Source organism: Streptomyces sp. NPDC001108, from assembly GCF_053598535.1.
This window is the reverse complement of the sequence record NZ_JBSFKL010000004.1, coordinates 285,644-343,314: the sequence shown is the minus strand read 5'-3', so window position 1 is coordinate 343,314 and position 57,671 is coordinate 285,644. Positions and strand designations below refer to the sequence as shown.

The 57,671-nt window shown below is 71.7% G+C and carries 46 protein-coding genes, 2 tRNA genes and 1 pseudogene (1 of these 49 cut by a window edge); 34 read left to right on the top strand and 15 right to left on the bottom strand.

Translation table 11 applies throughout. The features are described 5' to 3' along the window. The first annotated feature begins 98 nt into the window (after positions 1–98). Positions 99–899 (top strand): hypothetical protein, encoded by an 801-nt coding sequence (locus tag ACWC97_RS12965; protein ID WP_450649122.1) that lies wholly within the window; start codon positions 99–101, stop codon positions 897–899. Positions 900–973: 74 nt separating this feature from the next. Next, a complete protein-coding gene (locus ACWC97_RS12960) occupies positions 974–1,852 on the top strand; it encodes an alpha/beta fold hydrolase (RefSeq protein WP_352275356.1) in 879 nt (292 codons plus the stop codon). A gap of 123 nt (positions 1,853–1,975) precedes the next feature. Here ACWC97_RS12960 and ACWC97_RS12955 read toward each other — a convergent pair whose 3' ends face one another. Further along, on the bottom strand, positions 1,976–2,617 hold the full coding sequence (locus ACWC97_RS12955; protein ID WP_352275355.1) for a superoxide dismutase: 642 nt from the start codon (positions 2,615–2,617) through the stop codon (positions 1,976–1,978). Positions 2,618–3,346: 729 nt separating this feature from the next. Between ACWC97_RS12955 and ACWC97_RS12950 the strand changes: the two genes are divergently transcribed. The 4 genes from ACWC97_RS12950 (at position 3,347) to ACWC97_RS12935 (ending at position 7,344) form a co-directional block, all read left to right on the top strand. After that, positions 3,347–3,910 (top strand): Uma2 family endonuclease, encoded by a 564-nt coding sequence (locus ACWC97_RS12950; RefSeq protein WP_450649119.1) that lies wholly within the window; start codon positions 3,347–3,349, stop codon positions 3,908–3,910. Between the two features lie 345 nt (positions 3,911–4,255). Further along, positions 4,256–5,146, top strand: a complete 891-nt coding sequence (locus ACWC97_RS12945) for a DMT family protein (protein ID WP_352275353.1) — start codon at positions 4,256–4,258, stop codon at positions 5,144–5,146. 261 nt (positions 5,147–5,407) lie between these two features. After that, positions 5,408–6,364, top strand: a complete 957-nt coding sequence (gene ku / locus ACWC97_RS12940) for a non-homologous end joining protein Ku (protein WP_352275352.1) — start codon at positions 5,408–5,410, stop codon at positions 6,362–6,364. A gap of 26 nt (positions 6,365–6,390) precedes the next feature. Further along, positions 6,391–7,344, top strand: a complete 954-nt coding sequence (locus ACWC97_RS12935; protein WP_352275351.1) for an ATP-dependent DNA ligase — start codon at positions 6,391–6,393, stop codon at positions 7,342–7,344. Positions 7,345–7,390: 46 nt separating this feature from the next. Here ACWC97_RS12935 and ACWC97_RS12930 read toward each other — a convergent pair whose 3' ends face one another. The 8 genes from ACWC97_RS12930 to ACWC97_RS12895 form a co-directional block, all read right to left on the bottom strand. Next, positions 7,391–8,806 carry an FGGY family carbohydrate kinase gene (locus ACWC97_RS12930; RefSeq protein WP_450649116.1) on the bottom strand — a complete coding sequence of 472 codons (1,416 nt, stop codon included), beginning with the start codon at positions 8,804–8,806 and terminating at the stop codon, positions 7,391–7,393. A gap of 14 nt (positions 8,807–8,820) precedes the next feature. Next, positions 8,821–9,867, bottom strand: coding sequence for an NAD(P)-dependent oxidoreductase (locus ACWC97_RS12925; RefSeq protein WP_352275349.1), 1,047 nt, complete (start codon positions 9,865–9,867; stop codon positions 8,821–8,823). Next, complete coding sequence (locus ACWC97_RS12920) at positions 9,867–10,940, bottom strand: ABC transporter ATP-binding protein (protein ID WP_352275348.1); 1,074 nt, start codon at positions 10,938–10,940, stop codon at positions 9,867–9,869. Before ACWC97_RS12920 ends, ACWC97_RS12925 begins: the two co-directional genes overlap by 1 nt. Before the next feature lie 144 nt (positions 10,941–11,084). Beyond that, entirely contained in the window at positions 11,085–11,858 is a 774-nt protein-coding gene (locus ACWC97_RS12915; RefSeq protein ID WP_385205157.1) for a DeoR/GlpR family DNA-binding transcription regulator, read from the bottom strand. 41 nt (positions 11,859–11,899) lie between these two features. Next, a complete protein-coding gene (locus tag ACWC97_RS12910) occupies positions 11,900–13,009 on the bottom strand; it encodes an ABC transporter ATP-binding protein (protein ID WP_450649114.1) in 1,110 nt (369 codons plus the stop codon). Further along, the gene (locus ACWC97_RS12905) at positions 13,006–13,836 is read right to left on the bottom strand and encodes a carbohydrate ABC transporter permease (RefSeq protein WP_450649112.1); all 831 of its coding nucleotides are present in this window, start codon (positions 13,834–13,836) and stop codon (positions 13,006–13,008) included. The genes ACWC97_RS12910 and ACWC97_RS12905 overlap by 4 nt, the downstream gene beginning before the upstream one ends. A gap of 58 nt (positions 13,837–13,894) precedes the next feature. Then, on the bottom strand, positions 13,895–14,839 hold the full coding sequence (locus tag ACWC97_RS12900; RefSeq protein ID WP_352275341.1) for a carbohydrate ABC transporter permease: 945 nt from the start codon (positions 14,837–14,839) through the stop codon (positions 13,895–13,897). A gap of 5 nt (positions 14,840–14,844) precedes the next feature. Next, positions 14,845–16,281 carry an extracellular solute-binding protein gene (locus tag ACWC97_RS12895; protein WP_450649109.1) on the bottom strand — a complete coding sequence of 479 codons (1,437 nt, stop codon included), beginning with the start codon at positions 16,279–16,281 and terminating at the stop codon, positions 14,845–14,847. A gap of 161 nt (positions 16,282–16,442) precedes the next feature. Between ACWC97_RS12895 and ACWC97_RS12890 the strand changes: the two genes are divergently transcribed. Both ACWC97_RS12890 and ACWC97_RS12885 read left to right on the top strand, forming a co-directional pair. Continuing rightward, positions 16,443–17,864, top strand: a complete 1,422-nt coding sequence (locus ACWC97_RS12890; protein ID WP_450649107.1) for an FGGY-family carbohydrate kinase — start codon at positions 16,443–16,445, stop codon at positions 17,862–17,864. Positions 17,865–17,901: 37 nt separating this feature from the next. Further along, a complete protein-coding gene (locus tag ACWC97_RS12885; RefSeq protein ID WP_352275336.1) occupies positions 17,902–18,519 on the top strand; it encodes a histidine phosphatase family protein in 618 nt (205 codons plus the stop codon). 9 nt (positions 18,520–18,528) lie between these two features. On the opposite strand, the gene ACWC97_RS12880 is transcribed toward ACWC97_RS12885, so the two are convergent. Further along, on the bottom strand, positions 18,529–20,010 hold the full coding sequence (locus tag ACWC97_RS12880) for an amino acid permease (RefSeq protein WP_450649105.1): 1,482 nt from the start codon (positions 20,008–20,010) through the stop codon (positions 18,529–18,531). Between the two features lie 446 nt (positions 20,011–20,456). On the opposite strand from ACWC97_RS12880, the gene ACWC97_RS12875 reads away from it, so the two are divergent. From ACWC97_RS12875 to ACWC97_RS12865, 3 genes are all read left to right on the top strand, one after another. Then, positions 20,457–21,053 (top strand): biotin transporter BioY, encoded by a 597-nt coding sequence (locus ACWC97_RS12875; protein WP_352275332.1) that lies wholly within the window; start codon positions 20,457–20,459, stop codon positions 21,051–21,053. A 132-nt stretch (positions 21,054–21,185) separates the two neighbouring features. Then, the gene (locus ACWC97_RS12870; protein WP_352275330.1) at positions 21,186–21,674 is read left to right on the top strand and encodes a ribose-5-phosphate isomerase; all 489 of its coding nucleotides are present in this window, start codon (positions 21,186–21,188) and stop codon (positions 21,672–21,674) included. 90 nt (positions 21,675–21,764) lie between these two features. Beyond that, positions 21,765–22,574, top strand: a complete 810-nt coding sequence (locus tag ACWC97_RS12865; RefSeq protein ID WP_352275328.1) for an Fpg/Nei family DNA glycosylase — start codon at positions 21,765–21,767, stop codon at positions 22,572–22,574. Here ACWC97_RS12865 and ACWC97_RS12860 read toward each other — a convergent pair. Next, a complete protein-coding gene (locus ACWC97_RS12860) occupies positions 22,571–23,803 on the bottom strand; it encodes a GNAT family N-acetyltransferase (protein WP_450649102.1) in 1,233 nt (410 codons plus the stop codon). The genes ACWC97_RS12865 and ACWC97_RS12860 overlap by 4 nt on opposite strands. A gap of 104 nt (positions 23,804–23,907) precedes the next feature. On the opposite strand from ACWC97_RS12860, the gene ACWC97_RS12855 reads away from it, so the two are divergent. Further along, positions 23,908–25,053, top strand: a complete 1,146-nt coding sequence (locus ACWC97_RS12855; protein WP_352275325.1) for a PP2C family protein-serine/threonine phosphatase — start codon at positions 23,908–23,910, stop codon at positions 25,051–25,053. 105 nt (positions 25,054–25,158) lie between these two features. On the opposite strand, the gene ACWC97_RS12850 is transcribed toward ACWC97_RS12855, so the two are convergent. After that, positions 25,159–26,370 carry a cation:proton antiporter gene (locus ACWC97_RS12850; protein ID WP_450649100.1) on the bottom strand — a complete coding sequence of 404 codons (1,212 nt, stop codon included), beginning with the start codon at positions 26,368–26,370 and terminating at the stop codon, positions 25,159–25,161. Between the two features lie 373 nt (positions 26,371–26,743). Between ACWC97_RS12850 and ACWC97_RS12845 the strand changes: the two genes are divergently transcribed. The 3 genes from ACWC97_RS12845 to ACWC97_RS12835 are packed head-to-tail and all read left to right on the top strand — an operon-like array spanning position 26,744 to position 30,633. Beyond that, entirely contained in the window at positions 26,744–27,643 is a 900-nt protein-coding gene (locus ACWC97_RS12845) for an ABC transporter ATP-binding protein (RefSeq protein ID WP_450649098.1), read from the top strand. After that, positions 27,643–30,117, top strand: a complete 2,475-nt coding sequence (locus tag ACWC97_RS12840) for an FtsX-like permease family protein (protein WP_450649096.1) — start codon at positions 27,643–27,645, stop codon at positions 30,115–30,117. Before ACWC97_RS12845 ends, ACWC97_RS12840 begins: the two co-directional genes overlap by 1 nt. Before the next feature lie 9 nt (positions 30,118–30,126). Next, positions 30,127–30,633 carry an HD domain-containing protein gene (locus ACWC97_RS12835; protein WP_450649094.1) on the top strand — a complete coding sequence of 169 codons (507 nt, stop codon included), beginning with the start codon at positions 30,127–30,129 and terminating at the stop codon, positions 30,631–30,633. A gap of 37 nt (positions 30,634–30,670) precedes the next feature. On the opposite strand, the gene ACWC97_RS12830 is transcribed toward ACWC97_RS12835, so the two are convergent. Further along, complete coding sequence (locus ACWC97_RS12830) at positions 30,671–31,843, bottom strand: acyltransferase family protein (RefSeq protein ID WP_450649092.1); 1,173 nt, start codon at positions 31,841–31,843, stop codon at positions 30,671–30,673. A 471-nt stretch (positions 31,844–32,314) separates the two neighbouring features. On the opposite strand from ACWC97_RS12830, the gene ACWC97_RS12825 reads away from it, so the two are divergent. Next, positions 32,315–32,509: a hypothetical protein gene (locus tag ACWC97_RS12825; protein WP_352275316.1), complete on the top strand. Its 195-nt coding sequence runs from the start codon at positions 32,315–32,317 to the stop codon at positions 32,507–32,509. A 152-nt stretch (positions 32,510–32,661) separates the two neighbouring features. Here ACWC97_RS12825 and ACWC97_RS12820 read toward each other — a convergent pair. Further along, positions 32,662–32,735: transfer RNA gene (locus tag ACWC97_RS12820), tRNA-Gly, on the bottom strand. A 178-nt stretch (positions 32,736–32,913) separates the two neighbouring features. Between ACWC97_RS12820 and ACWC97_RS12815 the strand changes: the two genes are divergently transcribed. The 5 genes from ACWC97_RS12815 to clpX all read left to right on the top strand — a co-directional run bounded on the left by ACWC97_RS12815 (position 32,914) and on the right by clpX (position 37,721). After that, positions 32,914–32,990: transfer RNA gene (locus ACWC97_RS12815), tRNA-Pro, on the top strand. A 248-nt stretch (positions 32,991–33,238) separates the two neighbouring features. Next, positions 33,239–34,630, top strand: a complete 1,392-nt coding sequence (gene tig, locus ACWC97_RS12810; protein ID WP_352275314.1) for a trigger factor — start codon at positions 33,239–33,241, stop codon at positions 34,628–34,630. Between the two features lie 268 nt (positions 34,631–34,898). Then, complete coding sequence (locus tag ACWC97_RS12805; RefSeq protein ID WP_352275462.1) at positions 34,899–35,504, top strand: ATP-dependent Clp protease proteolytic subunit; 606 nt, start codon at positions 34,899–34,901, stop codon at positions 35,502–35,504. Between the two features lie 79 nt (positions 35,505–35,583). Beyond that, complete coding sequence (locus ACWC97_RS12800; RefSeq protein WP_352275313.1) at positions 35,584–36,264, top strand: ATP-dependent Clp protease proteolytic subunit; 681 nt, start codon at positions 35,584–35,586, stop codon at positions 36,262–36,264. A 158-nt stretch (positions 36,265–36,422) separates the two neighbouring features. After that, positions 36,423–37,721 carry an ATP-dependent Clp protease ATP-binding subunit ClpX gene (gene clpX, locus ACWC97_RS12795; RefSeq protein WP_352275312.1) on the top strand — a complete coding sequence of 433 codons (1,299 nt, stop codon included), beginning with the start codon at positions 36,423–36,425 and terminating at the stop codon, positions 37,719–37,721. A gap of 71 nt (positions 37,722–37,792) precedes the next feature. Here the strand turns inward: clpX and ACWC97_RS12790 are convergent, their stop codons facing one another. Beyond that, the gene (locus ACWC97_RS12790; RefSeq protein ID WP_450649089.1) at positions 37,793–38,818 is read right to left on the bottom strand and encodes a hypothetical protein; all 1,026 of its coding nucleotides are present in this window, start codon (positions 38,816–38,818) and stop codon (positions 37,793–37,795) included. Positions 38,819–38,970: 152 nt separating this feature from the next. On the opposite strand from ACWC97_RS12790, the gene ACWC97_RS12785 reads away from it, so the two are divergent. The 13 genes and pseudogenes from ACWC97_RS12785 to ACWC97_RS12725 all read left to right on the top strand — a co-directional run. Beyond that, complete coding sequence (locus ACWC97_RS12785; protein WP_450649087.1) at positions 38,971–41,592, top strand: valine--tRNA ligase; 2,622 nt, start codon at positions 38,971–38,973, stop codon at positions 41,590–41,592. A gap of 112 nt (positions 41,593–41,704) precedes the next feature. Next, entirely contained in the window at positions 41,705–43,237 is a 1,533-nt protein-coding gene (folC, locus tag ACWC97_RS12780; protein ID WP_385204201.1) for a bifunctional tetrahydrofolate synthase/dihydrofolate synthase, read from the top strand. 3 nt (positions 43,238–43,240) lie between these two features. After that, positions 43,241–43,594, top strand: coding sequence for a DUF4233 domain-containing protein (locus ACWC97_RS12775; protein ID WP_450649085.1), 354 nt, complete (start codon positions 43,241–43,243; stop codon positions 43,592–43,594). Positions 43,595–43,696: 102 nt separating this feature from the next. Continuing rightward, on the top strand, positions 43,697–44,110 hold the full coding sequence (gene ndk / locus ACWC97_RS12770; RefSeq protein ID WP_352275304.1) for a nucleoside-diphosphate kinase: 414 nt from the start codon (positions 43,697–43,699) through the stop codon (positions 44,108–44,110). 289 nt (positions 44,111–44,399) lie between these two features. Beyond that, positions 44,400–45,419: a rod shape-determining protein gene (locus ACWC97_RS12765; RefSeq protein ID WP_352275303.1), complete on the top strand. Its 1,020-nt coding sequence runs from the start codon at positions 44,400–44,402 to the stop codon at positions 45,417–45,419. A gap of 98 nt (positions 45,420–45,517) precedes the next feature. Further along, positions 45,518–46,549 (top strand): rod shape-determining protein MreC, encoded by a 1,032-nt coding sequence (gene mreC, locus ACWC97_RS12760; protein WP_352275301.1) that lies wholly within the window; start codon positions 45,518–45,520, stop codon positions 46,547–46,549. 11 nt (positions 46,550–46,560) lie between these two features. Next, positions 46,561–47,223 carry a rod shape-determining protein MreD gene (gene mreD / locus ACWC97_RS12755; RefSeq protein WP_352275300.1) on the top strand — a complete coding sequence of 221 codons (663 nt, stop codon included), beginning with the start codon at positions 46,561–46,563 and terminating at the stop codon, positions 47,221–47,223. After that, positions 47,220–49,385 carry a penicillin-binding protein 2 gene (gene mrdA, locus ACWC97_RS12750; protein WP_352275299.1) on the top strand — a complete coding sequence of 722 codons (2,166 nt, stop codon included), beginning with the start codon at positions 47,220–47,222 and terminating at the stop codon, positions 49,383–49,385. Before mreD ends, mrdA begins: the two co-directional genes overlap by 4 nt. Further along, positions 49,385–50,575: a rod shape-determining protein RodA gene (gene rodA / locus ACWC97_RS12745; protein WP_352275297.1), complete on the top strand. Its 1,191-nt coding sequence runs from the start codon at positions 49,385–49,387 to the stop codon at positions 50,573–50,575. Before mrdA ends, rodA begins: the two co-directional genes overlap by 1 nt. Before the next feature lie 79 nt (positions 50,576–50,654). Further along, a pseudogene (locus tag ACWC97_RS12740) lies at positions 50,655–51,548 on the top strand (CHAD domain-containing protein); the annotation flags it as partial. Positions 51,549–51,599: 51 nt separating this feature from the next. Continuing rightward, a complete protein-coding gene (locus ACWC97_RS12735; protein ID WP_352275296.1) occupies positions 51,600–53,525 on the top strand; it encodes a TIGR03960 family B12-binding radical SAM protein in 1,926 nt (641 codons plus the stop codon). 408 nt (positions 53,526–53,933) lie between these two features. Then, positions 53,934–54,716, top strand: a complete 783-nt coding sequence (locus ACWC97_RS12730) for a TIGR03936 family radical SAM-associated protein (protein WP_352275294.1) — start codon at positions 53,934–53,936, stop codon at positions 54,714–54,716. A 232-nt stretch (positions 54,717–54,948) separates the two neighbouring features. Continuing rightward, positions 54,949–57,671 carry the 5' portion of an Rne/Rng family ribonuclease gene (locus tag ACWC97_RS12725; protein ID WP_450649080.1) on the top strand. 1,198 nt of this gene lie beyond the right edge of the window, so the window shows 2,723 of its 3,921 coding nt (coding positions 1–2,723); the start codon lies at positions 54,949–54,951; the stop codon falls past the right edge of the window.

The following is a 57,671-nucleotide window of genomic DNA, read 5'->3' as shown; positions in this document are numbered from 1 at the left end:
CCCTCTGGCATGCTGATGCCTGTTTTCACAGGTGGTTCACGTGAAGGGCACACGACTCACCTGAACCGCATGGTTCTTGGACAGAGGGGTGCGTCGGGGTGGGGACGAGAGGAAGGGCGGCGGCCGCGGTGCTGTGCGCCGCCGTACTGGCCGGAGGGCTGGCGGGCTGCGGCGGATCGGACGGGGCGGACGGGTCCGGGGGCGGTGCCCCGTCCTCGGCGCCCGCCATGAGCGACACGCAGCGGATGAACGAGTCGCTCAAGCTGTTCAAGGGGTACCGGACGTTCCGGGTGAAGGGTGAGTACCGGAGCGAGATGTCGGTCCGCGCCGACCTGCGTGTCGACCGGCGCGGGAGGTGCGTCGGCACGTTCCGGACCACGGGATCCGCCGAGATCATCGTCATCGGCTCCCGCACCTGGATACGTGAGGGCGAGGATCTCCGCCAGGAGAACCGCGCGTTCGCGAGGAACTTCCTGCCGGAGAAGCTGGCCGCCTTCGACAAGGCGCTCGCGAAGACCCGGGGGAAGTACATCGAGTACCGGACCCGGGACATGGGGGACGGGGGCGTCATGGCCCTCTGCCACCCGGACAAGGCCATGGAATCGGTGCCGGAAAAGGTCCACGGCGCCAAGAGGATGGGGAACCCGCGCACCCAGTACGGCGTGCGGACCGTTCAGCTCACCCACGGTTCCGGTACCGGCGAAGTGTCGGTGCACGTGGCGGAGAAGGGCGGGAACGAGCCCCGCGGCATCGAGTTCACCGCCGACGGCAACCCGGTGATCCTCGAACTCGGCGAGTACGACAAGCAGGTGGACGTGAAGCCGCCGTCACCCTCGAAGGTCGTGCACGCTAAGGACGTCCCGGATCTGGACCTGATCTCGGCCCTGCCCGACGACTGAGCGGGCCCGGAGCGCCGCCGGGCCCGCCCGGAATCCCTTCGACATCGGCGGGGGGAGCGGCCACGATCGAGCGTATGAGTTCGTATGTGAGTGACCCGATTCGTGCAGGTGTGCAGAGGCTGCCGGGAGGGCGGCTGCTGGGGTGGGCCGAGTGGGGGCCCGAGGGCGGGGTGCCCGTGCTGTTCTCGCCCGGGGCGGCCACCAGTCGGCACCTCGGGTTCGGCGCCGGTACCGTGGACCGGCTCGGGGTGCGGCTGGTGGCCGTCGACCGGCCGGGTCTGGGCGCCTCCTCGCCCGCTCCGGGCCGTACGTTCGGTGACTTCGCCGAGGACGTCCGGGCGTTCGCCGCCCTGCGGGGCCTCGGGCAACGGCCGCTGATGGCCGGGAATTCGCAGGGGGCGCCGTTCGCGCTGGCGTGCGCCGCGGCCGGGGTGGTCGGGGCGCTCGCAGTGGTCTCCGGAGCGGACGAGGTCGCCGACCCGGGCTTCGCCGACGCGCTCCCGGCGGAGCTGCGGCGCCTGGTGGACCTGGCCGTCACCGACCCGGCCGCCGCCGAAGGGGTCTTCGCCGGGTTCACCGCACAGGCGATGCTGGACATGGTCATGTCCAGCAGCCCGGAGTGCGACCTCGCGGTCTACCGGGAGCCCGCGTTCGCCGCCGCGTACCGGCGCGCCCTCGACGAGGCGTTCGCGCAGGGAGCCGAGGGGTACGCCCGGGACACCGTGCTGGCCATGGGGCGCTGGGGGATCGGGCTGTCGGACATCGCCGTACCCGTCGACCTCTGGTACGGCGCCGAGGACACCGGCCACTCGCCCGACCAGGGGCTCCGGCTGACCGCCCGCATCCCGGGCGCGGTCCGGCACCTGGTGCCGGAGGCCGGCGGGGCGGTGCTCTGGACCCATGCCGAGCAGGTGCTGAGCACCCTCCTGGCCCACGCCGCCCCCGCCCCCTGATCCGCGGAACGCGACAGAAGGGCCCCCGCCTGTCACGTCCAGGCGGGGGCCCTCCCTCCATCCGCCTGCCGGGTGAAGGTTGAGAAGACGATCACGAGGCAGGACGATTCACGCGCCGCCCGGTCAGGGGGCGAGCAGCAGCACGTCGGCGCGCTCCTTGGCGGCCGCGTAACGCTTGGCCACGTCCTGCCAGTTGACGACGGCCCACATCGCGTCGATGAAGTCGACCTTCTGGTTCTTGTACTGGAGGTAGAAGGCGTGCTCCCAGGCGTCGAAGACCAGGATCGGGGTGGAGCCCTGGCCCACGTTGCCCTGGTGGTCGTAGACCTGCTCGACGATCAGCTTGCCGCTGACCGGCTCGTACGCGAGGACGCCCCAGCCGGAACCCTGCGTGGTGGCCGCGGCCTTCGTCAGCTGGGCCTTGAAGCCGGCGAACGAGCCGAAGGACTCGGTGATCGCGTCCGCCAAGTCACCGACGCCGTCCGCCGCGAGCGGCTCGCCACCGCCGTCGCCGGTCATGTTGTGCCAGTAGATCGAGTGCAGGATGTGGCCGGAGAGGTGGAACGCCAGGTTCTTCTGGAGCCCGTTGATCGACCCCCAGGAACCCTTGTCGCGCGCCTCCTCCAGCTGCTCCAGGGTGTCGTTCGCGCCCTTCACGTACGCGGCGTGGTGCTTGTCGTGGTGGAGCTCGATGATCTGCGGATTGATGACCGGTTCGAGCGCCGCGTAGTCGTACGGGAGTTCCGGGAGCGTGTACGTGGCCATGTGATCGAACCCTCCAGCTGCTTACCTGTGGTTATTGCAACCTATATGCAAGAGCATCCTAAGGGTAGGAGGGTTCCGCCCGTGATCAGTCCTTCGGCCTAGTCCGGGCTTCGACGAGATCCGGGGAAGCCCGAGGCCGCGAACGCCTTCCACGGTGCCGTCTACGCCACCGCCGATGCCGACAGCGTCATCCTCGACGCCCGCACGGGCAAGGGCCGCGGCCTCTGCGACAACGCGAGCACGTACATGGTCAACGAGTACGCCGCGGTGGGCATCGACATGAACGTGTACCCCGCGACCGGATGAGCTGGTACCACCGGTCGACCTGCGGCCGGTGCGCCGTTGCGGCCTCGGGCTCCTCCCGGCAGCGGCATCAACGCCAATCTCGGATCTTGAGTCCAGTGAGGCGGTCGAGACCCTTGTGGCGGTTCGCGTTTTCTCCGGGATCCGGACGCCGTCGAAAGACGACGAGGCGGTCGGGATGCTGGCGGCCGCGCTGACGGTTGTGCCGGAGGCGGGCCCGCACCTGACGGTGGTGCAGACGGCGACGGCGTGCTGCACACCCGATGGGAGGGAACTGGTTGTCGAAGACGGTCGGTTCCGGGCCCTGCACGTCATGATCGTGCCGTGCGCAGGCAGGGCTTCGCCCCGGCCGTTCCCCCGGTCGGGCCGGGTTCCTGTGCTGCCGCAGGGCATGATGTTCTCAGGCACCAGCAGAGGCGGAATCTGATGACGAGCGCACCGGACTACGGGCAGGGCATCGATACCGAGCGCGCCCTCAAGTACGCCATCCAGCACATCCGCGGGGACCGCGTCCAGATCATCGAGGGGATCATCGAGCCCGTGTCACCGACCTGGGACCACGAACGCGCCGCGAAGGTGATTCGCCGACAGATCGAGGACCGGGTCGATGAACTCGGCTGCGTCGAAGGCTCCGGGAACCTCGACCTTCCAGGAACATCGAACTGGTACGTCCCGGACATCGCCGTCGTCCCGGAAACCCTCGCGAAGGGCGCCGGCGCACTTCTCCCCGACCAGACACTCCTCGTCGTCGAAGTCACCTCGGAGTCGAACGCTGAAACCGACCGGGTCGTGAAGCGGCGCCGGTACGCCGAGTACGGAGCCCCGCTCTACCTCCTCGTCGACCGCGTCGAGGGCAGCATCACCCTGTACTCCGAGCCCGGCCGCCTCGGCTACACCCGCGTCGACGGCCCCCACCCCTTCGGCACGACCATCCACCTGCCCGCACCGTTCGACCTGGACCTCGATACCACCAGGCTCTTTCCGGCCTGACGGCCCCGCACGCCCCACCACATGGGCCGAAGACCACCACGCCCACGCCTGACGCCGGCGCCAGCCCTGTGTGGGACTGAGGGCGTTCGAAGTCGGGGCGGCCGTTGTCGTCCGGTGCGGTGATCTCCCCGCCCGACACCGCCGACCGGCCATCGAGCGCGGCGGCCAGGCCTCGTAGGTTCGGGGGAGGCGGCGGTGCTTTCTTGCCCGCCTGGTGCTCTCCCGCAACACCCTGGACGCTCCCGTGACGCTGACTCGGCGGAAGCAACTTTCGCGCTGAAACCCGCGTCTGCCAGGGGGAAAGGGGCCGAACCCCAGTATCCCCATGCATGAACGGAGCTTTCGGTGCTCATAGGACTGCTCGCCGCCGTGGCAGCATCGATCTGCTATGGCACGGGCTCCGTCCTGCAGGCCGTCGGATCACGGAAGTCAGCCCGCCGGGAGGCCGTCGCGGGCAGCGTGACCCAGCACGGTGGCCCGAGCCTGTCGTCCACTGCGAAGGCGGCGATGACCTGGGAGTTCATCGTCGGAACCATCCTGGACTTCGTCGGCTTCGGGCTCGGCGTACTGGCGGCGCGCCTCCTGCCGCTGTTCCTGTCGCAGACCGTGATCAGCGCCAACCTGGTGATCACGGCGTTGCTGAGCATCAAGCTCCTCGGTCTCCGCCTCAACCGCGCCGAGTGGACCTCGATCGCGGTGGTCTGCTCCGCGCTGGTCCTCCTCGCGACGGCGGCGGGCCCGGAAGGCACCGGCGACACCCCGATCTCCACGCACTGGTGGCTGCTGGGGATCTCGCTGCTCCTGATCGTGGGCGGCACCGTGGTCGTACGCCTGCTGGGGGCGCGCGCCGCGATCCTGGCCGGCCTGCTGTCCGGGCTGGGCTTCGGCGCCCTCGGTGTCGGGGTGCGCGTGCTGAACGGCGTCGACCCCTTCGATCCGGTGGCACTGCTCTGCGACCCGGCGTTCTACGCGATCCTGGTGGGAGGCATCGGCGGCATGTACCTGCACACGGTCGCCCTGCAGGTCGGCTCGGTCAACGGCGCCACCGCCGCGCTGGTCGTCGGCGAGACCGTCCTGCCGGGCATCATCGGCGTGCTGTGGCTCGGCGACGCCTCCCGTCCCGGTTTCGCCTGGGCGGCGATCACCGGATTCGTGCTCGCGGTATCGGGCGCGGTGGCAGTGGCCTGGTTCGGGTCCCCGACAGGGCACGACAGCGACCTGGGACAGCACCCGTGACACCCGCCAAGGACGCCCCGGACCTCCGCAGGGGCCTGCCCCGGCACCGGATGCGCCGAATCTTCCCCGCCTGGACCCGTACCGGGGTTTGGTGGCCGGACCGTGATCGGGCGGCCTGCGGCCGGGGGACGGCGGGACTCGTAAGGCCGTCCGGCGGGTTCGGCCGTCGAGGTGCCCCGTGGCGGGCTGATCCAGATGCGTATGGCCGGAGACAGGTGAAGGATCGGAATGCGGCACAGTGCCTGACCTCGGAGGTTCGATATGCCGAGACCCTTGTGGGCAGGGGCCATCAGTTTCGGCCTGGTGACCATCCCGGTGAAGATCCTTTCCGCCGGCGAGGACCGCTCGGTGCGCTTCCGCCAGGTCCACCTGGAGGACATGGGCCGCGTCCGTACCCGGAAGATCTGCGAGCTCGACGGGAAGGTGCTGGAGCAGGACGAGATCGGCAAGGGGTACGAGGTCGCCCGGGACGAGATGGTGCCGATCACCGACGACGAGCTCGCCGGGATGCCGCTGCCGACCGCGAAGGCCATCGAGATCGTCGCATTCGTCGACGCCGACAGCATCGACCCCGTCCGCCTCGGTGACAGCTACTACCTGGCCGTCGACGGCCAGGTCGCCGCCAAGCCCTACACCCTCCTGCGCCGGGCACTGGAGCGCTCCGACAAGGTCGCGGTCGCGAAGCTCGCCTGGCACGGCCGCGAGCGCCTCGGGATGCTCCAGGTGCGCGAGGACGCGATCGTGCTGCACAGCATGCGCTGGCCGGACGAGATCCGCAGCCCCGACTCCCTCGCCCCGAAGCCCGTCGACCTGGACGACGACGAGATCGACCGCGCCGTCCAGCTCACCGAGACCATGACCCGGGACGACATCTCCGGCTTCCGCGACGAATACCGCGACGCCCTGGAGAACCTCATCGAGGCGAAGGCCGAGGACAGGACGCCCCCGCAGCCGGGAGAGGAAGAACGGGAGCGGCAGCCGGGGAAGGTCGTGGATCTGATGGCTGCCCTGAACGCGTCCGTGAAGGCCGCCCAGGAGGCCCGCGGGGAGCACGACGGCGCGGAGGCGACCGTGCACGAGATCCGCCCCACGAAGCCCGCCACGAAGACGAAGGCCACCGCCTCCAGGACGACGAAGCGGGCCCCGGCGAAGAAGGCCGCCCCCAAGAAGACCGCCCCCAGGAAGACCGCCGCGAAGAAGCGGCGGAACGCCTCCTGACCCCGGGTCCCGGCTCTCTTCACACCATGACCGTGCTGCCGCGCATCGAGCCCATGCTCGCCACCCCCGGCCGCCTCCCGGTGGACGACGAGCAGTGGTCGTTCGAGGTGAAGCAGGACGGTCAACGGGCGATGGCCTACCTGCCGGGCGACGGCACCGTGCTCCTGCGAGCGCGGTCCGGGGCAGACATCACCCCGGCCTACCCCGAACTCGCCGGCCTCGGCGCCGTCCTCCGCCGGCCCGCGGTCCTGGACGGCGAAGTCATCGCCCCCGACCCGGAAGGGCGCGGCGACTTCGAACTCCTCCAGTCCCGCATGGGCCTGGCCGGCTCCGCGGCGAAGGCCGCCCGCATGGCGGCCACGGTCCCCGTGCACCTGGTCCTCTTCGACGTCGTCTTCCTCGAGGCCGAGTCCTTGATACGGGAGCCGTACGCCGAGCGCCGCACCGTGCTGGAAGGCCTCGGCCTGGACGGACCGTACTGGTCGGCACCGGCAGCGATCACCGGCCACGGGGACCGGGCCCTGGAGACGACCCGCGCGGCCGGGCTCGAAGGACTGGTCGCCAAGCGCCTGACCTCTCCCTACGAGCCGGGGGTGAGGTCCAGGTCCTGGACCAAGATCCGCAACGTGCACACCATCGACGTCGTCGTCGGCGGCTGGACCCCCGGCCGGGGCAGACTCGCCGGACTCCCCGGCGCCCTCCTCGTCGGCCGGCCACAACCCGACGGCACCCTGCTCTACGCGGGCAGCGTCGGCACCGGATGGACCGACCGCGAACGCACCGCCCTCGCCGACCACCTGCACAGGACCACCACCAGCACCTGCCCCTTCCACCCCCGACCCACCGTGGCCGGAGCCCACTGGGTGGAACCCCGCCTCGTCGGCGAGATCCGCTACGCCGCCCGGACCCGAGCCGGACTCCTGCGCCACCCTTCTTGGCACCGACTACGCCCCGATCTCACCTGGCAGGACATCGCGTGACCCGGACGTCCCTCCGGCCGCTCCGGTCGTCGCCGCGCGGCCCGGGTCAGGCGCGGGCGTGGGTGCGGGCGTCGGTGAGGCGGGACAGGTGGTCCTCGTACGCCTTCGCGTAGTACGCCGACCGGGCCGGGTCCGGGGCGACGGTCCGGGTCGGGGCCGTCCACACCGCCTCGTCCAGCTCCGCCCCGAAGCGCCGGGCCGCCGCCAGCACCGCGCCCCGCGCCCCGACCTCGCCCTCCACGATCCGCACCGGCCGGCCCAGCACATCGGCGAACAGCCGCATCCAGGCGGGCGACCGGGTGCCGCCGCCGCACAGGGCGAGGGTGCCGGTGAGGCCCGCCGCCTCCAGGCAGTGCCGGGCGGCGAAACCGATGCCCTCGCAGACGGCCCGGATCAGGTCCGCCGGGGTGGTCTCCAGCGACACCCCGGTCAGTTCGGCGCGCAGCCGGGGTTCGACGAACGGGGCGCGCTCGCCGGACGGGGCGAAGTAGGGGAGCACCCGGACCCCGTTCGCGCCCGGCGGGGTGGCGGCCAGCAGCGCGTCCACCTCCGCGTGGCGTACGCCGGTGGTGGTCAGGACCCAGTCCAGGGCGGCGGTGCCGACCATCGCGGGCATGGCGCGCAGCCAGTGGCCGGGCTGGTCGGTGGAGATGTGCAGCCCGGCCGGTTCGCCGGTCAGGTCGATCCGGTCGGTGGCCGCCAGCGCGGCCAGGCAGGTGCCGACGATGAGGAGGCCGTCGCCGGGGCGGGTGACGCCCGCGCCGAGCGCACAGGCCGGCAGGTCGTACGGGCCGTTGGAGACCCGTAACCCGGAGGGGAGCGTGCCGGTGGCGACCGGGTCGCTGACCGGGGCCAGCAGGGCGGCCCGGTGGGCGAGGCCGAGCGCCTCCAGCACCTCGGGGTCGTACGCCCTGGTCACCGGGGACAGGAACGGCATCGACGCGTCGGAGACATCGGTCGCCCGCACCCCGGTGAGCCGCTGGAACACCATGTCCTTGCAGTACAGCGCGGCCTTCGCGGCGTCCAGCGCGGCCGGTTCGTGGCGGTCGAGCCAGGCCAGCACCGGGCCCGGACAGCCCGGGAACATCGCGCCGCCGGTGCGCCGGTAGACGGTCTCGAAGACCCCGTCCGCCAGCCAGCCGTCGACCAGTTCATGGGCCCGGCCGTCCATCCAGGAGATCGCCTTGCGGACCGGCAGGCCCGCCGCGTCCACCAGCCAGACGCCGTCGCCCTGGCCGGTGAGCCCGGCGAACTCCACCCCGTCGGTGGAGAGCGCGGCCAGCACCTCGCCGACCGCCCCGTACATCTCGTCCATGTCCTGTTCCACGCACCCGTCGTGGATCGCCAGCCCCACCGGGCGGGACTCCACGGCCAGGGCGCGGCCCCGCGCGTCGAAGGCCGCGGCCTTCACCACGGAGGTGCCGACGTCGATACCGATGTAGCGCGGACCGGTTCCGGTCATGGTCACAGCTCCCCTCAGAGGGCGTGGGCGAGCGGTTCGCCCCGCACGTAGCGCGCCACCTCGGCCGCCGCGATCCCGGCCGCCTTCTCCGCGACGGCCCGGCTGGCCCCGGCGACGTGCGGGGTCATCAGGAGGTGCGGGGTACGGAAGAGCCGCGATCCGGGCGGCGGCGGCTCCTGCTCGTACGTGTCCAGCGCCGCCGCCCGCAACTGTCCCGAGTCCAGCGCGTCGCACAGCGCGTCCGTGTCCAGCAGGGCGCCCCGGGCCGCGTTCACCAGCACCGCGCCGCGCGGCAGCAGCGCCAACTCCCGGGCCCCGATCAGATGCCGGGACTCCGGGGTCAGCCGGGCGTGCAGCGTGAGCACGCGCGAACGGGCCAGCAACTCCTCCAGCGAACCGGCCCGCATGCCGTGCACATCGCCCCGCACATACGGGTCGTACACCTCGACCCGCGCGCCGAACGCGGCGAGCACCCGGGCCACCCGGCTGCCCACCGCGCCGTAGCCGACCAGCCCGACCGGGGTGTCCTCCAGCTCCAGGCCGCAGTTCTCGTACGTGTAGTGGGTGGCGTCCCAGCGGCCGTCCGCGGCGAGGGCGTGGTGCGCCTCGGGGATCCGGCGCAGCGCGGCCAGCATCAGCCCGACGGTGAACTCCGCGGTCGCCGCCGCGTTGCGCCCCGGCGCGAAGCACACGTGCACGCCCCGGGCGCGGGCGGCGGCGGCGTTCACATTGACCGGGCCGCCCCGGCAGACCACGATCAGCCGGAGGTCGGGTGCGGCGGCGAGCACCCGCTCGGTGAACGGGGCCATCTGGGTCACGCACACCTCGACCCCGTCCAGGGCGGCGATCAGCGCGTCCTCGGCGTCGCTCGCCTCGGTCACCTCGGCGACGGGGCCGAAGGGTTCGAGCGGCCAGGGCAGGGTCAGCTCGTCGAGGCGGGGCTCCACGGTGAGCGGGCCCAGCGCCCGGTACAGGGCCTCGGCCAGCAGCGTATTGCGGACGAAGTGGTCACCGGCGAGCAGAATCCTCGTCACCGGGCGAACCGTCTCGGAACGGGTCATCACAGAGCGTCTCCTGTCTGGGCGTCGAAGACATGGACGTGCCGGGGATCGGCGGTGATGCGTACGGTGTCGTCCCGGTCGGGCCGTACCTCCGGGCCGACCACGACGACCAGCGGCTTCGCCACCCCGTCGAGCGACAGCGTGGTGATGCCGGATTCCAGCAGGGGTTCGTGGGCGGCGACCCGCGCCCGTGCACCAGTGTCGTCCAGGCACAGGTCCTCCGGGCGGATGCCGAGCACCACCGCGCGTCCCGCCGCGAGCCGGTGCGCCACCGGGAGGCGGACCGTGTCGGAGAGGCGTACCCCGCCGGAGCCGTCGGCGGTGCCGGGCAGCAGGTTGATCGAGGGTTCCCCGACGAAGTCGGCGACGAACAGGTTGGCCGGGGCGTCGTAGATCTCCTCGGGCGTGCCGAGCTGCTGGATCGCGCCGTCCCGCATCACCGCGATCCGGTCGGCGAGCGACAGCGCCTCCTCCTGGTCGTGCGTCACCAGGATGGCGGTGTGCCCGCTGTCGCGCTGGATGCGTTTCAGCTCGCGCCGGGTGGTGTCCCGCTGGGCGGCGTCCAGATGGGAGAGCGGCTCGTCCAGGAGGAGGACGTCGGGCTCCCGGATGAGGGCCCGGGCCAGTGCGACCCGCTGCTTCTGGCCGCTGGAGAGCCCGGCCGGGCGGGCGTCCAGCAGCTCGGTGATCCCGATGCGGGCGGCCATCTCCGCCACTCTGCGACGGATCTCCGCCCGGCCGAGGCCGCCGCGGGCGGCGAGCCCGAAGGCCAGGTTCCCGGCCACCGTCAGCGGCGGGTACAGCGCGTAGTTCTCGAACGCCACCCCGATGTTGCGCCGCCGGGCCGGGAGCCCCACCACCGACGTGCCGCCGATCAGGATGTCGCCGCCGGTCACCGGTTCCAGACCGGCGATCATCCGCAGGGTCGTGGACTTGCCGCAGCCGGACGGGCCGAGCAGCCCCAGCAGTTCGCCGGAGCCCAGCTCGACGTCGAGGCACCGGACGGCCTCGACGGCGGCCCGGCCCCGACCGGTGTAGGTCTTGCGCAGCGCGCGCAGCGCCAGCCCGGTCACGGGGCCACCACCGCCCCGGCGGCCGTCCCCGTCCGGGAGGCGGCGGCCCCGGCCACCACGCCCGGCCGGAGCCCCGGGGTGCCCGCGTCCGGCCGGCGCCTCGTCGGTTCAGTCACACGTCATCGCCGCCTCGTCGCGTCGGGGTCATCCGTCGTCGCCGCCCTCCGCGCCGGTGGAACGGCCGGTGGGGCAGACCTCGTAGGGCACCTTGTGCTCGTCCAGTTCGCGCAGCGCCCGCGGCGAGGCCCCGTCGTCGACCAGCAGCAGATCGAAGCGGGAGAGCGGGGCCAGCCGGTGCAGGGCCACCCGGCCCAGCTTCGAGTGGTCGAGCAGCAGCACGTTGCGGCTCGCCGAGTCGAGCATCGCCCGCTTCACCGAGATGATGTGCTGCTCCTGGTGGTAGGCGAAGCCGCCGGACACCGCGGAGGTGGAGGTGAAACAGACGTCGACCTGGAGCGACTGCACCGCCTCCACGCACGACACGCCGAGGAACGAGGAGTGCAGGGGGTCGAAGTCCCCGCCCAGGCCCATCAGATGGATGCCCCGCTCCTGCGACAGCAGGTTGATCGCCTCCAGGAAGTTGGTGACGACGGTCAGCGGGGTGATGGAGCGCAGCCGGCGGGCTATCTCCAGCGTCGACGTCGAGTCGTCCAGCATCACCGCCATGCCCGGCTCTATCAGCCTCAGGGCCCGCTCGGCGATGGCGGCCTTCTCGGCCCGCATCGTCTTCAGCCGGTAGGAGACGTTCGACTCGAAGACGCCGGAGGGCTGGGCGGTGACCCCGCCGCGGAACTTGCGGACGATGCCCTGGCGTTCCAGCTCGTCCAGATCGCGGTGGATGGTCATCAGGCTGACGTCGAAGCGCTCCGCCAGTTCGGCGGCGCTCACCTCGCCCTGCGCGAGGACGTACTCGGCCATGGATGCCTGGCGGGGGGCGGGGCCCCGCTGCGGAACGTTGCTCACGTGCTGATCCTTCGTCCTGGACGTGCCGGCCGGTCGGCCTCGAACAGCAGCAGACTCTCAGGCCGTACGGAGAGCCGGACCGGGCGGTCGGGGCTCAGCCCCGCCGCCTCGGCGCGCGGTACGACGAACGAGAGCCGCTGCCCGCCGAGCCGGACGGTGACCTCGGTGGACCGGCCCAGCAGTTCGGTGACGTGGACGGCGCCGGCCAGCCCGTACGCGGTGCCCGGCGGCGGCTCCCCGAGGGCGACGTCCCGGGGCCGCAGCCCCAGTTGGACCTCGGTGCCGGGCGGCACGGGGACGCGCAGCGGCAGCTCGTACGCCCCGTCCGGTGCCCGGACAGCGCCCTCGGCCGTCACCGTGCCCGGCAGCAGATTGATCTGCGGGCAGCCGAAGGACCGGGCGACGAAGGTGTCGTACGGGCGGTGCCACACCTCCTCGCGGGTGCCGGTCTGCACCGTGCGGCCGTCCCGGAGGACCCCGATCCGGTCGCCGAGCGCCAGCGCCTCCACCGAGTCGTGCGTGACGTAGAGCGTGGTGGTGTTCCGGACCGCGCCGATCGCCCGCAGCTCCGCCCGCATCGCCTGGCGCAGCTTCGCGTCGAGGTGCGAGAGGGGTTCGTCCAGCAGGAACGCGCGGGCCGGCCGCACCAGCACCCGGCCGAGTGCCACCCGCTGCCGCTGCCCGTTGGAGAGCCGCCCCACCGGGCGGTCCAACAGCGCCCCGATCCCCAGCAGTTCGGAGACCTCCCCGATCCGCTCGCGCGCCAGGTGCGCGGGGAGGCGGTGGCGCGGTGAGCGGAGCGGGGAGGCGAGGTTGTCGTACACGGTGCGGTGCGGGTAGAGCGCGTACGACTCGAAGCACATGGCCACGCCCCGGTCGTACGGCTCCACGCCCGCCATGTCCGCGCCGCCCAGTTCGACCGTCCCGGCCTCCGGCTCGACGAGGCCGGCGATCGTCTTCAGCGTCGTTGTCTTGCCCGCCCCGGACGGGCCGAGCAGGCAGAAGAACTCGCCCTCGGCGACCTCCAGGTCGAGCCCGTCGAGCGCGGTGGTCCGCCCGTACCGCTTGCTGACGCCGCGCAGCGCGAGGGCGGCCGGGCCGGTCATGACTTCACCGCCCCGAACGACAGCCCGCGCACCAGGTACCGCTGGATGGTGAGGGCCAGCACCAGCGGCGGGACCACCGAGACCAGGGCGGCGGCGGCCGTCAGGTTGTACCGGGGCCGGTCGCCGCCGAGGAAGGACAGCGCGCCGACCGTCACCGTCTGCGCGCTCGACGAGGTGAGGATCAGCGGGAAGACGAAGTTGTTCCACGCGAAGATGAACGCCAGCAGCGAGACGGCCGCGATCCCCGGCCGCACCAGCGGCAGCGCCACCCGGAAGAACGCCTGTTTGCGGGTGTAGCCGTCCAGCAGCGCCGCCTGCTCCAGCTCCGGGGAGAGGTCCTGGAAGTACGAGCGCATGATCCAGACGACCAGCGGGAGCGTCACCAGCTGGAGTACCCACACCATGCCGACGTAGGTGTCGAAGAGCCCGAGCTGCTGGTAGAGCACGAACAGCGGGATGATCACGGTCAGTTCGGGCGCGAAGCGGAACGAGAGCAGTGTGAACATCAGGTTCTCCGAGCCGCGGAACCGCCACCGCGCGGCGGCGTACGCGGCGGGCAGCCCCACCACCAGCGACAGCGCGACCGCCCCCAGCGACACGACGAGGCTGTTCACGAAGAAGCGGAGGAACGGCACCCCCTGGTCGTCCCCCGAGCCCAGCACCGTGCGGTACGAGTCGAGCGTCGGGGTGAACGAGAAGTACGTGCTGAACAGCTCGTTCGCCGGTTTCAGCGACAGCACCACCATCCAGACGACCGGGAAGAGCGAGAAGACGAAATAGCCGATCAGCGCCAGATCGGCGGCGACGGCGAGCACCCGGTGCCTCATCCGGCCACCCCCGCCGCCCGGCCCCGGCCCACCCGGGCCCGCGCGTGGCAGCCCCGGATCATGCGGGCACCTCCGCCGCACGGCTCTGCACCCGGCCCAGATAGCGCACCAGCGCCATCGTGACCAGATAGACCACGGCCCACAGCACGATCATGTAGCTGATCCCGAAGGAGTACCGCTGGAAGCGGATCGCCTCCAGGTACGCCCGGATCTGGAGCACCATCGTGGAGTCGCCCGGGCCGCCCTCGGTCAGCGCGTAGATGATGTCGAAGACCTTCAGCGAGTCCATGAACCGGAAGATCACGGCGACCAGGACGTACGGCCAGAGCATCGGCAGCGTCAGCCGCCGGAAGGTGAACCACCAGCCCGCCCCGTCGACCGCCGCCGCCTCGAACGGGGAGACGGGCAGCGACCGCAGTCCGGCCAGCGCCAGCACCGCGACGAACGGGGTGTAGACCCACACGTCCACCGCGATCGAGGAGAGCAGCGCCCCCGTCGGCGTGTCCGTCCACTGCACCCCGCCCAGGCCCACCGGCTCCAGCAGATGGTTCACCACCCCGACCGAGGGCTGGAGCATCAGTTTCCACATGATCGCGGCGATCACCGGCGCGATCATCAGCGGCAGGATGAGGATTTTCTCCAGCACCCGGCCGACCCGGCTGGACCGGTGCAGCAGCAGCGCCACCGCCACCCCGAGCACCGTCTCGACCGCCGCCGCGCCGACCGCGTACGCCACCGTCACCCGGGCCGAGTCCCAGAACGCGGGCTGGGTGAGGATGCGGTGGTAGTTGCCGAACCCCACCAGGTCCGGGCGCGGCTTGCTCGCCGCGAAGTCGAAGGCCGTGTAGTAGAGGCCGAGCCCGAACGGGTAGAGGATGCCGCCGGTCAGCAGCAGCGCGGGCACGATCAGCAGATACGGCCGCAGCGCCCGGCGCCGGGCCGACACCACCCGCGCCTCCCGTACCCCGGGTTCCTCCCGCACCTTCCGTGCCGTGCCGCGCACCCCGGTCAGCCGACCTTCGCGGCCAGCTCGCCGGCCAGGCCGTTCAGCACCGACGACGCGTTCTTCCCGCCGTATATCTCCTGGAGCGCCGCCGCCCAGGAGGTCGTCGCGTCGAAGAACTGCTCCTGCGGGGTGAACTGGATACGCGTCCGGTCGACCACCGTCTCGAAGGTCTCCAGGAAGCCGGGGATCGCCCGCATCCGGTCCTTGTACGCGGCGTCCTGGCTGATCGACCTCCGTACCGGATCGATGTGGTGGTGCTCGACCGCCCCCTTGCGCAGGTGCTCCTTGCCGGTCGCCCACTGGAGGAAGAGCCAGGCGGCGGACTTCTGGCGGCTGCGCGCGTTCATCCCCAGCGACCAGATCCACATGTTCGTGTCGAGGGAGCCGCCGGGCCCCTCGGGGCCCGGGTGGAAGGCGATCTTCCCGGAGGCGGGGGAGGCCCCCTCCACCGCCTGGAAGTAGGCGGCGGTGTCCGCGTCGAAGAGCATCCCCGCCTTCTTCGCCCCGAGGTCGCTGGAGCACTGGTACCAGGTGTACGAGGTCCAGGACGGCGGCCCGCCCTTCCTTACCATCTCCGCCCAGTCCCGGGTGAAGGCGACCGCCTCCGGGGAGTTCATCGCGGGCCGCACCTTCCCGCCCTCCACGGTGAAGTCCTTCAGGCCGTTGCGGGCGTACATCGTCATGAAGCCGGGGTGGATCGTCGCCCAGCTGCGCGAGCCGCGCACCGCGACCCCGTACATCCCATCGAAGCCCGCCCCCGACGCCCGGCGGCTGATCGCCGCGGCGGTCTCGCGCAGCTCGTCGAAGGTCTCGGCGGGTTTCAGCCCCAGCTTGGAGAACACCTCGGTGTTGTACGCGACGACATTGGTCTCCCAGCCCCACGGCAGCGCGTACTGCCCGCCCCGGCCGAGCGGCGCGCCCGCCTTCAGGGACCACTGGTCGGCGGCGAGGAGGTTGGGGAAGAAGTCCTCCCGGTCCCACTCCGCCCCGGTGGCCGATTCATTGCGCATCCACGGGCCGAGATCCTCCAGCCAGCCCGGCGGACCGTACTGCCACACCATGTACGCGCCGAGCATGAACACGTCGTAGGAGGCGCGTCCGCTGGAGAGGTCGACGGTGAGCTTGTCGAAGTAGTTGTCCTCGGGGAAGACGTCGTACGCGACCTCGATCCCGGTCTTCTCCGTGAACGCCTTCAGATCGGCGATCAGCGCGTCGGTGTACGGGTGCTTGTTCAGCAACGCCCGCACCTTGCGGCCCTTGGCCCGCTTCCAGTCGAAGGAGCCGGTGACCTCGTCGGCCGCGGAGCCGCCGCCCTGCGAGCCGCCACCACCGCCGAAGCCGGTGCCGCAGGCGGTCAGCAACGGGGTGGCGGCCGCGGCCGCCACCCCGGCTCCGCCGAGGGCGAGCAACCGACGCCGGTCGTACGCACGCATGTCCATCCGTGACCTCCACGGCCTGCCGGAGCTGAGTGGGGGGACCGTTCACACATCGGGACGACTGGTTAACAGAGCTTGTAACGGCAGAAGTTGGCCGTCAATCCCTCGCGCACGGGAAATTCTCGGTGCAGAGTGAGAAGTTCACAGAGGGGGCCGATATGTGGATGGGCATCGATCTCGGCACGCAGAGTGTCCGGGCGGTGGTGGCGGGAGACCGCGGTGAGATCCTCGGCAGCGGCGCTGCCCCGCTCACCGGCAGACGCGAGGGCGCGCGGCACGAGCAGCGGCCGCTCGACTGGTGGACGGCGCTGTGCGCGGCCACCCGGCAGGCGCTGGCCGACGCCCCCGCCCCGCGCGCGCTCGCCGTCTGCGCCACCTCCGGCACCGTGCTCCTGGCCGACCGGGCGGGCCGCCCGCTCACCCCCGGCGTGATGTACGACGACGGCCGGGCCGTGGCCGAGGCGGCCCGCGCCGGCACCCCGCCGAGCTGGGCGCTGCCAAGGGCGATGTGGCTGCTGCGGGAGCACGGCGGTGCGGCGGACGGCACCGTACGCATCACCCATCAGGCCGATTCCGTGCTGACCAGACTCGCCGGGACGCCGCTGCCCACCGATTCCAGCCACGCCCTGAAGACCGGCTACGACCTGGTCCGGCAGGAGTGGCCCCGGCGCCGCTTCGCGAAGCTCGGCCTGCCCGACGCGCTCTTCCCGGACGTGGTGCGGCCCGGCACCCCGGTCGGCGAGGTGGGCCGGGCCGCCGCCGAGGAGACCGGGATTCCGGCGGGCACCCCGCTGGTCGCCGGGATGACGGACGGCTGCGCGGCACAGCTCGCCTCCGGCTCGCTCGCGGTCGGCTCCTGGAACTCGGTGCTCGGGACGACGCTGGTCCTCAAGGGGGTCACCTCGTCACCGGTCGAGGACCCGGCCGGGGTGGTGTACAGCCACCGCGCGCCGGACGGGAGCTGGCTGCCGGGCGGGGCCTCCGGAGTGGGCGGCGGGGCGCTGACGGCCGCCTTCCCGGGGGTGGACCCGGCCCGGATGGACGAGGCGGCCCGGTCCTGCGAACCGGCCCGGGTGGTGGCGTACCCGCTGGTGGCGACGGGGGAGCGGTTCCCGTTCGTGGCGCCGGAGGCCACCGGATTCCTGATCGGCGAGCCCGCCTCGGACGCCGAGCACTGGGCGGCCCTGCTGACCGGGGTGGGGCTGGTGGAACGGCTCTGCCTCGACTACCTGGACCTGCTCGGCGCCCAGACGTACGACCGGCTCACCTTCACCGGCGGCGCGGTCCGCAGCGGCCACTGGAGCCGGCTGCGCGCCGACGTCCTGGGCCGCCCCGTGCACATCCCGCGGTACAGCGAACCCGCCCTCGGCATGGCGATCCTCGCCGCGTACGGGGCGGGCGGCGCGGGCAGCCTCCAGGAGGTGGCGGGCCGGATGGTGCGGCTGCGCCACGTGCTGCACCCGCACCCGGTGCGCACCGCGTGGTACACCGAGCCGTACCTCACCCTGGTGGCCGAACTGGAGCGGCGCGGCTGGCTGCCCGGCCGGGTCGCCGCCCACGCCCGCACCCGCGCCGAGCACCCGTGACTTTCCCCCACCGCCCCCGCACCCGAACGGAGACACCATGACCGCCCCCGCCACCCTGCTGCTCGCCCGCCACGGGCAGACCGTCTGGCACGCGGAGAACCGCTACGCCGGGGTCAGCGACATCGCGCTGACCGAGGAGGGCCGCCGACAGGCCGGACGGCTCGGCGCCTGGGCGGCTCGCAACGGGGTCGACGCGGTGTGGACCTCCCCGGTCGGCCGGGCCGTCGAGACCGCGCGACCGGCCTGCGAGGCGCTCGGCCTCACTCCCGGCCGCGACCACGACCTGCGCGAATGCGATTTCGGCGCGGTGGAGGGGCGTACGTTGGCGGAGTTCGCGGCCGAGCAGCCTGAGCGGGCCCGGGAGTACCGCGCCGACCCGGTCGCCCACCCCTTCCCGGGGGCGGAGGACCCTCGGGCGGCCGCCGCCCGGGGCACGGCGGCGCTGCGCCGGATCGCGGCCGCCCACCCGGGGCAGCGGGTCCTCGTCGTCGCCCACAACACCCTGCTGCGGCTGGTCCTCTGCGAGCTGCTGGCGATCCCGGCGGGCAGCTACCGCCGGGTCCTGCCGAGGCTGCTGAACGCGGCGGTGAGCGAGGTCCGGCTCGGGCCGGAGGGTGCCGCGCTGCTCTCCCTCAACGTGCCCTGCGACGTCTGAGGGGAGCCGTCAGCCCCGGGCGGCCGCCGACGCCCGCCGCTGGCGCACCAGGCCGATGGCGGCGAGCACCAGCGTCAGGGAGCCCGAGGCCACGAGCTGGTCCCGGGTGTCCGGCTGGCGCAGCATCAGCACGAAGACGCCCGCCATCGCCAGCAGCGCCACCACCGTCAGCCCCGGGAAGAGCCACATCCGCACGACCAGCCGGTCCGGCGACTCGCGCTCCAGCCGTCGGCGCAGGACGAGCTGGGAGACGGCGATGAAGGCCCAGACGACGAGGATCACCGCGCCGACCATGTTGAGCAGCCACGGGAAGACGTCCTCGGGGCGCCAGTAGCTGAGCAGTACGCACAGGAAGCCGAAGCCGGACGAGACCAGCACCGCGGTGCGCGGCACCCCCGAGGAGATCCGGCCGATCCGCGCCGGGCCCTGGCCGCGGGCCACCAGCGAGCAGGCCATCCGGGAGGCGCCGTAGATGTTGGCGTTCATCGCGGAGAGCAGGGCGACCAGGATGACCACGTTCATGATCTCCGCGGCGCCGTGGATGCCGAGGTGGTCCAGGGCGGCGTAGAACGGGCCGACCTCCACGACCTTCGGGTCGCTCCACGGGACCAGGGTCACGACGACCGCCATCGAGCCGACGTAGAAGAGCGCGATCCGCCACATCGCCGTACGGACCGCCCTGGCGACCCCGTTCACCGGGTCGTCGGACTCCGCCGCGGCGATCGTCACGGTCTCCAGCCCGCCGTACGCGAAGAGGGAGGCGAGCAGCCCGATCACCAGGCCCTCCGCCCCGTTGGGCAGAAATCCGCCCGCGCCGGTGAGGTTGGCGGTCCCCGGGGCGGGCGTACCGGGAAGCAGGCCCAGCACCGCCAGCACCCCCAGCACCAGGAAGAGCGTGATCGCCGCGACCTTGAGGGCGGCGAACCAGAACTCGAACTCGCCGAACTTCTTCACCGCGGCCAGGTTGGTGCCCATGAAGACCACCATGAAGAGCGCGACCCAGGCCCACTGGGGCGTGCCGGGCAGCCAGCCGGTCACGATCTTCGCCGCGCCGATCCCCTCCAGGCCGACGGCGACGCAGAGCAGCACCCAGAACGCCCAGCCCGCGGTGAACCCCGCCCACGGGCCGATCGCCCGCTCCGCGTGCACGGAGAAGGAACCGGAGGCCGGGTACGCCGCCGACATCTCGCCGAGCATCCGCATCACCAGCATGACCAGCAGCCCGGAGACGGCGTACGCCACGACGATCGACGGACCGGCGGCGGCGATGCCCTTGCCCGAGCCGACGAAGAGGCCGGCCCCGATGACGCCGCCGAGGGCGATCATCGAGAGGTGGCGCTGCTTGAGGCCGTGACCGAGGGCCGTATCGGCACCGGTTCCGGACCCGCTCGCGGCTTCGGCCCCGGCCCCGGTCCCGGTTTCGGTTTCGGGTCCGGGGCCGTCGGCGGGGGAGGAGGGGCCGGTGGGGGGAGGCACGGACTTCCGTGGCATGGACGTGCTCTGTTCGCTCGGTGAAACGTGGGGGGATGTGGGGGGATACGGGGATTGCGGAAGTGTGGGATCCGCGCGGACAGTCTGGGCGGGGCGACCGCCCCCATGGAATCATCGTCCGCTATGCGGACAACCTGTTCACGCCAGGTGTCCGGCCGACCGCGCGGCGGCGACCGCGCCGACGACCGGAGGGAGGCCCCCCGGTCGTTTTGGTGGGAAACCTACAGTCCTTCCCGGGCGTCGCCCGTCGTCCGACCGGGGTCGATCCGCCCCCACCTCCAGTGATGATCATCACGCCGCCGCGCGGTTGAACGACCCTCTTTGTGCAGACTCCACCAACCGCTCCGACAGCGCTTTGTGGGCCACGGATGGTGATCGGGCGTTAACCGGTGGGCTAACGTCGGGCTCAATCTGTCCCCGTCTGCCCTCACCCCCGCGGAGTCCCGATGAGCACTGCTGCCGCCGCCCCTGCCCGCACCGGAGCGGTCCTCGCCGACCTGCTCCCCGCCGCCCGGCACCGCTACGCCGTCGACACGGCCCTGGTCCTCGGCGGCGCCGCGCTCACCGGCATAGCCGCCCAGATCGCCGTCCCGGTCCCCGGCTCCCCGGTCCCGGTCACCGGCCAGACCTTCGCCGCGCTCCTGGTCGGCACCGCGCTCGGCGCCCGCCGCGGCTTCCTCTCCCTCGCGGTCTACGCGCTGGTCGGCATGGCGGGCATGCCGTGGTTCTCCGAGGGCACCTCCGGCATGGGCTTCCCCTCCTTCGGCTACGTCCTCGGCATGCTGCTCGCCGCCGCCGTGGTCGGCGGCCTCGCCCGCCGGGGCGGCGACCGCTCCGTGCTGCGGACCGCGGGCACGATGGTGCTGGGCTCCGCGATCATCTACGCGGTCGGCGTCCCCTACCTGGCCCTCGCCACCGGCATGTCGGCGAGCGCCGCGATCGCGGCCGGCCTGGTGCCGTTCCTCATCGGTGACGCGCTGAAGGCCGCGCTCGCCATGGGCGCGCTGCCCGCCGCCTGGAAGCTGGCCGGCCGCCGGGGCTGACGCCCCCCGCCCGTACGAGGGCCCGCCGGACCGCGTGGACGAACGCGGACGGCGGGCCCTCGCCGTCCGTACGGGTCCGGTCCCGGACCCCGATGGCGGCCGGTGCGCGCCGCACGTGCCACACTCGGATGCATGCGCGTGTACCTCGGCTCGGACCATGCCGGCTATGAACTCAAGAACCACCTCGTCGAGTGGCTCACGGCCCAGGGCCACGAGGCCGTCGACTGCGGACCCCACATCTACGACGCCCAGGACGACTACCCGCCGTTCTGCCTCCGCGCCGCCGAGCGGACGGCAGCGGACCCGGAGAGCCTCGGCATCGTGATCGGCGGCTCCGGCAACGGCGAGCAGATCGCCGCCAACAAGGTCAAGGGCGTCCGCGCCGCGCTGGCCTGGAGCGAGCAGACCGCCGCCCTGGGCCGCGAGCACAACAACGCCAACGTGATCGCCATCGGCGGCCGGATGCACCCGGTGGAGGAGTCCACCAGGTTCGTCGAGATCTTCCTCGCCACGCCGTACTCGAACGAGGAGCGCCACACCCGCCGCATCGAGATGCTGACGGCGTACGAGACGACCGGCGAGCTCCCCCCGATCCCGGCCCACCACCCGCAGCAGGGCTGAGCCCACCCACCTCCTGTGCCGCCGGGCCGCCCCCGGCGGCACAGCCGTTTCCGTACCCGCCCCGCAAGGAACCGAGGAGCAGCCGCCGCTGTGCCCGAGGGACACACCATCCACCGCCTCGCCGCCGACCACGAGGAACGCTTCGCCGGACGGCCGGTGCGGGTGAGCAGCCCGCAGGGCCGGTTCGCCGCCGGTGCCGCGCTGCTCGACGGGCTGCCCCTCACCGGGGTCGACGCCCACGGCAAGCACCTCTTCCTCGGCTTCGGGGACACCGGCTGGGTCCACATCCACCTGGGCCTCTTCGGCAAGCTCGGCTTCGGCACCGTCCCGGCCCCGCCGCCCACCGACACGGTCCGGCTGCGGCTGCTCAACGACGAACACCACGCCGACCTGCGCGGCCCCACCGCCTGCGCCCTGCTCACCGAGCCGGAGAAGCGCGCGATACACGACCGCCTCGGCCCGGACCCGCTGCGCACCGACGAGGACGGCGAGCGGGCCTGGCGGCGGATCTCCCGCAGCCGGATCACCGTCGCAGCCCTGCTGATGGACCAGAAGGTCGTCGCGGGCGTCGGCAACGTCTACCGCGCCGAGGTGCTCTTCCGGCACGGCATCGACCCGTACCGGCCCGGCAAGGACCTCACCCGCGCCGAGTGGGACGCGATCTGGGCCGACCTGGTGGCCCTGATGCGCGAGGGCGTACGGAACAACCGGATCGACACCGTCCGCCCCGAGCACCTGCCCGAGGCGATGGGCCGCCCGCCGCGCGTCGACGACCACGGCGGCGAGGTGTACGTCTACCGCCGCGCCCGCCAGTCCTGCCACATCTGCGGCGGCGAGATCCGCACCGCCGACCTCGCCGCCCGCAACCTCTTCTGGTGCCCCGGCTGCCAGGCCGCCTAGAACCCCCGGGGCAGCCAGGGCGCGACGTCGGAGAGGAAGGCCGCCGAGGTCTCCGCCAGCGCACCCGGGGTCAGCTCCCGCACCCGCCCGGCCCCGGCCAGCGCGCTCAGCGCCTCGCCGCCCAGATACGCCGAGCCCAGCTCCCGCACCGAGAGCGCCAGGTCGGCCGGGTCCTCGGTCCGGCGGCAGGTCGCGACGCCCTTCGCGTCGGCGGTCAGCCGCCAGCGCCCGGTGTTCCACGGGCAGAACGCGTCCTCCACGTCGAACACCACGTCCAGCGGGCCCCGGTAGGTCCGCGCCTCCAGCGCCGCCCCCAGCTCCACCAGCCGGACATGGAGGGAGTCGCGGACCCGGACGTTGCACCGCCGGGTGTCCGACACCAGGTGCAGGACCGGGTCGTCGACCGGGCGGTTGCCGGCCACGACCGTCGTCATCAGGTCGATGTCGAAGACGAACCGCCACAGCGCCGCGTACGCCGCCGGGTTCAGCGCCTGCAGGTCGTTGACCTCCACGGTCCCCTTGGGGCCGGACGGCTCCCACGCGGGCTTGAGGTGGTAGTTCACATAGCCGACGACCTGTCCGTCCAGCTCCGCCAGCACGCACTGCTGGGCCGAGGCGCCCTGCCGCTGGGAGGCCGGGTCGACCATCGGCTTGCGCTCCCAGCCGGGCCCGTGGGCCGGGACGCCGGGGCGGCCCGCCACCAGCCGCGCGTACACGCCCTCGCAGGCCGCGAGCGCCTCGTCCGGCTTCGCGTGGCGCAGCCGCACCGCGTCCGTGCCCGGCGGCACCTCAAGCCGGACCCGGTCCTTCTCGATCGTCAGCGACATCTGCCGCGAGGCCGCGCCATAGCCGAACCGGCCGTAGATCACCGGCTCCGAGGCCGTCAGCACGGCGAACGGCTCGCCCAGCGCCCGGATGTCGTCCAGCTGACGGCGCATCATCGAGGTCAGCAGCCCGCGCCTGCGGTGCGTCGAGGCGACGCTCACCATCGTGATCCCCGCCGCGGGCACCACCGCTCCGCCCGGCACCGCCACCCGGAAGCTGAACGCCCCCGCCGTGCCGACCACGTCGTCACCGTCCCAGACACCGAGCGAACGCTCCGGCTCGGTCAGCTCCTGGAACAGCTCCCGCTCCTCCGGCGACTCCGGAACGCCCCCGAACGCCAGCTCCAGGCATTCGAACCATTGGTTCCATTCGGACGGACGCAGTACACGGAGCTCAGTAGTCATGGGCCATGCCTACCAGGGCTTCGACGGCGGAGCGAACCGATTTCGAACGCATTGCCACGGGGTACCCCTCCACCTCGGGCGGCCGGGTGGATAAGGTCCCCGCAATGGCACGACGCACAGGAGCAGAGACGTACCCGGCCCGATTGCGGAAATCGGCGCACCGGGTACGCGTCACGCTGCGCAGATCCGGGGTCGACTACTTCCGGGGCGACGGATCGGACTGGATCGCCCTGGCCGGCCTGATGCTGACCATTCCCGCGATCACCGTCGCCACTCTCCTCCAGCCCCTCTGGTGCTCCCCGTCCGCGCTCGTGCTGCCGATCGTCGCGGGCGGTCTGCTGCTGCGCCCGGCCAGCCTGCTCGGGCTGTACGCGACCGCCGCCACGGCCCTGATCGTGGAGTCGGCCGTGCTGGGGCCCTACAAGGACGGCGCGGCCCGGGTGACCCCGGGCGTGGTCCTGGTGGTCGCCGCCTGCGGCCTGTTCGGGCTGGTCCTCGCGCAGTTCCGGGCCCGGGTCGGGGTGCCGTGGCGGCGCGGCGGCACCATGCTCTTCGACCTCCGCGAACGCATCCGGGTCCAGAGCGCCCTGCCCCGGCTGCCGGAGGGCTGGCACCGCGAGATGGCGCTGCGCCCGGCGGGCGGCCAGTCCTTCTCCGGGGACTTCGTCGTCGCCGCCCGCACCAACGGCGGGCGGACCCTGGAGGCGGTGCTCACCGACGTCTCCGGCAAGGGCATGGACGCGGGCTCCCGCGCCCTGCTGCTCTCCGGGGCCTTCGGCGGGCTGCTCGGCTCGCTGCCGCCGCACGGCTTCCTCCCGGCGGCCAACGGCTATCTGCTGCGCCAGGACTGGGACGAGGGCTTCGCCACCTCGATCCATCTGGTGCTGGACCTGGAATCGGGCGACTACGAACTCCTCTCGGCCGGCCACCCGCCCGCCCTCCAGCTCCACGCGGGCAGCGGCCAGTGGGAGGAGATCGCCGCCGAGGGCCCGCTGCTGGGGGTGTACGACGGGGCCGAGTTCGACGCCGTGAAGGGCTCGCTGGCCCCCGGCGACGTCCTGATGCTCTTCACGGACGGCCTGGTCGAGGCGTCGGACCGGGACATCGCCGAGGGCATCGACCGGCTGACCGGCGAGGCCGACCGCTACGTCGCCACCGGCTTCGAGGGCGCGGCCTGGCATCTGATCGAGGCCTGCGCCAAGGACGTCAACGACGACCGGGCGCTGCTCCTCCTGTCGCGCCGGGCCTGAGCCGCCGCACGTACGGGCCGTCCCGGGTACGGCCCGGCCCGGACACGGCACTGGTGGCCGTGCCCGCGACCGGGCCGCAGGTGCGGGGGTGACCGCCGGGCGGGCTCAGGTCCGTACCGCGAGTGGTTCGGCGGCATCCTCACCGGCGCCGTTCCCGCTGCCCCGGTCCCGGTCGCGGTCACGGCCGCCCGGGAGGATGCGGGCCAGCCAGTGCGAGCGCCCGGCGGCCAGCGGAGCCAGTACGGCGAGCAGCAGCACATAGCCCGCGATGAACGGGGAGAGTCGCTCGTCCAGCCCGGCGGCCGCCGCCATCGTGGCGAGGATCAGGGCGAACTCGCCGCGCGCCACCAGCGTGGTGGAGATGTTCGCGGTGGCCTGCGGGCCGAAGGAGTAGACCTTCGCGGCGGCGAGGCCGGCCAGGACGTTCATGAGCAGGGTCACCGCGACGGCGGCCAGCACCGGCCAGAACACGACCGGCAGGTCGCCGGGGTCGATGGAGAGCCCGAAGGCGAAGAAGAAGATCGCGCCGAAGGCGTCCCGCAGCGGATGGACCAGCTTCAGGATGCGTTCGCCGGAGGTCGTGCTGCCGAGCATCAGACCGACCATGAAGGCGCCGATCGCGTCCGCGACCCCGAACCACTCCGAGACCCCCGCCACCAGCACGGCGACGCCGAGGAAGGAGATGACCAGCAGTTCGTCGCCCCGGGTGTTGATCAGTTTGCCGATGACCCGGGTGCCGAAGCGGGCGGCGAGCGCGAGCAGCAGCAGGAAGCCGAAGGCCTTGCCGCCGTCGACCGCCGCGGAGGAGAGGCTGTCGGCGCCGGACAGGATGGGCTGGAGGGCGGCCAGGTACAGGGCGAGGAAGACGTCCTCGACCACGATGATGCCGAGGATCGGCTTGGTCTCGGGGTTGCCGATCCGGCCCAGGTCGACCAGGACCTTGGTGACGATCGCCGACGAGGAGATGCCGAGCACCCCGGCGAGGACCAGCGCCTCGGAGGTGCCCCAGCCCAGCGCGAAGCCGAAGCCGAGCCCGGCGCCGACGTTCAGGGCGAGATAGGTGCCACCGGCGATCGCCATCTTGCGGCCGCCGGTCTTGAGGTCGTCGAGATGGAATTCGAGACCGAGGTAGAAGAGCAGCAGCACCAGGCCGAGCGCGGAGAGCATCTCCAGCTCGTGCGGGTCGGCGACGAGGACGATGCCGGGGGTGTGCGGGCCGAGCAGGATTCCGGCCAGGATGAAGAGGGGGATGGTCGGCAGTCCGATGCGGCTGCCGACGCGGGCGAGAACAGCGGCGGCCAGGAAGGCGCCGCCCATGGCGATGAGCGTGTCTGCGTGTCCGATGAGCCCGATCCTTCACTTGGTCAAGAGAGCGTCAAGAAAGCGTCAGTAATTAGTTTACCGAACGATTGACGTTGCAAGTATCCCTTGGTCAAAAGTCGGCTCGACCGCTCCCCGATCCCTCGCGGCCCCCCGTGCTCCCGCCCTGCCCTCCGGTGCCGCGGACCCCGTTCCCACCTCGCCCTTTCGGTCTTCCCCCGACGCGGGCTGGGGTTTTCCCCACCCCGGATCCGCCAGCAGCCGCCATGTCCCGCGACCGCCTCCGCTCCATAGGTTCGGAACACGGCCGAAGGGGCCGACGAAACGGCCGCTCGGCCGACGAGCGCACGATCAACGGAAGGCGGACGACATGGGGCTGCGAGCCACCAGGCGGCGCGGGCAGGACGGGCGGTACCCGACGGACCTCCACCATGGGACCGGCACCACGGACGCATGGGGGCCCGTCGGCGTCCAGGACCCCCGCGCCGGGGGCCGCGCCGCCGACCTCGCCGTCGAACTGCGCGGTGTACGCCGCCAGTACGGCCGGGGCGGCGCCACCGTCCACGCGCTGCGCGGCATCGACCTCGCCCTCCCGCGTGCCTCCTTCACCGCCGTGATGGGCCCCTCCGGCTCCGGGAAGTCGACCTTCCTCCAGTGCGCGGCCGGACTCGACCGCCCCACCGAGGGCTCGGTACGCCTCGGCGGCACCGAGATCACCGGCATGAGCGAGAACCGGCTCACCGAACTGCGCCGCACCCGCCTCGGCTTCGTCTTCCAGTCCTTCAACCTGCTGCCGTCGCTGACGGTCGAGCAGAACGTCGTCCTGCCGATGCGCCTGGCCGGACAGCGCACCCGCTCCGCACGCGGCCGCCGCGAGGCCGCCGAGATCCTCGCCCGGGTCGGCCTCGGCGACAAGGGCGGCCGCCGCCCCGCCCAGCTCTCCGGCGGCCAGCAGCAGCGCGTCGCCGTCGCCCGCGCCCTGGTCACCCGGCCCGACGTGGTCTTCGCCGACGAGCCGACCGGCGCCCTCGACACCACCACGGCCGCCGAGATCCTCGCCCTGCTCCGCAACGCGGTGGACCAGCTCGGCGCCACCGTCGTCATGGTCACCCACGACCCCGTCGCCGCGTCCTACGCCGACCAGGTCCTCTTCCTCGCCGACGGCGCGATCGCCGACCGGCTGCCGCGCTCCGGCGCCGACCGGATCGCCGCCCGGATGACCGGACTGACCGCCCGTACCGCCCCCGGCCCCGCAGGAGCGGCTGCCTGATGCTCACCCCGCACGCCCCGAACGGTCTCGCCCGCGCCGCCGTCCGGTTCAAACCCTCCTCGTTCGTCGGGACCTTCGTCGCGCTCCTGCTGGCCGCCGCCATCGCCTCCGCCTGCGGCATCCTGCTGGAGACCGGCCTGCGCGCCTCGGTCCCGGCCGACCGCTACGCCAAGGCCCCCGTGGTGGTCGCCGCCGACCAGCAGATCCATCTGAAGGTCGGCCAGGGCGAGAGCGAGGAGACCGCCGACGTCCTGATCCCGGACACCGCCCGGCTGCCCGAGACCCTGGTCGCCAGGGCCGCGCACGCCCCCGGCGCGGCCGGGGCGATCGGCGACGTCACCTACCCCGTACGCCAGGGCGGCATCCCCCTCACCGCCCACGGCTGGGGCTCCGCCGTCCTCACCGGCGCCACGCTCGCCGACGGCACCGCGCCCCGCACCGGCGAGGTCGTCCTCCCCGCCGGCGGCAAGGCCCACACCGGCGACCGCGTCACCCTCGACACCCCCGCCGGCCCCCGCGCGTTCCGGGTCTCCGGCACGGCCGCCGCCCCCGGCACCGTCTGGTTCACCGACCCTCAGGCCGTCCGGCTCTCCGGCCACCCCGGCCGGGTCGACGCCGTCGCCGTGTTCGCCGCCCCGGGCACCGCCACCACCGCCCTCGCCGACCAGGTACGCGCGTCCGTGGGCCGCACCGCCACCGTCCAGGTCCACACCGGCGACGACCGGGGCGCCGTCGAGACCCCGGCCCTCGCCTCCACCAAGGAACTCCTCTTCGGGCTCAGCGTCTCCTTCGGCGCCGTCGCCACCCTGGTCGCCGTCATGACCGCGGCCGGCACCGTCGCGCTCGCCGTCGGCCAGCGCGGCCGCGAGTACGCCCTGCTCCGCGCCATCGGCGCCACCCCGCGCCAGCTCCGCCGCACCATCGCCACGGAGGCGCTTCTCGTCGCCCCGCTCGCCGGAGCGCTCGGCTGCCTCCCCGGCACCGCCCTGGCCGGCTGGTGGTTCGGCCAGCTCCAGGACCGGGGCGCCGTCCTCGACTCCGTCGGCCTGAAGATCTCCTGGATGCCGTTCGCCGCCGCCGTCGTGCTGTCGCTGCTCACCGCGGTGGGCGCCGGATTCCTCGCCGCCCGGCGCCCCGCCCGGATGAAGCCCGGACTCGCCCTCGCCGAGACCGCCGTGGAACGCTCCGCGTTCGGCCCGGTCCGCACCCCCCTCGGCGTCCTCGCCCTGATCGGCGGCGGGTCCCTCGCCGGGGTCGCCGCCAGCACCTCCGGCGACGACTCCGCCAACGCGGCCCTCGGCGTCGTCATGCTCTTCATGCTCGCGGTCGGGCTGCTCGGCCCGGTCATCGCCCGGGGCTGCGCCGCCGTCCTCGGACTCGCGCTGCGCGCCGCCGGTGCCCCCGGCTCGCTGGCCGCCGCCAACTCCCGCGCCAACTCCCGCCGGCTGGCCTCCGCGATCACCCCGATCGTCCTCGCCATGGCCTTCGCGTCCACGCTCGTCTTCATGCAGACCAGCCAGGAGCGCGCCACCGCCCACCAGCAGCGCGACGCGATCACCGCCGACCACATCGTCACCGGACCCGCAGGACTCACTTCCGACGCCACCGCACGGGCCGCCGCCACCCCGGGCGTCACCACCGCCGTCGGCCTGCTCCGCACCTCCGTACTGGTCTCCGCCGGCCCCGGACCACAGCTCCAGGCCGCCTCCGCGCAGGGCGTGATCGGCACCGGCGCACAGCTCACGAAGGTCCAGGACCTCGACGTCCGGACCGGCTCCCTCGCGGCCCTGCGGCCCGGGACCGTCGCCGTCGACACCACGCTCGCCGACACCGCGGGGGTCCGCACCGGCGACCGGCTCGCCCTGCGCCTCCCGGACGGCACCCCGGCGCGGCCGCAGGTCGTCGCCGTCTACGGACGCGTCCTCGGCACCAGCCTCCTCACCTTCCCCGCCGCCGACCTCGCCGACCGCGTGACCGCGCCGTACGCCTCCGAGGTCCTGGTACACGCCACCCCGGCCGGCGCGAAGGGGCTCGCCGCGCTCGGCACCGTCACCGACGCCACCGGCTACGCCGCCGCGCAGGACGAGGCCCGCGAACTGAACGCCTGGGCCAACACCGTCATGGCCGCCGTGCTCGGCGGATTCGCCGCCGTCGCCGCCGTGAACACCCTGGTGATGACCGTCCTCGACCGCCGCCGCGAACTGACCGTCCTGCGCCTGGTCGGCACCACCCGCCGCCAGGTCCTGGGCATGGTCCGCTGGGAGGCGCTGCTGGTCACCGTGGCCGGCGCCGTCCTCGGCACGGCCATCGCGCTGGCCACGCTCTTCCCGATGACGAGGGGCCTGACCGGCGAGGACCCGTACATTCCGCCGCTCCTGTACGGGACCTTCGTCGCCGCGACGGTCGGCCTCGGCCTCGCCGCCATGCTGCTCCCCGCCCGGGCGGCCCTGCGGACGGCGGACGCCCGGCCGTAGAGTCCGGGCATGACCCCATCGCATCCCCAGCTGACCCTGGCCGAGGTCGAGGCGATCGCCCGCGAGGCCCACGCCCACCAGCGCGACAAGGCGGGCCGCCCGTACACCGAACACCTCGCCGCCGTCGCGGAGGGGGTACGGGCCCGGGGCGGCAGCCACGAGCAGATCGCCGCGGCCTGGCTGCACGACGCGGTCGAGGACGACGCGCTGTCGGAACGCTGGCTGGCCGAAGCGGCCCTGCCGCAGCGGGTGAAGGACATGGTCCTCGCCGTCTCCAAACGGGACGGCGAGGACCTCTCCGCGTACACCCGGCGCATCCTGGAGACCCCGGGAGCCCTGCTGGTCAAGGAGGCGGACCTGGCCCACAACGCGGACCCGGCCCGCCTCGCGGTACTGGAACCGGCGACCCGTACCCGGCTGACCGAGAAATACGCACAGGTGCGGAGACTGCTCGGTCTCACCCCGGACGAATCGCCCAGCGACCGATCGGATCAAGCCAACACGGCGAAGTCCTGACCCTCGGCGCCGAACCGCCCGGCCCCGGCCGACCGGTTCAACGCCGGGCGGGGTCCTTCCGGAAGGCCAGGTCCAGGTCCGGTTCCGTCACCGGCCGCAACACCCGCCGCACCGGCGGCGTGCACATCAGCGTCACCGCCACGGCGGCGACCACCGAGACCAGGACCAGCCCGGCGGGCTCCGCCAGCCAGTCGTGGGCGTCGAACACGCCCGCGTACCCGGCGCCCTTGATCAGGAAGCCGTGCAGCAGGTAGCCGCAGATCGTCCCGGCGCCGAGCACCGTGAACCACATGCGGCGGCGCGGCACCCAGGCCAGGAACCCGATGGTGAGCAGCAGCGCGGCGCAGAACATCAGCAGCGTCATCACCGCCCCCGACCACCAGGGCGCGTCCATCTCCTGGGCGCTGTTGCTGCGGTAGAACCAGCCCAGCTGCATCCGGGGCGCCGCCCAGTACGCGAGGGCCACGGCCCCGGCGAAGAGCGGGACGGCGAACATCCGCACCTCGCGCCGGTGCACCAGCCGGAAGTGCTCGGGGCGCAGCCGGAGCCCCAGCACGAAGAACGGCAGGAACTGCAGGACCCGCTGGAGGTCCAGGTCGTCGCCGATGGAGGGGGAGAGGGAGGCGAGCACGGCGATCACCAGCGCCACCGGCAGGGGATGGCGCAGCGCCTGCCAGATCGGGGTGGTGATCCGCCAGATGAAGAGCGCGATCAGGAACCAGGTGAGGTACCAGGGGTCGAGCAGGCTGATCTCCATGTCGCCGGTGTCGCCCGCGTACCACCGGAACAGGGAGTACGCCGTCTCGAACACGATGTAGGGCAGGGCGACGCCGGTGACCAGGCGTTTCACCTTGGCCGCGGACATGTCGAAGGAACGGGAGAAGTAGCCGGAGACGATGATGAACGCCGGCATGTGGAAGGTGTACGCGACCATGTACAGCGCGCGGGCGGTCCGGCTGCCGTCCATCACCGGTTCCCACGAGTGGGCCACCGCGACCAGCACGATGGCCAGGTATTTCACGTTGTCGAAGTAGGCCTCGCGCCGTTTCGCCGGTGCGCCCGCCGGAGGCTCGTTCGCCACCGTTCCGGACGGTCTCGCCTGCGTGGGGGATGGCGCGACGGCGGTCGCCGCACCTCTGCCTCCGGGCTCCGACCCTTGGTGCGCCGGTGGGATCTGGGCCCGCTGGAATACGTTCGGAGCGTGGAACATTCCAGTCACCTTAGACGCCGGGATCGGAATTCGTAAAACCGCTCGGGGATATTGATCTGCCGCCGTCCCTCCGAAAGGGAAACCGCCATTTACCGGCCGCTATGCACCGATTCATCCCACTTAAATGGGGCATATCGGCAAGGTTCTGTGCGACCTGAATCTCATCGCACTTGAATCTTGGAATTGCCTGTGAATGAAGTGTGCGGGTATGGAAATCATCACAATGGAAGCCCGTCGAAACCTCCTGGCCGGCCGTTCGCGCGGAATGTCGGAGGGTGGCTGCGCGCCCCTCTCGTGCAGCGGTGCGCCCCTGGTGCGCGCGGGGCGCGGGGAATGGCGAGAACCGGTCACTTCGAACCGTCACCCGGCAGCGATCCACGGGGAGTTGGTGGCACGATGGACCGGACGGAGGGGTGCCGCGTCGCATCTCTCCGGGCCGGCAAGGCGGACCGACCGAAGGTGTGATCAGGCGTGGCGATTTCGCTGTCTGTGGTGTTGATGTTGGCGATCATCCTGGTCGTGCTGATCAGAGGCGGTTCCCTCAAGGCCGGACCGGCGGTCGTCGCCGTGCTCTTCGGCTTCTTCCTGGCGTCCAGCGGCATGGCGCCGTCGATCCAGCGGTTCCTGGACTCGATAGCGCAGACCGTCAGCCAGCTCTCCTTCTGACGCCACTCCTGCGGCCCGCGCGAACCGGGCTCACGGGCAACGGCCCGTGAGCGCCCGGTTCTTTCGTGTGCGGTCCTTCTGTGCGTGCTGTGCCTACGAGGGAACGCGAAAGGCCCGGTCCGGCGAGGAATTCGCCGGACCGGGCCCTGTCATGGAGCGGGCGACGGGAATCGAACCCGCGTAGCTAGTTTGGAAGACTAGGGCTCTACCATTGAGCTACGCCCGCACAGCCGCGCCGCAGGCCCGGAGGCCGGTGGCACGTGGAGCATCGTAGCGGGTCGTGGACGCCGCGCGCACACCCCTCGGCCGGAGACCCGGCACCGCCGTCGGCGACGGCTCCGGTGCGGCCCGCGCAAAGCGGCCGACGCACCGCCCCGCTGCATGTACCCTACGTGTCGCACCGACGGGGTGTGGCGCAGCTTGGTAGCGCGTCCGCTTTGGGAGCGGAAGGTCGTCGGTTCGAATCCGGCCACCCCGACCAACCGGCACGACCAGGAACCACCGCGCGGCGGTACCGCGGAGCGGGACCAGGGCCGCCCGGGACCTCGCGCCGGGGCAGGTCGCACGATGCGTCGGCCGAGGGCGGAGCGCGTTGCGGGAGTCCGACTCCTTGCCGTTACTATGCAAAATGCGTGCCCGTGTGTCTGATGTACCGGGCTCGGTCCGCGAAGCCGCCGAACCGTGCGGCGGAGCAGAACCCCAAGAAGTCAGCCACAAGGAGACCGAACCGTGAAGAGCGCCGTGGAGACCCTGAACCCGACCCGGGTTCGGCTCACTGTCGAGGTGCCCTTCGAGGAGCTCAAGGACAGCCTCGACGCGGCGTACAAGAAGATCAACCAGCAGGTCACGGTGAAGGGCTTCCGCAAGGGCAAGATCCCTGCCCGGGTCATCGACCAGCGCTTCGGCCGCGGTGCGGTGCTGGAGGAGGCCGTCAACGACGCCCTCCCGAAGTTCTACACCGAGGCCGTCAACGAGGGTGAGCTCAACGTCCTCGGCCAGCCGGAGGTCGACATCACCGAGCTGAAGGACGGCGAGCTGCTGGCCTTCACCGCCGAGGTTGACGTACGCCCCGAGATCGAGATTCCGGACTACTCCGGCATCGAGGTCACCGTCGACGCCCTCGAGGTCAGCGACGAGGACATCGAGAAGGCCGTGGAGCAGCTCCGTGAGCGCTTCGCCTCCACCAACCCGGTCGAGCGTGCCGCCGCCGAGGGCGACGTCGTGACGATCGACCTGCAGGCCAAGGTCGACGGCGAGGTCCTGGAGGACGGCGTGGCCGACGGTGTCTCGTACACCATCGGCTCCGGCGAGCTGCTCGACGGCATCGACGCCGCCGTGACCGGCCTGGAGGCGGGTGGCGAGGCCACCTTCACCTCCGAGCTGAAGGGCGGCTCCGCCGCGGGCAAGGAGGCCGAGGTCACCGTCAAGGTCACCGCCGTCGCCGCCCGCGAGCTGCCCGAGCTGGACGACGAGTTCGCCCAGATGGCCAGCGAGTTCGACACCCTCGACGAGCTGAAGGCCGACAGCCGCAAGCGCCTGGAGAACACCAAGCAGTACGACCAGGCCACCCAGGCCCAGGAGCGTGTCCTGGACGAGCTGCTCAAGCTCGCCGAGGTCCCGATCCCGGAGAAGCTGCTCGCGGACGAGATCCAGACCCGCAAGCACAACCTGGAGCACCACCAGCTCGGCCAGATGGGCCTGACCCTCGACAAGTACCTGGAGATCCAGGGCAAGACCGCCGAGGAGTTCGACACCGAGACCTCCGAGCAGGCGATCAAGGGCATCAAGACCCAGTTCATCCTGGACGAGATCGTCAACAAGGAGAAGCTCAACGTCAACCAGGAGGAGCTCACCGAGCACCTCATGCGGCGTGCCGCCTCCTCCGGCATGAGCCCGGACCAGTTCGCCCAGGCCGTCGTCGAGGGCGGCCAGGTGCCGATGCTCGTCGGCGAGGTCGCCCGCGGCAAGGCGCTGGCCGTGGTCGTCGAGGCCGCCAAGGTCGTCGACACCAACGGTGAGGTCATCGATCTGGAGGACGAGGAGGACGAGTCCACCGAGGCCGTCGAGGCCGCGGAGGGCACCGACACCGCCGAGGCCACCGAGGCGAAGAACGAGGCCTGAGCCTCGCGCTGACCCTCGTACGACGGGCTCCGGACGCACCCGCGTCCGGGGCCCGTCGCCGTAGGGCGTACGGTGCCCCACAACCCTTGTGCGGACTGCGGAGCTTGCGCTCCCAGCGAACAGTTGCGGAAGCGGGATGGCGTTGTCCCACCTGCGCGTTAGGGTCCATGAAGAGGAAGGGTGGGGAAGCTCCCCGCCCACCCCGGTACGAAGACGCTGAGACGGCCGGAGCCGTCAGAGACGAGCAGGTGGATACGTGACGAATCTGATGCCCTACGCCGCCGGAGAGCCGTCCCTCGGTGGAGGCCTCGGTGACCAGGTCTACAGCCGGCTGCTCGGCGAGCGCATCATCTTCCTCGGCCAGCAGGTCGACGACGAGATCGCCAACAAGATCACCGCGCAGCTCCTCCTTCTCGCCGCGGAGCCCGAGAAGGACATCTACCTCTACATCAACAGCCCCGGCGGTTCGGTGACGGCCGGCATGGCGGTCTACGACACCATGCAGTACATCCCCAACGACGTGGTGACGATCGGGATGGGCATGGCGGCCTCCATGGGCCAGTTCCTGCTCACCGGCGGCACCGCGGGCAAGCGCTTCGCGCTCCCGAACACCGACATCCTCATGCACCAGGGTTCGGCCGGCATCGGCGGTACGGCCTCGGACATCAAGATCCAGGCCCAGTACCTGCTGCGCACCAAGCAGCGGATGGCGGAGATCACCGCCCGCCACTCCGGCCAGACCGTCGAGACGATCATCCGCGACGGCGACCGCGACCGTTGGTACACCGCGGAGGAGGCCAAGGAGTACGGCCTCATCGACGAGATCATCTCGGCCGCATCGGGCGTTCCGGGCGGCGGCGGCACCGGCGCCTGATCCGGCTCCCACCGGACCGGCGCCACCGCCCCGCGCACCTCTCGTACGCCGAGACATCCAGCCACAGAACGCCACCAGGATGGTGAACACCCCTATGAACAACTTCCCCGGCGCCTCCGCGAGCGGCCTCTACACCGGCCCGCAGGTGGACAACCGCTACATCGTCCCGCGCTTCGTGGAGCGCACCTCGCAGGGCGTGCGCGAGTACGACCCGTACGCGAAGCTCTTCGAGGAGCGCGTGATCTTCCTCGGCGTGCAGATCGACGACGCCTCCGCCAACGACGTCATGGCGCAGCTCCTCTGCCTGGAGTCGATGGACCCGGACCGGGACATCTCGATCTACATCAACAGCCCCGGCGGCTCGTTCACCGCGCTCACCGCGATCTACGACACGATGCAGTTCGTGAAGCCGGACATCCAGACGGTCTGCATGGGCCAGGCGGCCTCCGCCGCGGCCGTGCTGCTCGCCGCGGGCACCCCCGGCAAGCGCATGGCGCTGCCCAACGCCCGCGTGCTGATCCACCAGCCGTCCTCGCAGACCGGCCGCGAGCAGCTCTCCGACCTGGAGATCGCGGCCAACGAGATCCTGCGGATGCGCACCCAGCTGGAGGAGCTGCTGGCCAAGCACTCCACCACCCCGCTGGAGAAGGTCCGCGACGACATCGAGCGCGACAAGATCCTGACCGCCGAGGAAGCCCTCGCCTACGGTCTCGTCGACCAGATCGTGTCGACCCGCAAGCAGGCGGCCTCGGCCGTCTGACGCCGGTCTTCAGCCCCTTGGCACACCGTGTTCGCCCGGCTCCGGCCGCGTGAACCGTGCCAAGGGGGGCCCGAACGGGGGGCCAGGCAAGGTACCGTCGGATAGAGGCACCAGGAGCCGCTGAACCAAGCTGCTCCCAGGCGAAGGGGAAGCACCTCGTGGCACGCATCGGTGATGGCGGCGACCTGCTCAAGTGCTCGTTCTGCGGAAAGAGCCAGAAGCAGGTGAAGAAGCTCATCGCGGGACCCGGTGTGTACATCTGCGACGAGTGCATCGATCTCTGCAACGAGATCATCGAGGAGGAGCTCGCCGAGACCTCCGAGGTGCGCTGGGAGGAACTCCCCAAGCCGCGCGAGATCTACGAGTTCCTCGAGGGGTACGTCGTCGGGCAGGAGCCCGCGAAGAAGGCCCTCTCGGTCGCGGTGTACAACCACTACAAGCGGGTCCAGGCGGGTGAGAACGGCGGCGCCCAGGGCCGGGACGACGCCATCGAGCTGGCCAAGTCCAACATCCTGCTGCTGGGCCCCACGGGCTCCGGTAAGACGCTGCTCGCGCAGACCCTGGCCCGCATGCTCAACGTCCCGTTCGCCATCGCCGACGCGACGGCGCTGACGGAGGCCGGCTACGTCGGCGAGGACGTCGAGAACATCCTGCTGAAGCTGATCCAGGCCGCGGACTACGACGTCAAGAAGGCCGAGACCGGGATCATCTACATCGACGAGATCGACAAGGTCGCCCGCAAGAGCGAGAACCCGTCGATCACCCGCGACGTCTCCGGCGAGGGCGTCCAGCAGGCCCTGCTGAAGATCCTGGAGGGCACCACCGCCTCCGTACCGCCGCAGGGCGGCCGGAAGCACCCGCACCAGGAATTCATCCAGATCGACACGACGAACGTGCTCTTCATCGTCGGCGGTGCCTTCTCCGGCCTGGAGCGGATCATCGAGTCCCGGGCGGGCGCCAAGGGCATCGGCTTCGGCGCCACGATCCGTTCCAAGCGGGAGATCGAGGCGAGCGACCAGTTCCAGGAGGTCATGCCGGAGGACCTGGTGAAGTTCGGGATGATCCCGGAGTTCATCGGCCGCCTCCCCGTCCTCACCTCGGTCCACAACCTCGACCGCGAGGCGCTGCTCCAGATCCTCGTCGAGCCGCGCAACGCGCTGGTGAAGCAGTACCAGCGCCTCTTCGAACTCGACGGTGTGGAGCTGGACTTCGAGCGTGGGGCGCTGGAAGCCATCGCCGACCAGGCGATCCTCCGCCAGACCGGCGCGCGTGGGCTGCGCGCCATCATGGAGGAAGTCCTCCAGTCCGTGATGTACGAGGTCCCGTCCCGCAAGGACGTCGCCCGCGTCGTCATCACCCCGGACGTCGTCCGCAACAACGTGAACCCCACCCTGGTCCCGCGCGAGCCGCGCACGATCGGCAAGGGCGACGGCGGCCGGCACGAGAAGTCCGCGTAGCGGCGGCCGCACACAGACGGAAGGGGCGCCCGGCCAGGTGAACTGGCGGGCGCCCCTTCCGCGTTGCGGCCTCAGATCTTGGTGCGGGACGTGTTGTAGAGCTTGGCGGCCAGGGCGGCCAGGTCGTCCTGGGGCATGCCCTTGCCGGCCATGGACTGACCGAGGTCGATGCCGACGACCACGCCGACCGTGCTGTAGTCGGCCCACACGCAGATGGGTGCGGTGAATTCCTTGGGGCCCGCGCCCTGCGGGTTCCCGTCGCCCTTGCTGTTGACCATCTTCATGTCCTGGCACTTCATCAGCGCTCCGTCGAACCCGGCCGGCTTCACCGCCTTGGGGCTGTCCACGAGGGAGTACTCCATACCCTCGTTGGACTTCTTCATGTTCTGCTCGGCGTCCGCGAAGGAGCTGTCGATGATCTTGGCGGGGTCGGTGACATCGCCCCAGTAGCCCTGGAACGACAGGTTCTTCATGCTGAGCATGTTCTCCTTGGACCCCGACTGGTAGGAGGCCGTCGCCTGCTGGGGGTTCTTGAAGCCGAGCCCCTCGAACTGCGACTTCTGCGTGCCGGTCACCGGACCGGGCGGCACCGCGGAGCTGCTCTGCTTCTTGTAGTCGTCCACCGACGCCGCAGGTGTCACCTTGTAGCCCTTGGTGGAGTCCGCGACATCGCTGTTGCTCGCGCCGCCCCCGCCGGTCAGGAAGTAGATGCCGCCGCCGATGACCGCCAGGGCCACGATGACGCCGCCGACGACCAGGCCGGTCTTCTTCTTCGGCTGGGCCGGGGGCATCGGCATCTGGCCGCCGTAGGCCGGCTGGCCGCCGTACGGGGGAGCGGGCGGCTGCTGGCCGTACGGGCCGGGCTGCTGGGGCTGCTGCTGCGGGTAGCCGTAGCCCGGCTGGCCCTGCGGGGGGACGCCCTGGGGGGCCTGCTGGGGGTAGCCGTAGCCGGGCTGGCCCTGCGGGGGCTGCTGGCCGTACGGGCCCGGCTGCTGGCCGTAGGGGCCGGGCTGACCCTGGGGCGGCTGACCACCGTACGGACCGGGCTGGCCCTGTGGAGGCTGGCCGCCGTACGGGCCCGGCTGGTTGTAGCTCATCTGCGGTTCCCCTGTTCGGAAGTGCTCATCGAAGTGTTTATGTGTTTTAGACATCCTGGCGGAAGGTTCACCCGGATGGGGCACCGGGACCCGCACCGTTACTGAACAAACCGGTTTCAGTGCACGACTGTGACGGCCCTAAACTGTCCCCCGTGACCGAGAAGACTCAGCAGACGCCAGCCAGCACCCCCGAACTGCCGACCCAGTACGCGCCGGCCGAGGTAGAGGGGAAGCTGTACGAGCGCTGGGTGGAGCGCGGTTACTTCGAGGCGGACGAGCACAGCGAGAAGCCCCCGTTCACCGTCGTCATCCCGCCGCCGAACGTCACGGGCAGCCTCCACCTGGGCCACGCCTTCGAACACACGCTGATCGACGCGCTGACCCGGCGCGCCCGGATGCAGGGGCACGAGACGCTCTGGCAGCCCGGCATGGACCACGCGGGCATCGCCACGCAGAACGTCGTCGAGCGCGAGCTGGCCAAGGAGGGCAAGTCCCGCCACGACCTGGGCCGCGAGGCGTTCGTCGAGCGCGTCTGGAAGTGGAAGAACGAGTCCGGTGGCCAGATCTCCGGCCAGATGCGCCGCCTCGGTGACGGCGTCGCCTGGTCCCGTGAGCGGTTCACCATGGACGAGGGCCTCTCCGAGGCCGTCCAGACCATCTTCAAGAAGCTCTACGACGACGAGCTGATCTACCGCGCCGAGCGCATCATCAACTGGTGCCCGCGCTGTCTGACGGCCATCTCGGACATCGAGGTGGAGTACCAGGACGACGACGGCGAGCTCGTCTCCATGACGTACGGCGAGGGCGAGGAGACCATCGTCGTCGCCACCACCCGCGCCGAGACGATGCTCGGCGACACCGCCGTCGCCGTCCACCCCGACGACGAGCGCTACCGCCACCTGGTCGGCAAGCAGATCAAGCTGCCGCTCACCGACCGTACGATCCCGGTCGTCGCGGACACCCACGTCGACCCCGAGTTCGGCACCGGCGCCGTCAAGGTGACGCCCGCCCACGATCCGAACGACTTCGAGATCGGCCGGCGCCACGACCTGCCCTCGATCGCCGTCATGAACGAGCGCGCGGTCATCACCGTCCCCGGCCCCTTCGAGGGTCTGGACCGGCTGGAGGCCCGCTCCGCCATCGTCGCCGCCCTGCGCGCCGAGGGCCGGATCGTCGCCGAGAAGCGCCCGTACGTCCACTCCGTCGGCCACTGCTCGCGCTGCAAGACGACCGTCGAGCCGCGCCTGTCGATGCAGTGGTGGGTCAAGGTCGGCCCGCTCGCGCAGGCCGCCGGTGACGCCGTCCGCGACGGCAGGGTCAAGATCCACCCGCAGGAGATGGAGAAGCGGTACTTCGACTGGGTCGACAACCTCCACGACTGGTGCATCTCGCGCCAGCTCTGGTGGGGCCACCGCATCCCCGTCTGGTACGGCCCGAACGGCGAGATCGTCTGCGTCGGCCCCGGCGAGGAGCCGCCGACCGGCGAGGGCTGGCACCAGGAGACCGACGTCCTGGACACCTGGTTCTCCTCCGGCCTGTGGCCGTTCTCCACCCTCGGCTGGCCCGAGCAGACCGACAGCCTCGCGAAGTTCTACCCGAACTCCGTCCTGGTCACCGGCTACGACATCCTCTTCTTCTGGGTCGCCCGGATGATGATGTTCGGCCTGTACGCGATGGACGGCACCCCGCCGTTCCACACCGTCGCCCTGCACGGCATGGTCCGCGACCAGTTCGGCAAGAAGATGTCGAAGTCCTTCGGCAACGCGGTCAACCCGATCGACTGGATGGACAAGTACGGCTCCGACGCGCTCCGCTTCACGCTGGCCCGCGGCGCCAACCCCGGCGTCGACGTGCCGATCGGCGAGGACTGGGTCCAGGGCTCGCGCAACTTCGCCAACAAGATCTGGAACGCCACGCGCTTCGCGCTGATGAACGGCGCCACGATCGAGGGCGAGCTGCCCCCGGCCGAGTCGATGTCCTCGGTCGACCGCTGGATCCTGTCGCGGCTGAACAAGACCGTCGCCGAGGTGGACGCCCTCTACGACGACTTCCAGTTCGCCAAGCTGAGCGACGCCCTGTTCCACTTCGCCTGGGACGAGGTCTTCGACTGGTACGTCGAGCTGTCCAAGACCACGTTCTTCGCGGGCGGCGAGCAGGCCCGGGTCTCCGGCCGGGTCCTCGGCGAGGTCCTGGACGTGATGCTGCGTCTGCTCCACCCGGTCGTCCCGTTCGTCACCGAGACGCTGTGGACGGCGCTCACCGGCCGGGAGTCCGTCGTCGTCGCCGACTGGCCGAAGGACTCCGGCTTCCGTGACGAGGCGGCCGAGCGGGAGATCGAGCTCGTCCAGCAGCTCGTCACCGAGGTCCGCCGGTTCCGCTCCGACCAGGGCCTCCAGCCCGGCCAGAAGGTCCCGGCCGAGCTCACCCTGGCCGGTACGGCGCTCGCGCCGCACGAGGCGGCCGTCCGCCAGCTCCTGCGGCTCCAGCCCGCCGGGGAGGGCTTCCACGCCACCGCCTCGCTGCCCGTCGCGGGCGTCACGGTCGCCCTGGACCTCTCCGGCACCATCGACGTCGAGGCGGAGCGCAAGCGCCTGACGAAGGATCTGGCCGCCGCCGAGAAGGAGAAGGCGCAGGCGACCGGGAAGCTCGGCAACGAGGCGTTCCTCGCCAAGGCGCCCGACCAGGTCGTCGACAAGATCCGCGGCCGGCTCGCCAAGGCCGAGGCCGACATCGAGCGGATCACCGGTCAGCTGGCGAAACTGCCGCAGAGCTGATCACCTGAGCACGGAGCCCCCGTCCCCCTGACCGACCAGGGGGACGGGGGCTCCGTTCCGTCCGCACCATGCGCCGCGCGCGTTGTCGGTGCCCATCCGTAGACTGGCTCGTGTGAGTGAGCCCCGCCCTTCCGACCGGCCCGACAACTCCGACTCCGACGACGCCTTCGCGGAGATCGTCGACGAAGAGACCCAGCGCGACCCCGACCTGGCGGTGATCGAGGCCGGGAGCCGTACGCTGCGCACCCGCTCCGGCCCGCCCCAGGGTGCGGAGCTTCCGGCCCGCCCCGCCGACCCCGAGGTGGACAAGGCGCTGCGCGAGGTGGAGCAGGAGCTCGCCGGCCGCTGGGGCGAGACCAAGCTGGAGCCGTCCGTCACCCGCATCGCCGCGCTGATGGACGTACTCGGCGAGCCGCAGCGCGCCTACCCCTCGATCCACATCACCGGGACCAACGGCAAGACGAGCACGGCCCGCATGATCGAGGCGCTGTTCGGCGCCTTCGACCTGCGCACCGGCCGCTACACCTCGCCGCACGTCCAGTCGATCACCGAGCGGATCAGCCTGGACGGCGCCCCGATCGCCCCCGAGCGGTTCGTCGAGACGTACCAGGACATCAAGCCGTACGTGGAGATGGTCGACAGCCAGCAGCCGTACCGGCTCTCCTTCTTCGAGGTGCTGACCGGGATGGCCTACGCGGCCTTCGCCGACGCCCCGGTCGACGTCGCCGTCGTCGAGGTCGGCATGGGCGGCAGCTGGGACGCGACGAACGTGATCGACGGCTCGGTCGCCGTCGTCACCCCCATCTCGCTGGACCACACCGACCGGCTGGGCTCCACGCCCGCCGAGATCGCCGCGGAGAAGTCCGGGATCATCAAGCAGGGCGCCACGGTCATCCTGGCGCAGCAGCCGGTGGACGCCGCGCAGGTGATGCTCAAGAAGGCCGTCGAGGTCGACGCCACGGTCGCCCGCGAGGGCATGGAGTTCGGCGTCGTCTCCCGGGAGGTCGCGGTCGGCGGGCAGCTGCTGACGCTGCGCGGCCTGGGCGGCGAGGGCAACGAGTACACCGAGATCTTCCTCCCGCTCTACGGGGCCCACCAGGCGCACAACGCCGCGGTGGCGCTCGCCGCGGTGGAGGCGTTCTTCGGGGTCGGGGCGGAGCGTCCCGGCTCGCTCGACGCCGACACGGTCCGTCAGGCGTTCGCCTCGGTGGTCTCCCCGGGCCGCCTGGAGGTCGTCCGCTCCAGCCCCACCGTCGTCCTGGACGCCGCGCACAACCCCGGGGGCGCCCGCGCCACCGCCGAGGGGATCTCCGAGGCGTTCGGCTTCTCCCGGCTGATCGGCGTCGTCGGCACCAGCGCCGACAAGGACGTCAGGGGCCTCCTCGAAGCCTTCGAGCCGATCTTCGCCGAGGTCGTCGTCACCCAGAACTCCACCCCCCGCGCGATGGACGCGGACGCGCTGGCCGCCATCGCCGTGGAGGTCTTCGGCGAGGACCGGGTGCAGGTGGAGCCGCGGCTGGACGACGCGCTGGAGGCGGCGATCACCCTCGCCGAGGAGGAGGACGAATACGCGGGGGCCGGTGTGCTGGTGACCGGTTCCGTGATCACGGTCGGCGAGGCCCGGCTGCTTCTGGGAAGGCGCTGACCCATGCGTACGCTCTGTGCATCCACGCTCATCGGTGAATTCTTCGTGATCGGTTTCGCCGGTCTCGTCGCGATGAAGTCCGACGATCTGAGCAATGGCACGGTCTGGACGGTCTGCGGCATCGGCATGGTGCTCTCCGTGCTGCTCTGCGGGATGATCACTCGTCCCGGTGGTGTCCAGCTCGGCTGGGTGCTCCAGATCGCCCTGGTGCTCGGCGGATTCTTCGTTCCGACGATGTTCATCCTCGGGGTGGTCTTCGCCGGGCTGTGGTGGGCCTCGGTCTACTACGGTCGGAAGATCGACGAGGCGAAGGCCCGCTGGGCGGCGGCACAGGAAGCGGCCGAGGCCGCGGCCTGACCGACGGAGCGCGTCCCGCGGCCAAACCCGGCCGCGGGCCCGGCTCCGTACCCCTGTAGCCTCGATCCACCGCACCCGCATGCCTGCAAGGAGCCGCACACCATGACCCAGCGCACCCTCGTTCTCCTCAAGCCCGACGCTGTCCGGCGCGGACTGGTCGGCGAGATCGTCGGGCGGATCGAGCGCAAGGCCGGCTGGCGGATCACCGCGCTGGAGCTGCGCACCCTCGACCGTGCCACGCTGGAGCAGCACTACGCCGAGCACGTCGGCCGCCCGTTCTACGAGCCGCTGGTGGAGTTCATGCAGTCCGGCCCGATCGTGGCGCTGGTCGCCGAGGGCGAGCGGATCATCGAGGGCGTCCGTACGCTGGCCGGCCCCACCGACCCGATCGCCGCCGCGCCCGGCTCCATCCGGGGTGACTTCGGCACCATCACCCGGGAGAACCTCATCCACGCCTCGGACTCCGAGGAGTCCGCGGAGCGCGAGCTGAAGCTGTTCTTCCCGGGCCTCGCCTGATCGCGGATCAGCCGAACAGCGCTCAACCCTGGGGCGACCGAATTAATTCGGTCGCCCTTCGGTATAGGGTCCTGGATCGCGGGAACGCATCCCTCCGACGTAACGTCACCATGAGGGGAACGGTCTTCCGTTCCACTCGCGAAGGCGAAGCACCCTCGCGCGGTGTCCGTCGGTACGCCACTACGATGGAATCCTCCACGCCCGCCGCGCTCAGCCCGCCATCCAGAACAAGCCACCATGCTTTCTCTGAAGGCCCGACGCATCCTCAATGAGGAACAAGGGGAACTCAATGTCGTTCATCGGTCGTGACATGGCTATCGACCTCGGGACTGCCAACACGCTGGTGTACGTCAGGGGGCGCGGCATCGTTCTGAACGAGCCGTCCGTCGTGGCCATCAACACCAACACCGGCGGCATCCTGGCGGTCGGCTCCGAGGCCAAGAAGATGATCGGCCGTACGCCCGGCAACATCGTCGCCGTACGGCCCCTGAAGGACGGCGTGATCGCCGACTTCGAGATCACCGAGCGGATGCTCCGCTACTTCATCCTGAAGATCCACAAGCGCCGCTACCTGGCCCGTCCGCGGGTCGTGGTCTGCGTGCCCTCCGGCATCACCGGGGTCGAGCGACGCGCCGTCATCGAGGCGTCGACCCAGGCCGGTGCCCGCCAGGTGCACATCATCGAGGAGCCCATGGCCGCCGCCATCGGCTCCGGGCTGCCGGTCCACGAGGCCACCGGCAACATGGTCGTCGACATCGGCGGCGGCACCACCGAGGTCGCGGTCATCTCGCTGGGCGGAATCGTCACTGCCCAGTCGATCCGGGTCGCCGGTGACGAGCTGGACAACGCGATCATCCAGCACGTCAAGAAGGAGTACTCGCTCCTCCTCGGCGAGCGCACCTCCGAGCAGATCAAGATCACCATCGGTTCGGCGTACGACATGGACAAGGACGAGCACACCGAGATCCGCGGCCGAGACCTGGTCTCCGGGCTGCCCAAGACCGTGGTCATCTCCGCCGCCGAGGTCCGCAAGGCCATCGAGGAGCCGGTCAACGCGATCGTCGACGCGGTGAAGACCACGCTCGACAAGTGCCCGCCGGAGCTCTCCGGCGACATCATGGACCGCGGCATCGTCCTCACCGGCGGCGGCGCGCTGCTGCGCGGGCTCGACGAGCGGCTGCGCCGCGAGACCGGCATGCCGATCCACATCGCGGAGGACCCGCTGGACTCGGTGGCCCTCGGCTCCGGCAAGTGCGTCGAGGAGTTCGAGGCGCTCCAGCAGGTGCTGGACGCCCAGCCCCGCAGGTGAACAACCCCGGTCGGCCGTACGGAGCGCCACTGTTCCGTACGGCCGGTCGTTGACATACAGGCACGAATATTCCGACGAGGAAGGCACGGCCGCCGCACGTGAGGGACACACGAGAGAGCCGGCTGCTCCTGGTGCTGCTGATCGCCATCGCGTTCGCTTTGATCACGGTGGACATCCGCGGAGGCGAGGAGTCGCCGGTGGACGGCGCCCGGAAGGCCGCCGCGGCGGCCTTCGGGCCGGTGGAGAACGGCGTCGCGGCCGCCGTCGACCCGGTGGGCAACGCCATAGGGGCGGTACGCGAATCGGGGGCGCGGCACACCCGGATCGCCCAGCTGGAGCAGGAGAACGCCAAGCTCCGCACGGAACTGGGCAGCGACGACCGCAACCGCAGCCGGGTCCGCGAGCTGGACCGGATGCTGAAGAAGTCGGCCACCGGGCAGTACGGCATCAAGGGTGCCGAGGTCATCGCCATAGGAGCGGCCCAGGGCTTCTCCTGGACGATCACCATCGACGCGGGCTCCAAGGACGGCGTCAAGCGCGACATGACCGTCATCAACGGTGACGGTCTGGTGGGCCGGGTCACCACCGTCGGCCCGGACACCGCCACGGTGCTCCTCGCCAACGACCCCGACTTCACCGTCGGCACCCGGATGGAGAAGACCGACGAGCTGGGCTTCGCCACGGGCCAGGGGTCCCAGCCGCTGTCCGTCCAGTTCCTCAACGGCAAGGCCAAGGTGAAGAAGGGCGACCGGCTGGTCACCTTCGGCTCCAGCAAGGACAAGCCGTTCGTGCCCGGGGTCCCGGTCGGCGAGGTCGTCCGCGTCGACCCGTCCGGCGGCGGTCTGACCCGTACGGTCTACGTCCGTCCGTACGTCGGGTTCACCAAGCTCGACATCGTCGGCGTCGTGGTCCAGGCGCCGCGCGAGGACCCCCGGGACATGGTGCTGCCCAAGCAGCCGGCCAAGCCCGCCAAGCCGAAGCCGACGCCGACCGTCACGGTCACGATCTCGCCCAACGGCGACATCGTCGACACCGGGGGGAACGTCGTCGGGAACATCCACGAGAGCCCGGACGCCGGCAGGAGCCCGGATCCGAACGGCACTTCGAACGCGGTCGACGAGCAGAGGTAGAGCTGATTCCCATGCGCCTGAACCGGATTCTGCTCTCCACCGTCCTGGTCGTCGTCGCCCTGGTCGTCCAGGTCTCCGTCCTCGCCCGCCTCCAGCTCCCCGGCGCCGTCCCCGACCTGCTGCTGCTCGTCGTGCTCGGTCTCGCCTTCGTCTACGGGCACGTCAGCGGCGCCCTCATCGGCTTCGGCGCGGGGCTCCTGGCGGACCTTGCTCCGCCCGCCGACCACGCGGCCGGGCGGTACGCGCTGGTCCTCTGCGTCATCGGCTACCTCGCCGGGCTGGTCAAGCCCGAGACCGGGCAGCTGAAGTCGGCACTGGTCCCGATGACCGGCGTGGTCGCCGCGGCGATCGGCTCGACCCTGCTGTACGCGATGGTCGGCGCGCTCGTCGGGGACACCGCGGCCCGCCACGTGGGCCTCGGCAGCCTGCTGTTCACCGCGGCCCTCTACGACCTGCTGCTCGCGCCCTTCGTCGTCCCGCTCGTCATGGCCGCCGCCCGACGCACGGTGGGCGACCCGCTCGTCGACACCGGTGGCGGCGGGGACGTGGCGGCCGGCTGGCTCGCCACCGGCACCGGTCTGAGGATCGGCAGCCAGCGCGGCGGACTGCGCGTCAAGGCCGCCCGTAACCGCGCGGCCCGCGCCGGACGCATCAAGGGGGTCAAGCGCCTGTGACCAACATTCCCGAGACCGGCCGGACCCCGCGGGTCCAGATCCGCCTCGTCGTCATCCAGATCCTGGTCCTCTCCCTGCTGCTCACCCTCGGCGGGCGGCTCTGGTACCTCCAGATCCGCAACGGCCAGGAGTACAGCGACGAGGCGAAGAACAACCACGTCCAGCAGGTCGTCCAGCCCGCCGTCCGCGGCTCGATCCTCGACGCGCGCGGGGTGCCGCTCGCCGACAACGAGACCCGGCTGGTGGTCTCCGCCAGCCGTACCGAGCTGCTGAAGATGAAGGACGACGGCAAGAGCGTGCTGACCCGGCTCGCCGGGGTCCTCGACATGAAGCCGAAGGACGTCCTCGACAAGGTCCGGCTCTGCGACGCGAAGACGCCGCAGCCCTGCTGGAACGGCTCGCCCTACCAGCCGATCCCGGTCACCGACGAGGCCACCACCCAGCAGGCCCTGACGATCCGCGAGCGCGCCGAGGACTTCCCCGGGATCACCGCCGAACCCACCGCCGTACGCCGCTACCCGGCCCCCGGCAAGGCCAACACCGCGCAGGTCCTCGGCTACCTCTCGCCGGTCACCGACGAGGAGATCACCAAGGCGCAGGACACCGACTCGCCGTACCTCCGCTCCGACCAGGTCGGCCGCTCCGGCCTGGAGCGCACGTACGACAAGGAGCTGCGCGGCAAGGCCGGGGTCACCCGCTACGAGGTCGACAACCTCGGCCGGGTCATCGGCCAGGCCAAGAACGACAAGGCGGAGCCCGGCGCCTCCGTCGTCACCTCCATCGACGCCCGGGTCCAGGCCGTCGCCGAGTACGAGCTGGACGGGGCGATGAAGGAGGCCCGCAAGGCCTTCGACAAGAACACCGGCGAGAACTACAAGGCCGACTCCGGCGCCGTCGTCGTCATGGAGGCGAAGACCGGCCGGGTCGTCGCGATGGCCTCGCTGCCCAACTACGACCCCAACGCCTGGGTCGGCGGCATCTCCGCCAAGGACTACGCCAAGCTCACCGGTAAGAACTCCAACTTCCCGCTGCTGAACCGGGCCATCCAGGGCCAGGCCGCCCCCGGCTCGATCTTCAAGGTCATCTCCTCGACCGCCGCGGTCAACGCCGGGTACCCCTTCGACGGCCACTACCCCTGCCCCAGCGCGTACAGCATCGGCGGCCAGACCTTCACCAACTACGAGTCCCAGGGATACGGAGACATCACCATCGGCCGCGCCCTGGAGGTCTCCTGCGACACCGTCTACTACGGCCTCGCGCACAAGGAGTGGCTGAAGGACGGCGGCATGAACCCGAAGAAGCACCCCAAGGACTGGTTCTTCAAGACCGCCCACCAGTTCGGCCTCGGCAAGGAGACCGGCATCGACCTCCCCAACGAGGTCAGCGGCCGCGTCCCCGACCGCGAGTGGAAGCAGAAGTTCTTCGACGCCAACAAGGACGCCTGGTGCAAGCAGGGCAAGAAGGACGGCACGTACGTCGAGCGGATCGCCTACGAGAACTGCCTCGAGGGCGACAAGATGCGCGCCGGTGACTCCGTCAACTACTCGATCGGCCAGGGCGACACGCTCGTCACCCCGATCCAGATGGCCACCATCTACGCCGCCATCTCCAACGGCGGCACGCTCTACGACCCGACCGTGGGCAAGGCGATCGTCAGCGGTGACGGCAAGGAGATCCAGAAGATCAGGCCGACGTCGCACGGCAAGCTGCCCTTCACCCGCAAGACCCGCAACGACATAGACAAGGCACTCGCGGGCGTCGCGACCGTCGGTTCGGCCGCCTGGCGGTTCGGCGGCTGGCCGCAGGACAAGATCCCGATGCACGCCAAGACGGGTACGGCCGAGGTCTACGGCAAGCAGACGACCTCCTGGTTCGCCACGTACACCAAGGACTACTCGATCGTCATGACGATCTCCCAGGGCGGTACGGGCTCCGGCGCCTCCGGGCCCGCCGTGCGCAACATCTACGACGCGATCTACGGGCTCGACAAGTCCGGCAACCAGGACCTGAAGAAGGCGCTGCTGCCCGCCCCGCAGAAGTCCCTGCCGAAGATCCAGTCGGACGGTTCGATCGACTCCCCGTCGATCAAGCCCTACGACCCGAGCTCGCAGCAGACCCCGGAGAGCCAGACGCTCGCCGCGATCGTGGGGAGGCGCGACTGATGGCCGGCTTCTCCGTACAGCGGTACGCGCCCGAGCGCACCACCTGGGCCAGGCTCGTCGCCCGCGACTCGGTGGTCCGCAGGCTCGACTGGCCGATGCTCGGGTCCGCCCTCGCGCTCTCCTTCATCGGCTCGCTGCTGGTCTACTCGGCGACCCGGGGGCGCGATTCGCTCACCCACGGCGACCCGTACTACTTCCTCTTCCGGCACGCCCTCAACACCGGCATCGGCCTCGCCCTGATGATCGGCACGATCTGGCTCGGCCACCGCACCCTGCGCGGCGCCGTCCCGATCCTGTACGGCGTCTCGGTGCTCCTGGTGCTGGCGGTGCTCACCCCGCTCGGCGCCACCGTCAACGGCGCCCACGCGTGGATCATCATCGGCGGCGGCTTCTCGCTCCAGCCGTCCGAGTTCACCAAGATCACCATCATCCTGATCATGGCGATGCTCCTTGCCGAGCGCGTCGACGCGGGCGACCAGCTCCACCCCGACCACCGGACGGTCGCCAAGGCCCTCGGCCTGGCCGCCGTCCCGATGATCATCGTGATGGGGATGCCCGACCTCGGCTCGGTGATGGTCATGGTCGTCATCGTGCTCGGCGCGCTGCTCGCCTCCGGGGCCTCGAACCGCTGGATCCTCGGACTCCTCGGCACGGGCGTGGCCGGGGCCGTCGCGATCTGGCAGCTCGGCCTGCTCGACGAGTACCAGATCGCCCGCTTCGCCGCCTTCGCCAACCCCGCGCTCGACCCGGCGGGTGTCGGCTACAACACCAACCAGGCCCGGATCGCGATCGGCTCCGGCGGTCTCACCGGGACCGGCCTCTTCCACGGCACCCAGACCACCGGCCAGTTCGTCCCCGAACAGCAGACCGACTTCGTCTTCACCGTCGCGGGCGAGGAGCTCGGCTTCGTCGGCGCCGGGCTGATCATCGTCCTGCTCGGGGTCGTCCTCTGGCGGGCCTGCCGGATCGCCCGCGAGACCACCGAGCTCTACGGCACGGTCGTCGCCGCCGGGATCATCGCCTGGTTCGCCTTCCAGTCCTTCGAGAACATCGGGATGACGCTCGGCATCATGCCGGTGGCCGGGCTCCCGCTGCCCTTCGTCTCGTACGGCGGCTCCTCTATGTTCGCCGTCTGGGTGGCGGTCGGGCTGCTCCAGTCGATCAAGGTGCAGCGCCCGATAAGCGCCTGATCCGCCGGAAACGACCGGATCGCCGTAGATTCGGGGTATGGCGAAGACGCGGCACGGACGGCCGCGGTGCGCCGGCGGCGAGGAGCCGGTCACCGCGGGCGACCACGTCCTCGCCTACGTGCGCGAGCAGGCCGGGGCCATCGCCGCCCTCGGACCGGCCGTCCGCCGCGACCGGCCCGACGCCGTGCACCGGATGCGGGTCGCCACCCGCAGCCTGCGCGGCGCCCTGCGGTCCCACCGCAGGCTCCTCGACCGGGGCGCCACCGGCCCGCTCGCCCGCGAGCTGAAGTGGCTCGCCGCCGAACTCGGCACCGACCGCGACCAGGAAGTGCTCGACGCCCGGCTCCTCGCCCGCCTCGACGAACTGCCCGGCACCCTGGTCCTCGGCCCGGTCCGCGCCCGGCTGCGGATCCGGTCGGCGGACCGGCGCGGCGGCTCCCGCCGCCGTACCGTCGCCGTACTCGACGGGGACCGCTACCGGGCCCTCCTCGACGCCCTCGACGCCCTTCTCGCCGACCCGCCGCTGCTCCCCGCCGCCGCCCGCGCCCCCGCCCGGGAACTGCCCCGCGCGGTGCTGCGGGAGTACCGCCGCCTCGCCGCCCGGATCACCCGCGCCCTGGAACTCCCGCCCGGACCCGACCGGGACCTCGCCCTGCACGAGGCCCGCAAGGCCGCCAAACGCGCCCGGTACGCGGCGGACGCCGCCCGCCCCGCCCTCGGCCGCCCGGCAAAGAGGTTCGCCAAGCGGATGAAGGCCGTACAGAGCCTCCTCGGCGACCACCACGACAGCGTGGTCGCCCGCGAGGAGCTGCGCCTGCTGGCCGCCCGCGCCCACGCCGCGGGCGAGTCGGCCTTCACCTGGGGACTGCTGTACGGACGGGAGGAGGCCGCCGCCGCGGCCCGGGAGCGGGAACTCGTCCGCGTATGGAAGCGGGCCTCGCGGCCCGGGCTGCGGGCGGCGCTGGAAGGCTGAGCATCGGGGTACGCTTGATGGTCACCCCTTGCCCGCTCTCGAAAGTGCGCGATGTCTGTCGACTCGGTCTTCCCACAGCTCGAAGCTCTGCTCCCGCATGTGCAGAAGCCCATCCAGTACGTCGGCGGTGAGCTGAACTCCACCGTCAAGCCCTGGGACGAATGCGACGTCCGCTGGGCCCTGATGTACCCGGACGCGTACGAGGTCGGGCTCCCCAACCAGGGCGTCATGATCCTCTACGAGGTACTCAACGAGCGGCAGGGCGTCCTCGCCGAGCGCACCTACAGCGTGTGGCCGGACCTGGAAGCGCTGATGCGCGAGCACGGCGTCCCGCAGTTCACCGTGGACAGCCACCGCCCGGTCAAGGCGTTCGACGTCTTCGGGCTGAGCTTCTCCACCGAGCTCGGCTACACCAACATGCTCACCGCCCTCGACCTCGCGGGCATCCCGCTGAACGCCGCGGACCGCACGCTGGACGACCCGATCGTGCTGGCCGGCGGCCACGCCGCGTTCAACCCCGAGCCGATCGCCGAGTTCATCGACTGCGCGGTCATCGGCGACGGCGAGCAGGCCGTCCTGGAGATCACCGAGACCGTCCGCGCCTGGAAGGCCGAGGGCCGCCCCGGCGGCCGCGAGGAGGTGCTGCTGCGCCTCGCGAAGACCGGCGGCGTCTACGTACCGGGCTTCTACGACGTCGAGTACCTCCCCGACGGCCGCATCGGCCGCGTCGTGCCCAACCGTTCGGGCGTGCCGTGGCGGGTCTCCAAGCACACCGTGATGGACCTCGACGAGTGGCCGTACCCGAAGCAGCCGCTCGTCCCGCTCGCCGAGACCGTCCACGAGCGGATGTCCGTCGAGATCTTCCGCGGCTGCACCCGCGGCTGCCGTTTCTGCCAGGCCGGCATGATCACGCGCCCCGTGCGGGAGCGAAGCATCACCGGCATCGGCGAGATGGTCGACAAGGGCCTCAAGGCGACCGGCTTCGAGGAGGTCGGCCTGCTCTCGCTCTCCTCCGCGGACCACACCGAGATCGGTGAGATCGCCAAGGGCCTCGCCGACCGGTACACCGAGGACAAGATCGGTCTCTCGCTGCCCTCCACCCGCGTCGACGCGTTCAACGTGGACCTGGCCAACGAGCTGACCCGCAACGGCCGCCGCTCCGGCCTCACCTTCGCCCCCGAGGGCGGCTCCGAGCGGATGCGCAAGGTCATCAACAAGATGGTCTCGGAGGAGGACCTCATCCGCACGGTGGCCACCGCGTACGGCAACGGCTGGCGCCAGGTGAAGCTGTACTTCATGTGCGGCCTGCCCACCGAGACCGACGAGGACGTCCTCCAGATCGGCGACATGGCGGTCAACGTGATCGCCAAGGGCCGCGAGGTCTCCGGCCAGAACGACATCCGCTGCACCGTCTCCATCGGCGGCTTCGTGCCCAAGCCGCACACGCCCTTCCAGTGGGCCCCGCAGCTGAGCGCCGAGGAGACCGACGAGCGGCTGGCCAAGCTCCGCGACAAGATCCGCGGCGACAAGAAGTACGGCCGCTCCATCGGCTTCCGCTACCACGACGGCAAGCCCGGCATCGTCGAGGGCCTGCTCTCCCGCGGCGACCGCCGCGTCGGCTCCGTCATCCGCGCGGTCTACGAGTCCGGCGGCCGTTTCGACGGCTGGCGCGAGCACTTCAGCTACGACCGCTGGATGACCGCCGCCGAGAAGACCCTGCCCGGCTACGGGGTGGACGTCGACTGGTACACCACCCGCGAGCGCAGCTACGAGGAGGTCCTGCCCTGGGACCACCTGGACTCCGGCCTGGACAAGGACTGGCTCTGGGAGGACTGGCAGGACGCGCTCGACGAGACCGAGGTCGAGGACTGCCGCTGGACCCCGTGCTTCGACTGCGGCGTCTGCCCGCAGATGGACACGAGCATCCAGATCGGCCCGACCGGCAAGAAGCTGCTGCCGTTGTCGGTCGTGAAGTAGAAGCGACCGCCGAGAGGCGGACGGACCCCCGTACTCCGGCCGGAGCACGGGGGTCCGCGCGTGACCGCCGGGAGAACCGCCACGCCCGGACCGCCGCCGGGTGCCGGGGCCCGGCCGGGGACACCCGGACCGGGCCCCGCGCATGCCGGGCATCACCCCGCTGACCAGGGGCGCGGCGGCCCGGGGAACCGGGGAGGCGCCTTGCGCGTACTCTGGGTAGTACAACGACTGTGCCCAGCGCGGCGCCCGAACCAGAGATCTCCCCGCCCGGAACGGCGGGGGTGAGCCGGACCGGACACCCCGGGCCACCTGACATTTCGAGGGCGGCGTGCCACCGCGTCCGCTCCGCATCGAGGAGAAGAACCACTGGGCAAGCGACAGCCCGAAGGCCCGCCGCCCGCACCCGCGGTGCAGCGCATCCGACTGCGTTACACCAAGCGCGGCCGCCTCCGGTTCACCAGTCACCGTGACTTCCAGCGCGCCTTCGAGCGGGCCCTGCGCCGCTCCGAGGTGCCCATGGCCTACTCGGCGGGCTTCACCCCGCACCCCAAGGTCTCCTACGCCAACGCGGCCCCGACCGGCACGGGCAGTGAGGCCGAGTTCCTGGAGATCGCCCTCACCGAGGCCCGCGATCCGGCGGTCCTGCGGGCACTGCTCGACGACTCGCTGCCGGACGGCCTCGACATCGTCGACGCCGTGGAGGCCCACACCTCCGGCCTCGCCGACCGGCTGACCGCCTCCGTCTGGGAGCTGCGGCTGGAGGGCGTGGAGAGCGCCGCGGCGGCCGCGGCGGTGGACGCCTTCAACCGGGCGGAGACCGTGGAGGTCCAGCGCCGGGCGAAGAACGGGATGCGCACCTTCGACGCCCGGGCCGCCGTCGTCGACCTGCGGGTCGTCGATCCGTCGGCTGATAGGCCGGGGGACAGGCCCTGTGCGATACTGCGGCTGGTTGTTCGGCACGTGACACCTGCCGTGCGACCCGACGACGTCCTGTCCGGTCTTCACGTGGTGGCCGACCTGGCGCCGCCGGTCCCCGCAGCGGTGACCAGGCTGGCGCAGGGGCTCCTCGACGAGGATTCCGGCACGGTGACCGACCCGCTCGCGCCCGACCGCGAGGCAGCCCCGGCCGCTCCACCCACGGCCACCGGGACCGCCGCCGCGACGGCGCCGGAAGGTGCAGGTTCCGCGTAAGGCGGTCGTTGCGGCGCGGCCTTCGGCCCCGGAACCATCCGGAGCGGGCCGCGCGATGACCCAATAAGACTTTCGCCAGGCCGTCCGCCCCGCGCGTACGGAACCGGCGAGCCAGACACTGAGCTCCTGTGCGGCGCCCGCGCCCCGGACGGCCAAGCCGCGTATCCCACGCGGACCCTGCCGGACCGGAACCAGGCGCGGCGCCCGGGAGCCTGACGGGAGAACCGCCCGCATGCCCCAGTCCACTGAACCCGGCACGACCGGGAACAACGAAGAGAACAACGCTCCCGGCGACAAGCTGCCGCCGCGCCGCAGGCGCCGCGCCGCGTCCCGGCCGGCCGGTCCGCCGGTGACGGAGGAGCGGGCCGCCGAGGCCGCCGCGCCGGCCATACCGGCCGTTGACGCCGGAGTGTCCGACAGCAAGCCCGCCGAGACCGCCGCGCCGGCGGAGGAGGCGGCCCCCGCCCGTCCGCGTCGTCGTGCGGTGCGCAAGGCGACGTCCCCGGCCGGTGCGCCGAAGGCCGCCGAGGCCACCGAGCCCGTCGCGGCCGCCGAGCCGGTGGCCGCCGAGGCCGCCGCTCCGATGGAGGAGGCGGCCCCCGCCCGTCCGCGTCGTCGTGCGGTGCGCAAGGCGACGTCCCCGGCCGGTGCGCCGAAGAGCGCCGAGGCCGCCGAGGTCGTGGAGGTCGTGGCGGAGGCCCCGGCCGTCGTCGAGCCCGAGCCGGTCGCCGAGACCCCGGCCGCCGAGCCCGCCGCGCCGCGTGGCCGGACCCGCCGCAGGGCATCGGCTCCGGCCGGTGCGCCGCAGTTCGCCGAGCCGGTGGCCGAGGCCGTCGTCGCGGTGGAGGAGGACGAGGAAGAGGAAGCGGAGGCCGTCGAGCCGGTCGCCGAGGTCGTGGAGGCCGCTCCGGCCCGTCCGCGTCGTCGTGCGGTGCGCAAGGCGACGTCCCCGGCCGGTGCGCCGAAGGGCGCCGAGGTCGTGGAGGTCGTGGCGGAGGCCCCGGCCGTCGTCGAGCCCGAGCCGGTCGCAGAGACCCCGGCCGCCGAGCCGGAGGCCGAGGACGCCGCGCCGCGCGGACGTCAGCGCCGCCGGGCCACTGCCGCCGCCGGCCGGCCGGAGTTCACGGCCCGGACCGAGGAGCCGGCCCGCAAGAGCCGCCGCGCCACCCGTCCCGCCGTGGCCGTGTTCCAGGCGCCGGTCTTCGCCGAGCCGATGTTCCAGACCCCGGAGACGGCGGCCGCCGCCGCTGCCGCCTCGCGTGAGGCGGAGAACGTGGCCGAGGAGGAGCCCGCGGCCGTCGAGGAGACGGCGTCCGCCGTCGAGGCCGAGCCGCAGTCCGGTCCGCGCCGCCGTCGCCGCCGTCGCGGTGAGGCCGCCGAGCCCGAGCAGGCCGCCGCCCCCGTCGTGGAGGAGCCGGCCGAGGAGGAGCCCGCCGAGCCCGAGGCCGAGCACGAGGGCGAGGGCGAGGAGACCGACGAGTACGGGGACCGCCCCTCGCGCCGCCGCCGTCGCGGGGGCCGTCGCCGCCGCCGTGGCGAGGCCCACGAGGGCGAGGAGGCCGCGGAGCAGTCCGCCGACGAGGCCGCCGCCGACCACGCCGAGGACGAGGCGGAGCACGCCGCGGACTCCGACGAGGAGGACGAGGAGCACGAGGCGGCCTCCGGTTCCAGCAGCAGCCGTCGCCGTCGCCGCCGTCGTCGCCGTAGCGGGGACGCCTCGGCCGATGCCGAGGGCGGCGCGGACGACCCGGAGCGCACGGTCGTCAAGGTCCGCGAGCCCCGCCGCAAGGAGGAGCGCGAGCCCGGCACCGGCTTCGACGAGGTCCAGTCCATCAAGGGCTCGACGCGCATGGAGGCCAAGAAGCAGCGCCGTCGCGAGGGCCGCGAGCAGGGCCGCCGCCGCGTCCCGATCATCACCGAGGCCGAGTTCCTGGCCCGCCGCGAGGCCGTCGAGCGGGTCATGGTCGTCCGCCAGAACGGCGACCGCACCCAGATCGGCGTCCTCGAGGACAACGTGCTCGTCGAGCACTACGTCAACAAGGAGCAGGCCACCAGCTACGTCGGCAACGTCTACCTGGGCAAGGTGCAGAACGTCCTGCCGTCCATGGAGGCCGCCTTCGTCGACATCGGCAAGGGCCGCAACGCCGTGCTCTACGCCGGTGAGGTCAACTTCGAGGCGCTCGGCATGGCCCACGGCCCGCGCCGCATCGAGACCGCCCTCAAGTCCGGCCAGTCCGTCCTCGTGCAGGTCACCAAGGACCCGATCGGCCACAAGGGCGCCCGCCTGACCAGCCAGGTCTCGCTGCCCGGCCGCTACCTGGTCTACGTGCCCGAGGGCTCGATGACCGGTATCAGCCGCAAGCTGCCCGACACCGAGCGGGCCCGGCTGAAGACCATCCTCAAGAAGATCGTCCCCGAGGACGCGGGCGTCATCGTCCGTACCGCCGCGGAGGGCGCGAGCGAGGACGAGCTGCGCCGCGACGTCGAGCGGCTCCAGCAGCAGTGGGAGGAGATCCAGAAGAAGTCGAAGAGCACCGGCAGCTCCAACGCGCCGACCCTGCTCTACGGCGAGCCGGACATGACCGTCCGGGTCGTCCGCGACATCTTCAACGAGGACTTCTCCAAGGTCATCGTCAGCGGCGACGACGCGTGGGAGACCATCCACGGCTACGTCTCGCAGGTGGCGCCCGACCTGGCGGACCGCCTGTCGCGCTGGACCTCCGAGGTCGACATCTTCGCGACGTACCGGATCGACGAGCAGCTGATGAAGGCGCTGGACCGGAAGGTCTATCTGCCGAGCGGCGGCTCGCTGGTGATCGACAAGACCGAGGCCATGGTCGTCGTCGACGTCAACACCGGCAAGTTCACCGGCCAGGGCGGCAACCTCGAGGAGACCGTCACCAAGAACAACCTGGAGGCGGCCGAGGAGATCGTGCGCCAGCTGCGGCTGCGCGA

What these genes read in the sequence shown, in the direction of transcription:
- ACWC97_RS12850 (WP_450649100.1), bottom strand. Translation starts at nt 26,370, where the DNA reads ATGGGCGGCGCCTTCCTGGCCGCCGCTGTTCTCGCCCGCGTCGGCAGC.
- ACWC97_RS12860 (WP_450649102.1), bottom strand. Translation starts at nt 23,803, where the DNA reads ATGACTACTGAGCTCCGTGTACTGCGTCCGTCCGAATGGAACCAATGG.
- ACWC97_RS12845 (WP_450649098.1), top strand. Translation starts at nt 26,744, where the DNA reads ATGGGGCTGCGAGCCACCAGGCGGCGCGGGCAGGACGGGCGGTACCCG.
- ACWC97_RS12875 (WP_352275332.1), top strand. Translation starts at nt 20,457, where the DNA reads ATGAGCACTGCTGCCGCCGCCCCTGCCCGCACCGGAGCGGTCCTCGCC.
- ACWC97_RS12910 (WP_450649114.1), bottom strand. Translation starts at nt 13,009, where the DNA reads ATGACCGGCCCGGCCGCCCTCGCGCTGCGCGGCGTCAGCAAGCGGTAC.
- ACWC97_RS12870 (WP_352275330.1), top strand. Translation starts at nt 21,186, where the DNA reads ATGCGCGTGTACCTCGGCTCGGACCATGCCGGCTATGAACTCAAGAAC.
- ACWC97_RS12830 (WP_450649092.1), bottom strand. Translation starts at nt 31,843, where the DNA reads ATGTTCCACGCTCCGAACGTATTCCAGCGGGCCCAGATCCCACCGGCG.
- ACWC97_RS12905 (WP_450649112.1), bottom strand. Translation starts at nt 13,836, where the DNA reads ATGAGGCACCGGGTGCTCGCCGTCGCCGCCGATCTGGCGCTGATCGGC.
- ACWC97_RS12790 (WP_450649089.1), bottom strand. Translation starts at nt 38,818, where the DNA reads ATGAGCTACAACCAGCCGGGCCCGTACGGCGGCCAGCCTCCACAGGGC.
- ACWC97_RS12840 (WP_450649096.1), top strand. Translation starts at nt 27,643, where the DNA reads ATGCTCACCCCGCACGCCCCGAACGGTCTCGCCCGCGCCGCCGTCCGG.
- ACWC97_RS12960 (WP_352275356.1), top strand. Translation starts at nt 974, where the DNA reads ATGAGTTCGTATGTGAGTGACCCGATTCGTGCAGGTGTGCAGAGGCTG.
- ACWC97_RS12855 (WP_352275325.1), top strand. Translation starts at nt 23,908, where the DNA reads ATGGCACGACGCACAGGAGCAGAGACGTACCCGGCCCGATTGCGGAAA.
- ACWC97_RS12955 (WP_352275355.1), bottom strand. Translation starts at nt 2,617, where the DNA reads ATGGCCACGTACACGCTCCCGGAACTCCCGTACGACTACGCGGCGCTC.
- ACWC97_RS12935 (WP_352275351.1), top strand. Translation starts at nt 6,391, where the DNA reads ATGACCGTGCTGCCGCGCATCGAGCCCATGCTCGCCACCCCCGGCCGC.
- ACWC97_RS12880 (WP_450649105.1), bottom strand. Translation starts at nt 20,010, where the DNA reads ATGCCACGGAAGTCCGTGCCTCCCCCCACCGGCCCCTCCTCCCCCGCC.
- ACWC97_RS12950 (WP_450649119.1), top strand. Translation starts at nt 3,347, where the DNA reads ATGACGAGCGCACCGGACTACGGGCAGGGCATCGATACCGAGCGCGCC.
- ACWC97_RS12805 (WP_352275462.1), top strand. Translation starts at nt 34,899, where the DNA reads ATGCCCTACGCCGCCGGAGAGCCGTCCCTCGGTGGAGGCCTCGGTGAC.
- ACWC97_RS12915 (WP_385205157.1), bottom strand. Translation starts at nt 11,858, where the DNA reads ATGGCCGAGTACGTCCTCGCGCAGGGCGAGGTGAGCGCCGCCGAACTG.
- mreD (WP_352275300.1), top strand. Translation starts at nt 46,561, where the DNA reads ATGCGCCTGAACCGGATTCTGCTCTCCACCGTCCTGGTCGTCGTCGCC.
- ACWC97_RS12775 (WP_450649085.1), top strand. Translation starts at nt 43,241, where the DNA reads ATGCGTACGCTCTGTGCATCCACGCTCATCGGTGAATTCTTCGTGATC.
- ndk (WP_352275304.1), top strand. Translation starts at nt 43,697, where the DNA reads ATGACCCAGCGCACCCTCGTTCTCCTCAAGCCCGACGCTGTCCGGCGC.
- ACWC97_RS12925 (WP_352275349.1), bottom strand. Translation starts at nt 9,867, where the DNA reads ATGACCCGTTCCGAGACGGTTCGCCCGGTGACGAGGATTCTGCTCGCC.
- ACWC97_RS12930 (WP_450649116.1), bottom strand. Translation starts at nt 8,806, where the DNA reads ATGACCGGAACCGGTCCGCGCTACATCGGTATCGACGTCGGCACCTCC.
- ACWC97_RS12890 (WP_450649107.1), top strand. Translation starts at nt 16,443, where the DNA reads ATGGGCATCGATCTCGGCACGCAGAGTGTCCGGGCGGTGGTGGCGGGA.
- ACWC97_RS12765 (WP_352275303.1), top strand. Translation starts at nt 44,400, where the DNA reads ATGTCGTTCATCGGTCGTGACATGGCTATCGACCTCGGGACTGCCAAC.
- rodA (WP_352275297.1), top strand. Translation starts at nt 49,385, where the DNA reads ATGGCCGGCTTCTCCGTACAGCGGTACGCGCCCGAGCGCACCACCTGG.
- ACWC97_RS12800 (WP_352275313.1), top strand. Translation starts at nt 35,584, where the DNA reads ATGGTGAACACCCCTATGAACAACTTCCCCGGCGCCTCCGCGAGCGGC.
- ACWC97_RS12895 (WP_450649109.1), bottom strand. Translation starts at nt 16,281, where the DNA reads ATGGACATGCGTGCGTACGACCGGCGTCGGTTGCTCGCCCTCGGCGGA.
- ACWC97_RS12735 (WP_352275296.1), top strand. Translation starts at nt 51,600, where the DNA reads ATGTCTGTCGACTCGGTCTTCCCACAGCTCGAAGCTCTGCTCCCGCAT.
- ku (WP_352275352.1), top strand. Translation starts at nt 5,408, where the DNA reads ATGCCGAGACCCTTGTGGGCAGGGGCCATCAGTTTCGGCCTGGTGACC.
- ACWC97_RS12835 (WP_450649094.1), top strand. Translation starts at nt 30,127, where the DNA reads ATGACCCCATCGCATCCCCAGCTGACCCTGGCCGAGGTCGAGGCGATC.
- ACWC97_RS12885 (WP_352275336.1), top strand. Translation starts at nt 17,902, where the DNA reads ATGACCGCCCCCGCCACCCTGCTGCTCGCCCGCCACGGGCAGACCGTC.